This is a genomic window from Vreelandella indica, assembly GCF_037070225.1.
Lineage (GTDB): Bacteria > Pseudomonadota > Gammaproteobacteria > Pseudomonadales > Halomonadaceae > Vreelandella > Vreelandella arctica.
The window spans coordinates 1-57,671 of sequence record NZ_JBANSO010000005.1; the positions used below are offsets into that span (position 1 = coordinate 1).

Consider the following 57,671-nt stretch of genomic DNA (forward strand, 5'->3'; position numbering starts at 1 on the left):
CGGCGATTCCGGAAAACTGCCCAAAATCGGTCACGATAAAACGGAATGCGCGGTCACCATCATCCAGAACAGACGGTCACGTTCAAACGGAATGGGCGGTCACGATAGGGCGGAATACGCACCCGGTGCTGGTTTATCGTCAGGTTCTCGACCTCAGCAATGCAGAGGCACGGGCCGAGTCGTTCGAAGCCATGTTCAAACGCCACGGCTGGCCGCCGGCGTGGCGCTACCACCTGTATGACTTTGACCACTTTCACTCCACTGCCCACGAAGCACTAGGCATTTTCCGTGGGCAGGCCAAGGCACGCCTGGGTGGCCCTAACGGCAGAGAGCTGATGCTTTATGCTGGCGATGTGCTGGTGTTACCTGCGGGGGTTGGTCATGCCTGCGTAGAAGCAGACGAGGATTTCTGCATGGTCGGCGCCTACCCACCAGGCCAAGAGGCTGACATAGAGCGCGGCGACTCCGTACAGCTTGCGGCAGCACAATCGCGAGTCGCTGCCGTGGCCTTACCCGAGGATTCCCCGGTAGGCGGGTCAATAACAGCGCTGTGGGAGCAAGTTTCTTAGCAGGCGGAGGACTCTGCCTATTAGAAGAGGCAGTGATTCGGCGCTGGGCTTAGCTCAACAATCTCTTGCTGCAGCGTCATCTCCAAGCGCCAGCACACCAACTAATCAGCTCACTTTATGAGCCGAATACAGTTTATATTCGGCTCATAAGCCAGTTGGCCTTCACGCTTATCTTCCATACGGTTTAGGCGTGGCATCGCATTAGATCTCAGCGCCTCATTATCAATAGCTTCATTCTTCTTTCAGCAGTATGAAATGCTCGATCAGCCGAATCATCAACGTTTTCTGATCGGGTAGGCTTTCAGCCACTAACAGCGCTAATGCGACAAGCGTATTGTCGTTGATCAGTTGCTCAACGGGGCGGGCCAGCAAAGCTGCGTTGCGGCGTAAGTACCATAGAAACAGAAACGAACCACAGCGCTTATTTCCATCGGCCAATGGATGGTTTTTAATCACAAAGTAAAGCAGGTGCGCTGCCCGGGTTGCCACATTGGGATAAAACAGTTCGTCGCCAAAGCCCTGTTCAATGGTGGCCAAGGCTGAGGTCAAACCGTCGCCCCGCACCTGCCCAAACAGTTCGGTTGCCTCACCTTTAGCGATTAAGGTCTGTTTTAACTCGCCAATAGCTTTCAAGGCTTCTTCCAACTCAAGTGAATTCATACCGGGCTGCTTAATGTTTAGCTCGGTCAACTGTTGCTCGTCGTAGCTTTGCAGCAGGCTCCAGGAACGAGCGTAATCGCTAATCACACGAGCAACCGCTTCGCCTTCTGTTGAAACCAAGCCTTGATTGGTCAGGGTTCGGCTGAGCAAATTCACCGCCTGCTCAAACTCTATGCCACGCTCGGTTAGACGGCGTTGGTTTAAGGTATAACCTTGAATCAAATATTGTTTGAGCACATCTGTAGCCCACTTGCGAAACTGAACGCCTCGCGGAGATTTAACGCGGTAGCCAACGGAAATAATGACATCAAGATTGAAGTGATCAACCTGATAAGATTTGCCATCTTCAGCAGTATGTGCAAATTTTGCACATACTGAATTTCGCTCTAATTCCCCTTCTTTAAAAACATTGCGAATGTGCTTCGTAATGACAGAACGCTCGCGCCCAAATAATTCACACATCTGTGCTTGGCTTAACCAAACGGTCTCTTGCTCAAGCGTTACCTCTAGATGTGATTGACCATCTTCGCTGGTGAATATCTGTATTTGCTGATCATTCATGAGTGTTGCCCCCAGGTTTACATAAAGCGCTTTACGTTTTCAAAACAAGCACCTCCCAAGCAAGCAGTGCTCAATCCAGCAGTACTCATCTTTCCATATTAAAAGAGAGACTCAAGCGCGCCCGCCATTAGAGGTTAAGTAAACCTTAGCATAAAAACTGTTTATTCATACAGCTAAATATTACCCTGGCTCTACCAAATAAAACTGCCTAGCAAAAGTGGGCGCTTCAATGCACAAAAGCCATCACCACCAGCACCATGGTCAGCAATAGCAGGTACACCCTGGCATGCATACGATCAGAGATGCGCCCGATCCAGGTCGACGCCAAGCGAATACCGAGCCATGAACCCACTGCGAGTACCAGTAAGGCACACAGATCCACATAACCGGCATACCAGTCCCCCAACGCTGGGTGATGTGCCGACAACAACACATACGTCGCGGTGCCACTCACCGCCATGGGCAACGACAACGGATTAGCCATCGCAGTGGCTGCCGTCATGCTCGCGCCTCTCCGACGCATGAGCGGTACGGTCATCACGCTGCCGCCAACGCCCAGCAGGGCGGCCACCGCACCAATCAATGTCCCAGTCATCGCCGTTACTCCACGCACCATAGGACGCACATCACTCCCTGACTGATGCAGAAAACCGGGCCGCAAAATGGCATCCGCAATCGTAAGAGCTAAATAACAAATGAACGCCCAGCGCACCCAATCGCCACTTAACGACACGGCCGCCGCTGCGCCTAGCACAGCGCCCACGGCGATATAGCCCACCAGCGGACGCACCAAGTGCCATTGCACGGTCTGCCGTTGGTGGTGGCGCCATGTGGACAGGGAAGCAGCAAATATCATCAACGCCGTCGAAGTGGCCACCGCGATATGCATGGCCGCTTGGCCGATACCACTATCCGACCCATGGACGGCAATCAGCAGGGTATACAGCAAGGGAACCACCACGAACCCGCCACCAAAACCGAACAACACGGTGGTCACTCCCGCCACCCCGCCACAAAGAAGCAATACGCTATACACCGGCACTCTCCTGATGAAACGAAACAGCAGGCACTATATGCTGGCGAGGCTTGGCCGACATTCGTCATTCGGACAATCATCAACGCGTTTCAGCCAGGTTAACGCAAATGCTTAATACGCCTCTGTCAGAGGTGGATCATGTCGCACGGCCTGTGGTGGCCATCGGCACTGATTACCGCCCCGGCACCCTCCTGGGCTTCCATACTCATCGCCGTGCCCAGTTTCTCTATGGCATGACCGGCGTGATGGAGGTGAACACTGATGACGGCACCTGGATGGTGCCGCCCTATAGCGGCGTCTGGCTTCCTGCGGGCAAGCGGCACCAAGTGCGCATGAACGGGGTGAGCACCCGAAGCCTGTATATCGAGCCCCATGTCGCGCCACGCAATTCGAGCAGCTGTGAGGTGCTAGTCGTGACGCCTCTCCTGCATCACTTGCTGTTGGCTTCTGCCCACATTCCCGCCCTCTATGATGAAAGCGCCCGCGACGGTGCCCTGGCTCAACTACTCCTATGCGAACTGGAACAGGCTCAGGCCCTGCCACTGTTTGCGCCACTGCCCCACGACCTTCCGCTCGCCAACCTGTGCAGGGAGTTTCTCGGCCAACCGAGCATTCACACCCTTCCCGAAGCGTGGGCCCGGCAGTTGCATTGCAGTCAGCGCACCTTCAATCGCCTGTTCCGTCAGCAGACCGGCCTCTCCTTTGGCGTATGGCGCCAGCAGGCCTGCCTAATGGCGGCGATTCCCAGGCTGCTCTCCGGCAACTCCGTTACCCGAACCGCGCTGGAACTCGGCTACGACAGCCCTGCCGCTTTCTCCAGCATGTTTCGCAAGGTGCTCGGCCAATCTCCCAGCGCTTTTGTTCGGGCGGCTAATCGTCAGCAGGAGGAAAGCGGCGGCGCTGGCTTGGTTTGCTGTCGTGAGTTTATGCAGATGGGCAAGTAGCTAAACAGATAGCCCCTATCGCTTATTTGATCACCCGGGACTCAACACATAGATAGGAAAGTATTACTTCGACCGCATGGGCACGCCGCTCAATCAACCAATCTGGGGCAGCCAGATCCTGCTCGAAGATGATAGATAGCGTGTCGCGTTGATTTATATGAATGATTGATAGCGAAAGAATCGAAATGTAGAGCTGGGTAGGGTCTACAGCCGAGCGAAATAACCCTGCTGCTTCCCCTCGCATTAGGGTATCCCGGATCATGCCTACGAGCGGCGTCGTTTGCTGGACGACTCTACTCGATTTGCGCAGCATGCGCCCACCCAGTAGGTTTTCATTGCGTACCAAGCTGGTGAACTCGGGATGCTCGGCCATATGATCGAAGGTGAATTCAACCAAGGCTCGCATACCTGCAACTGGTTCGAGATAGCTTAGATTGAGTGCCTGCTCCTTGGCGCGCAACTCCTCATAAACACGTTCGAGAACAGTCAGGTAAAGACCTTCCTTATCATCGAAGTAGTGATACACCATACGCACATTACAATCGGCTGCACGCACAATACGCTCCATGCGAGCGCCATCGTAGCCGCGCTCGGAAAACTCTTGAGTCGCCGCTTGAAGCAGGCGCTCGCGCGTTTCATGAGCATTGCGGCGGATTTTACCCCGGGTACGGGCACTCTGTTTCACATCGAGCGTATCGCTTTTTGTCATGTACACATCCTTGTTTCTATAGGTGCTAGAGCCCTAACGCGATGCCATCGCTGCGAGGATCATGAGCCGCGTAAAAGCCTTTCGTCGGGTCGATAACGACGGCGCCAGGGTGGCCAGCCAGGGCACTTTGTGCGGGTAGCGGACTCATCTGATGACCACGCTGACTCAATTCAGCGAAGACAGCATCTCCCGCATCCTGCTCCAGTTTTAAGGTGTCACTGCCATCGGAAAAGGTTCGTCCCAGTAGAAAACGCGGCGCTTTAAGCGCACTGAGCGGATCCATGCCATAGTCTATCAAGCGCGTCAGCACGGCAGCGAGGGTTTGCGGCTGTCCATCAGCGCCTTGCGTACCGTAAAGTAAACGCGGCTTTCCACCGACACGATACATCCCCGGGTTAAGGGTATGGAAAGGGCGCTTTCCAGGGGCGAGCACATTCGGATGAGCAGGATCAAGACTGAACGCGGCACCACGGTTATGCCACAAAATCCCCGTATCACCGACACTAACCCCGCTGCCCCAATCGTAATAAATCGTCTGCAGCATGGAGACGGCATTCCCGAAACGATCAGCTGCTGCCAGATAAACCGTATCGCCATGCTGGTAAGCGAAGGGCCAATCCAATGCTTTTCCCGCCTCCACTTTTGCCGCTTCAGCATCAAGATGGGCAGGCGATAGCAACCTTTCACAAGGCACCGACGCGAAGTCGGGATCAGCCAAGTAGCTATTACGATCCAGGAAAGCGCGCTTTACCGCTTCCACCAGCAGATGGTAATAATCGGCGCTGCCCTCTTCGATCCTGGAGAGATCAAAACGCGCCAGGATACCCATTATCTCTAGAGTCGTCATACCCTGGGTTGGGGGGCGATGGGCCAACAGCTCCCCACCCCGGTAGGGAACAGACAACGGCTTTTCGATTCGTGCTCGGGTAGCCGCCAGATCAGCGCCAGTGAGTGGAGACCCTGCCGCAGCCAGTCCAGCGGCAATTTTCTCCCCCAACTGCCCTTCATAGAAGTCCCGGTAGCCGTGAGTTGCAATGGACTGCAGCGAGGCGGCCAGCTGTGGCTGGCACAGCTTTTCACCGTCACGGGGAGTCTTCCCGCCTGACATAAAGAGCTCTCGTACGCCAGGCATCATCCACAGGTCATCGCTACGATAATCAAGCCAAAAGCGCTGCGATGGCGTCACGGGGAAGCCCTCTTTCGCTAGCTGTATCGCTGGTTCTAACAGCGCTGCCCAGCCCATTTTTCCGCCACAGCTCTGACGGGAAATCTCATGCGCCTGCCCCCAGGTATCGACCGTGGCAGCCGTCGTTAACATGGAACCTGGCCCTCTCGCAGGGAGCTTGCCAGATAATTTCAGGTTGACTTTTGGCGCCTGACCAATGCCTGACAGGGTTTGCACGCCACCGTTTGCATCCGCAATGATCATGAAGGCATCGCCGCCAAGCCCGGTAAAATGCGGATACGTCACTGACAGACAAGCCCCCATGGTGATGGCAGCCTCAACCGCATTGCCTCCTTGACGAAGTACCTCACGACCCGCCTCTGTTGCCAACGTATGTGGACTGGTCACCACCCCCTCATGGGAATGCGCCAGCGCTGATGAAGTTAAACTAATAGACATTGCTACCATCCTTATTCGGGCTGTTTAGCCGCCATACACCACACTGGGTAGCCACATACTGATCGCAGGAATATAGGTCAGCAAAATCAAGGCAAACAGAGCAATGCCAATAAAGGGCAAGGCACCACGTACCGCCTGGACGTAATCGACACCGTTAATAGTGCCTGCCACAAACAGGTTGAGGCCAAACGGCGGCGTGAACATGCCAATCGCCCCGTTTACAGTCAGCACTGCCCCCAGGTGGACAGGGTCAATACCAACGCGTATGCCCACGGTGTAAAACAGGGGTGCAAGAATCACCATGATGGAGGAAGCATCGAGGAACATGCCGGCAATCAGTACCGTCACATTGATCAGCAGGAAGATATGGTACGGATTTTCTGATAACGACAGGATCGCGTTAGCCAACATCGCGGCTAACCCATTACTGGAAAGAAACCACGCCAGCACCGAGGCAGCAGCAAGAATAATCATTACCTGAGCCGTTGTGGTTGCCGCTTCAATCATGCTTTGAAATAACTCTGCAAAGCTCTTCTCACGATAAATCAGGGCTGAAACCAACAGTGCATATACTACGGATACAGCGGCGGCCTCAGTGGGGGTAAAAACACCCAGATAAATACCACCCAAAACGACGAGAGGTACCCCTAATCCCCACGAAGCATCTTTGAATCCCTGCAGCACTTCGCCCCAACTAGGCGGCTTCGTGGGAGTAACACCGTCCTTTTTGGCGCGGTACCAACAGTAAGGCAGCAAACAAGCGGCGTATAATAAACCAGCTCCCACCCCCGCCATGAACAGCGCACCCACTGACACTCCAGTGACAGCTGCGTAGACGATCATCACAACCGAAGGGGGAATGATGATGCCCAACGAACCGGCAGACACCAGCACGCCAATCGAAAATTGACCGGAATATCCCTCCTTGCGCATGGCCGGATAGAGCAATGAGCCCACAGACACAACGGTGGCCGGGCTCGATCCAGAAATAGCACCAAAAAACATACTCGCTGATACCGCCGTCATACCCATGCCACCGGTAAAACGCCCCACCAACAAGTTGGCCAAGCGGATGATACGCTGCGATAACCCACCCGCACTCATCAAACTACCGGTGAGAATAAAAAAGGGAATCGCCATCAATGGAAACTTATCCAACCCAGCAAACAAGCGCTCGGCAACAATGGTCAACGGAATATGGCTAAAACTACCCATTGCCACCGCCACAGAACCCGCCAACGCAATAAAGATGGGCATTCCCACTAACATCAAAACAGCTAATAGCACCAGGAATGTGATGACCATGTTCTTATCCAATTTGATCAAGGTGGGCAGAGGCTTGCTCTCGACCAAGCAATATCCGGAAGAAATGCTGAGTAAAGCGAATGCCCATCAAGAGAGCGCCCACAGGAATGGCCAACTGAACGATCCACATAGGCGCTTGAAGAGCAGAGCTCACTTGGCCGAACCGATGGGTTTGCTCAGTTAACTGGATACCGTAAAACACCAGGAAGAGGCAAAAAGCGATAGAAATCGCATGAACTAGCAACTCTATCCATTTCGCCATAAGGGGAGGACTAAACCTGAGTAAAATATCGATCCCAATATGAACCCCTTGTCTCGCAGCAACGCTTGCTCCAAGCAGCACCATCCATACAATTTGGTAACGCACCAACTCCTCGGCCCATGAAAAACCATCGTTGAACACATAGCGTGCAATGACGTTGGCGAAAAGAATGAACGAAGCAGACAAAATCAGCAGGCCAATCAAAACCTCCTCGGCACGCGATATTAGGCGATCAAGTTTGCGCATAGCGAACTCCACCAGCGATGAAATAATGGGGAAGGAAAGGGCTATCGGGATAACCGATCAGCCCTTTAATGGGTGAAGCGCGACTATTCGGTATCGGCAATCGCTTGCTGGAATTCCGCCATGAGATCTGCGCCAATTTCATTGGCAAACGCATCGTGCACCGATGCGGTCGACTCTCTGAAAGCCGTCAGTTGGGCATCATCCAGAGTGCTAACGTTAGTGCCACTGGCTTCGATAGTGGCAATGTAACCTTCTTCACGGCGGGCGGTTTCTTCACGCTGGAATGCGGTGGTTTCACGTGCAGCGTCCGTCAATAGCGCCTGGTTTTCAGGGCTTAAGCTATCGAACCAACTCTGGCTAAACAGAAATGCATAGGCTAGATAAGCGTGGTTGCTGATAACCACATCTGACTGCACTTCATAAAATTTCATTTGTGTAATCGATACCAGCGGATTTTCTTGGCAGTCGACAATGCGTTGTTGCAACGCGTTGTAAGTTTCGCCGAAGGCAATCGGTACCGGATTAGCGCCCATCGCTTTAAACTGTTCCATGATGATAGGGCTTTGCATCACGCGTACCTTTTGGCCTGCGAAGTCTTCCGGGCCATTAACGGGTTGGTCACAGGTAAATTGCTTGAAACCACTTTCCCAAAAAGTAACGCCCTTCAGACCCACCTGTTCCACAGTCGCCAATAGATCATCACCGGCCTGCCCATCAAGAACGGTGTGGGCGATATCGGGAGAAGGGAACAAGAAAGGCAGATCGACGATCTGCATGGCAGGAACGAAGCCCGATAGCTTGGCGGTCGGAATAATCGCTGCTTCCACAGCCCCCATCTGCAACTGCTGGGTGACTTCGACATCATCACCAAGGGTGTTGTTGGGGAAAATTTCTACTGAAATCTCACCGCCACTACGCTCAGCCACCATGTCCCTGAAACGCTCAGCTGCTAGGTGCTGTGCGCTGTCTTCAGGCAAATCATGGTGGAATTTGATATTGATATCGGCACTTGCCATGCCAGTGTGTACCAAGGTGCCCAACGCGAAACTACAAGCGAGAGCCTTCAGCTTCATGTTCTTAAATTGCTTTTTCATAGTGAGATCCTTGCCATTGCGCCCATTCAGACAACACTCCTCATGGAGCGAGTTAAGTAACTATTTACTTACTTAATGGAAAAGCAATTATCGTGCCACTTCAGAAAATGAGAGATTCTGCGGGTTGTCGAACATACCGATGCATAAATTCGCACCAACTTTGTGCTGAAGGACTCAATATGGTGCGAATTTATTCGGGGCCTGTTGCCACCCATCAAACCAGCGTCGAGCACCTAAGCGACTATGATGTACCGTTCGTTCAGCACGGTGTTGGCATGGCAAAGACACCGTTGTGAGCGCCTAGCCTGAATCGCTTTGAAGTCATCGTTCTCTTAGTCAATTCTCATGAATGAGCATTTTAAAGCCCACAAAAAGCCTCATGGGCCTTAAATGACTCAAATGAACGGGACGGCGATGAAGCAGGTGCACAGTTGCTCGGCTAAAAAGACGGCCAGTTGCTCTGTTCCCAGATAGACATGAGCCGATTGCCCCATCTATTCGGATCATTTTATGAGCCGATTAAGGTTTATATTCGGCTCATGGGCATTCAGAGGGCTTGTTAGGACGCTTGTATTTCTTGTCAGCCCTTCCCATATTCATCCTCACAGGCTGGTAGCTGAGCCAGTCGAATACTGGCTCAGCCAAGACAGCGATCTTAGTTCCCGTCTTCCGGTAGCGCATAGGCGATTACATAATCGCCTATCGGTGTTTCCATGAAGTGATGCCCGCCGGCCCCGATGACTACATATTGGCGACCATTCGCCTCATAGGTGATGGGGTTGGCCTGCCCACCGGCCGGCAGTACATCGTTCCAAAGCACCTCACCGGTTTCCGTGTCGATGGCGCGAATCAGATCATCGGTGGCGGCAGCGATGAATATCAGACCGCTGGCCGTCAGCAGAGGGCCACCGTTGTTGGGTGTACCGATCTTGAAAGGCATATATGAAGGTATCCCGAAGGGGCCATTCTTGCGTGCCGTGCCCAATGGCTCATCCCAGAGCGTTTCACCGCTCGCGAGATCGATGGCGCGAATGCCGCCATAAGGAGGCGCGGTACAGGGCATGCCGGTAACCGGCGCTCGCCAGCCGGCATTGACGTCGATCGCATAAGGCGCACCTACTTGTGGATCGCCGGCACCTTCGGCGGGCCCATCCGACTCGCTATCGGTGTTGTCACCTCCTGCATAGATGGGTCGAAGATTACGTTCCTCGGCTTCTTCACGGGGGATGAGACGGTTGAAGTTGGGAATGTCATTGTAATTGGCAATGATGATGCCGCGCTCGGCGTCCACCGCTGTACTGCCCCAGTCGTTGCCGCCATTGTATCCGGGGTACTGAATGAAGCGCTGACCCACGGTCGGCGGCGTGTACATGCCTTTATAGGAGGCTCGGCGGAATTGAATACGACACCACAACTGGTCAATGGGCGTCATCCCCCACATATCCTTCTCTTCTAGGTTCGGGAAAGCGAGGGAGTGATAACCTGAACTAGGTTGTGTGGGCGAGAGGTTATCTGGCTCAACACCGCCAGTGGGCGTCTCGACCTCTTCCACGGGAAATAGCGATTCGCCGGTTTCACGGTTGAGAACGTAAATATCGCCCTGTTTGGAGGGCAGAATGATCGCCGGCACCGTGCTGCCGTCATCTCGTGGGAAATCGACCAGGGTCGGTTGCGAACCAAGGTCATAATCCCAGACATCGTAATGGACGGTCTGGAAGTGCCAGACCGGTTCGCCGGTGTTGACGTCGATGGCGACGAGCGAGGTCGAGAATTCATTTTCTTCCTCGCTGCGGTTCCCGCCCCAGTAGTCGACCGAGGAGTTGCCCATCGGCAGGTAGACGTAACCCAACTCCTCATCGGAGGAAGCAGTGGTCCACATGTTGGGTGTGCCTCGGGTATAGGTCTCGCCCTCGGGTGGCAGCCCGTCCAGATTGGGCTTGCCCATGTCCCAGGCCCACTCCAGTTCGCCGGTAACGGCATCGTAGCCGCGAATCACGCCAGATGGCGCATCCTCCGCTTGTCCGTCCTTGACCTGGGCACCGGTCACCAGGACGCCCTGGACGACGACCGGTGGCGCGGTGACGGAGTACCAACCGGGAACCTTCTCGCCGATGCCTGCCCATAGATCTACCGTACCGCCGTCACCAAACTCCTGGCACAGCTCGCCCGTTTGCGCATCGACGGCAATCAATCGGGCGTCCAACGTCCCCTCGATAATGCGGGTTGCGCAGAGCTGGTCATCGGCGGCATCCGGAACTTCGTAATAGGTCACGCCGCGGCAGCTGGCGCTATAGGGAATGGCACCTGGATCGACCTGGGGATCATGGCGCCACTGCTCCTCGCCGGTCCGTGCATCAAGGGAGACCATGACGTTCATGGCCGAGCAGAGATACAGATTGTCGCCAACCTTGAGCGGTGTAGTTTCGGGCGCGTATTTGCCCTCCCCTTCTTCCGGCATATCGCCAGTGCGATAGGTCCAGGCAACCTCCAACTGGCTGACATTGTCGGGCGTGATTTCATCCAGCGGCGAATGACGTGAGGCGCCGCTCTCTCGTCCCCAGGCGGCCCAATCGCCGGGCGCTGGGTCATCGCTGGGCTGCGGCGTCGCCGAGAAGGTCGGTGTCTGAACCTCGCTTGAGGTGGGCCCCTCAGGGGCTTCGGTTTCACCCTCGGCATTCTGGGCAACGGCATGCGTCGCCAGTGACAGGCTGACGACATAGGCCAGCACTCGCAGTGACGTGAACATGGCAGCGCTCCTCATATAGTGGCCTGGCGGCGTTTGAGAGTGGGCAGGAGCGCCAAGACGATGACACCCAGGACGATGTAACCGAATACCCGGGGCAGCAGCTCCCATGGCGACAAGCCAACCTCCCATAAGGCCCAAATCAGCGTGCCTAACAGAACCAAGAAATAGACCCGGACTCCCGTGAGCAAATCCCTGGCCATTAAGCCACCCGAAATGATCAGCCCCAGACCGGCAATGAGGTAATACCAGGAACCTCCCAGCGTCACCAGCCAGATCCCGCCGGCTGCAAGAATCAGGCCGAGGATGATCAGAATGATGGCGAACACGAGCAGAAACCAACCGCCCACACTTCGAGATGCGTTATCGGTAGCCAAACCAAGTACCTCCGTTGTTCGTGGTTTATTGCTATCAAAAGCGCTTGGCAAACCCACTAGCGATGCCTTTACAAAATGCCTTTATAAATTGAAGCGCCGTTCTATTTAATCCAAGTAGATATTCTCGACCCTGTAAAGGATCACTTGATTAACTTATGTGTTAAAGCCTGTCATTCTCGATTTATGTCAGTTTACGGCCATTAAATTGACGGCCATTAAATACCTACGAGATGGCAGCAAGACAAAACCGAAAGTGCCACCTACTTTGAATTCAGGAGGTATGAATCGTCAGGAGATTAACAATGGCTCAACTAACAGGTGGCTGTCTCTGCGGCAAGATCAGAATCGTGGCCAATGGCGAGCCGCTTCGGGTAGGTATTTGCCACTGTATGGATTGTCGCAAGCATCATGGGGCGCTTTTCTATGCGGCTGCTGATTATCCCAAGCAGGCTGTCATTATCGAAGGCGAGCCGCAGAGTTATCAGGGGCGTTACTTCTGTTCGACATGCGGTTCGTCGGTTTTTTCGGTAAGCGAGGAAGAAATCGAAATACACCTTGGTGCCCTTGATGCTCCGAATCAACTGAAACCGACGTATGAGCTTTGGAACATTCGCCGCGAACATTGGCTGCCGCCTTTCCCTGCCATGGAGCGATATGACCGGGATCGGCAAGATTGAGCAGGTTCAAGGGCTGCCGCTTAGGTCAGCAGGTCAACTGATGGGAATATCAGTGATTCGCGTATCGGCGATGGACTCGGCAAAGCCGGTGCCGAATAGGCCCGCAGGGGTCTGGAAGCCGGGCCGCACCTCACCGGCAAGTACTCGCCGGGCAGCCTCTGCTGCCGCCATGGCCGTGAAGGTGTAACCGTTCACCGTATCAAGCACCGAACGCGCCACCGAACCATCTGCATCGGTCACTTCGACAACCGCATGATAGCGGTTCGCCCCTCGCTCATCCGCGCTGGGCCCCGCAGGGAGTTCGTTGGCATCCCCACCGGGGAACGCACCCGCCGCCACATGCACGAAGGTGTCGATATTACGCACGCCTGTCGCTTGGTGAAGTGTCACGAGGTCAGGCAACGTGACAGGGAACGACGATAGCGGGCCCTCGCCAAAATCGAAATCGCGCACTTCCTCTGGGCTGCGTGCAACGAGTTCGCCGCCGACCATATGAAGCGTCTCCGTCGTGATGTTCTGGCTCGCGCTGGTCACCGACCCTCTCGACATTCCCCCCGCCACCTGCAAGGCGATACTGATCGTGCGGGGATGGGGGACCCGCGCCACGGCATGCCCCGCCAAGCTTCCCAGCATCGCGACGCTGCCACCGCTTCCCGGCAGCAGCATGACACCCGCAGCACGCGCCTGCCCGTCGAGCGCCAAGGCCTGCCGGTAGGTATCGAGTTCCGCCGAGAAATCGAGGTAGTGCACGCCAGCGCGAAGGGCGGCCGACATCAGCGGCTTGGCCGTGTTCATAAAAGGCCCGGCGGCGTTGAGCAGAACAGAGACACCTTCAAGATTCCGGGCGATTGCCTCGGGGTCATCAAGCGAAAAGAGCCGAATATCAGCGCCTAAACGCCCTGCCAATATGTCCAGCGCCTCACGATTTTTAGCACACCCTGCGACAATTAGGTGAATACCTGCGGATGCAGCGTGCTCCGCCGCCATGCCACCGGTGTAACCGGCGGCGCCATAGATCATCAATGTTTTCATGGTCAGTGCTGCCAGCTTTTGTAGACGAACTCTAGAGTGTAGCCATCAAGATCCCTCACCTGCGCGGCGTAATAGCGGGGATCATAGTGGAGCTGAGGCCCAGGCGGGTGGATCGCTGTGGCGCCCGCTGTCAAGGCTTCGGCATAGGCGGCATTGACCTCCTCTTCGGACGCTGCCACGAAGCCCACATGCACCGCACCGGGTGCCACCTCTCCCTGCCTCAGCCAGAAGAACACACGCCCCTTGGCACCGAACCCCTTCAGGTCAGGATGGCCGGGCGGGCCATCATGGCCGTCAAAGTTGTGGCGGTTAGTAATTCCCAAAAGGGGTAGCACTCGTTCGTAAAAATCGATGGAGCGCTCGGTATCGCTCACTGTGAGAAAAATATGGTCAAGCATGGGACACTCCTTTAGATGGCATAGCCACCTGTAAGCGCTGTGCCGTGCTGGCGCCGATACCCCGGCTACCTTCGGTAATGACGATAGTGCTCATGTGTCGCTCCAGTGAGATTTGGTCTTCCCATGATAAGCATCCGCTCACCTAACGCCCCACCTGTTCCTACTGCAATCCTGCCTATTTCTGCTTTTCGCTTGCCCCTGCTCTTGGTCTGGCATTCAATGGCACCATGGAAGAACAACTCAACGAACTCCGCCGCCTGGCTGCCCATGCGCAAAACCGCCGTACCGAGACCGGTATTCCCCGGGTGGCGATGGTGCAAGGCGCCATTCCGGAACACGAGCTCGCCGCCGTGTACGACCCCATGGTCAACCTGATACTACAGGGCAGCAAATCCATGACCGTGGGCGAGCATACCCTGCACTACAACCCCGCGACTTATTTTGTGATGTCGGTTGATCTGCCTGCGGCGGGAATTGTACGCAGTAGCGACTCGGGCGACCCCTACCTTGCGGTAAGCCTGACGCTGGACGCCACCCTATTGGCAGGCCTGCTCTCGGAACTGCCTAATGCTGGCAGCAGCGCAGGGCACGCAACGGGGTTTTCCGTAGCAGCCGTGACGCCGGAACTGCTCGATGCCTGGGTGCGCATGTTGCGCTTGATGGAGAAGCCTGCCGACATTGCGGCGCTTGCACCCGCCTACGAGCGCGAGATTCTTTACCGTGTACTCCAGGGGCCGATGGGCTGGATGCTGCGCGACATCGCCACGCCAGACACCACTTTGGCACGGGTACACCAGGTAATTCAGCGACTACGTAACGACTATGCACAGCCCTTAAGAATGGAGGCACTGGCCAAGGAAGCAGCCATGAGCGTCTCTGCGTTCCACCGTCATTTCAAGGCCGTGACGGCGCTCAGCCCCTTGCAGTATCAGAAACAGGTGCGACTACTTAAGGCGCGGACACTACTGATTTTCACTGGTTACAGTGTCACGGAGGCAGCTCACGAAGTGGGATACGAAAGCTCCACGCAGTTTGGCCGGGAATATGCCCGCACTTTCGGCCAGCCCCCAGCGAAAGATGCTGCGCGGATTGTTGCTAATATGAAGCTAGGCTTTCAGGCAAAAAACGACCAATAGCAGTACAAAGAAAAGGAAACGCGAGCATCCCTTCTAGCTCGCCGTCCCTCTTCCATCATGCTATCGAGCGGGCCAGCTAATCTGGCGATGGGCCTCTTTCCAGGAAGGTTGAAAGCGCAATGTAGCTGCGGACAGACCTGACACCTTCAAGGCTCTGAATCTCCATCAGGAAGTCCTCAAGCGATTCGGTGTTAGCCGCACGTACTTTAATGAACACACAGCCATCTCCTGCCACGGTGTGCAGCTCTTCTACTTCGGGTCTGTCAGCAAAGGCCAGTAGCTTGCGCGTGGCGCTGTAGCTACTGGTATCGACCAGCAAGAAAGTCAGCAGCGTTCGGCCAAGCTTGCAGCCGTCGAGAATGGCGACGGTGCCCTTGATGACCCCATCACGCTTAAGCCTTTTTACGCGGTCATGCACAGCGGGGGCGGAGAGGTGCACGATTTTGCTGAGTTCTGCGTAGCTACGCGACGCATCTTCTGCGAGCGCACCTAATATTTTTCGGTCAATTGAATCAAGTTCAGCCGGATGATGCTTTATCTGCCGAATAGCATCTGTTTCTTTATCTGACGGCGCCATTATCGTTTTACCTCCGAATATTATTTTCAATAAAATAAATATAACCGAACCACATTCGATTGAAAATATCATTTACGGAGACACTATTATGCCATTAGCACTTTTCGCGTTGGCGATTGGCGCATTCGGTATCGGAATGACGGAATTCGTCGTCGCTGGCATCCTTCCCCAAATCGCCAGAGATTTCGGCGTCGATATACCCACGTCAGGTTTAATGGCCACCACCTACGCATTAGGCGTGTTCGTGGGTGCGCCCATCCTGACGATTCTAGGCGCCAAGGTGCCACGTAAAACGATGCTAATTAGCCTAGCCCTCATCTTCACGCTAGGTAACATAATCACGGCAGTGGCGCCGACGCTCCCCATCGCGCTGGCGGGCCGTATTTTAACGGCGTTCAACCACGGCACTTTCTTCGGTATGGGCTCCATCATCGCCGCCTCGCTGGTCGCGAAAGACCGTCAAGCAAGTGCCATCGCCTTCATGTTCTCCGGGCTCACGATGGCCAACCTATTCGGCGTTCCTGCTGGCACCTGGCTCGCGCAAGCCTACAGCTGGCGGCTAGTGTTCTGGTTAATCGCCGGGATCGGTCTGATCACCGTCATCAGCATCGCGCTGCTAGTGCCCCCCATCAAAGCGGGCAAGGCCATCGCCTTGAAGAGTGAGCTACGTGCCTTCGCAGACCCACAGGTTCTGCTCGCCATGGGCATTACCGTCTTCGGCCCTGCCGCCTTCTTTACCTCTATTACCTACATCGCCCCAATGATGGTCGAAGAGACAGGGTTTTCCGACACCGGTGTGGCAAAACTGATGGTTCTGTTCGGGCTGGGTCTGGCGGTTGGTAACTGGATAGGCGGTCGCTTTGCTGACCGTTCACTTTTCGGAACGCTGTTTGTAACCCTTGCCGCGCAGGCTGCGGTACTTTTCGTCTTCTGGCTCGGCGTTGGGAACAGCGTTGTGGCCTCGGCCTCTGTCTTCCTCATGGCGGCCTTTGGCTTCGCCACCGTCTCCCCGATCCAGAAACTGGTGATGGACCGTGCCAGCCAAGCAGGCGCACCCACCATGGCAGCGTCGGTGAACATCGGTATGTTCAACCTGGGTAATGCCATCGGGGCATGGGTGGGTGGCGCGACGATTGCCGCCGGGTTCGGTTTGGCCTCTCCAAACTGGGCGGGCGCCATCCTTTCGCTGATCGCTTTAGGCTTGGCCGTCATTGCCTGGGCGAGCGCCGGTCAGCAATATTCAGCGGCGCTGGCAGACTAAGGTCACGAGACATACCCTCCCCTATCTCACAAAAATGCCCGCCTTGATGGCGGGCATTTAGATGCCTGATACTTACTTCTAGGCGCGCACCTACTCGGCATGCGCCTTCTTGGTGGGAATGAGGTGCAGCGCCCCCACAACTACCGAGCCCACCAAAAAGCCAATCACCGCTGAGCACAGCGTATTGAAGCTCCAGCCCAGCGTGCCGCCCAAGGCACCGGTGGCCTCGCTAATGCCTAGCTCAATATGGTGTACCCACGCATAGGGCGCGTTGAACCAACCCGTGCCATCGGCACCTAGATTAACCATCAGGATATGCCCACCCACCCAGAGCATGGCGACAGTGCCCACGACCGAGATGGTCGCCAGCACCTTAGGCATGGCCGTCACCAGACCACGGCCCAGAGTCTGCATTCCCGAACTATCCCGCTGGGCGAGCTTCAGGCCGATATCATCCATCCTGATCAACAGAGCGACCACGCCATACACCAAAATAGTGATGAAAAACGCCACCACCACCAGGCTCGCCAGCTGTGACCAGAACCCCTGATGGGAGACCGTAGCCAGCGCGATCACCATGATTTCAGCCGACAGAATCAGGTCGGTTCGAATGGCACCACTCACGATCTTTTTCTCGGCTTCCGGCCCCTGCTCTACCGCTGGCTTTTCCTCGTCATGCTTGCCGGAAAGCTTGTGCCAGACTTTCTCCGCGCCTTCAAAGGCCAAGTAGGTACCGCCCACCATCAGGATGATTGGCAATAGCGCGGGCAAAAAGTGATTCAGCAGCAGCGCCACCGGCAGAATAAAAATCAGCTTGTTGCGGATAGAGCCCAGCGCGATCTGCTTCACAAGCGACAGTTCACGTGCTGCTGCCACCCCCTGCAAATATTGCGGTGTCACCGCCGTATCATCCACCACCACCCCGGCCGCCTTCGCCGTCGCACGCCCAGCGGCGGCACTCACATCGTCCAGTGATGCTGCGGTCAACTTCGCCAATGCGGCAATGTCATCCAGTAATCCTATCAAGCCGCCTATGGCCATGGATGTTTCCTCCGTGAATAACAGTTGCAGACAGTAAAGCACATAGCGAGGTGGACCGAGCGCCTATCTTCACGCATCAGATGCTATCCGTGCCAAGACCTGCTCAAGTTCATGGCGATCCGCCTGGCGCTTGGCCTTCGAGCGACGGGTAAGGTTGTGCAGCTTTCGCCCTACCCCTGGCAATGCTGCTGCACCCTCTAGATGGATCATTTCAAAATCAGGCTGCTCATCTTCGACGGACCATAGAAAATCACATGACGGCTTATCCAGCATTTTGGATATCCATTGCAGTAACCGTGCTCTGTTCTCCAGCAGTTGCGCCGCTGTCACCGGCTTGGCGGTCATTCCCCTGAAGTGGGCATCGAAGATTGCCTCAAAATCCACCGGCTTCCGAGGAGCCAGAATTTCCCAAGCCGGTTTGGGGCTACACGTCAGATACACCAGAAAGGTTCGCCACAATGATGCATCAGCCCGTTCATCTTCCAGCAGCAAGCCAATGTCGAACAGATCCCTGGGATGTTGACGAGACAAGGCAGCCGCCAATTTTCCAGCGTAGAGATCGGCAAAATCGAGCACCTGTGTTGAAGCAAAGCCGAAGGCTTGTTCGACTTCCGGTTGGACGACCATCGTTCGAACCGGGTGTACTGTGCCACGCATCACCGGGGTTGTTTCGATCTGCACACGTGCACGACCGCGGCTGCAAATCAACCGCGTGATGCCTCCGGTGTTCGCGCCACCCGATGTCTGCACCTGTAATTGCAAAGGACGGGCACGCAATGTCTCCGCCAACTGCTCCAATGCGGTTGAAATAGCCGCCACGCCTGTCTCAAAGTCCTGCACAGGCAGCCAGGTCAGGTCGATATCCACTGACAGCCTGGGGAGATCATGCTCAAACAAGTTGATGGCGGTGCCGCCCTTGAGGGCAAACCGAGTTTCCTTTGCCAGCACCGGCAGGATATCTACCAGCAATTGCACCCGGTCGCTGTAGCGTTTATCCCAACTGCTCATCAAGATCTCCCGGCAGAACAATTTGATACTTGGGATGCAAACGGCCACCACGAACCAGCGATCGCTTACCACGCCCGAGATTCAAATCATTGATCGATAGGTACGAAAACCAGGCGTGCCCATGACGTTCGGCCAGCGCGAGAAAAAGACGCTTAGCCTTGATGCTGTGGCAATGGCGCAACAGCGTTTCAAGCCGCTTTGGACGCAGTGTGGCCATACCCTGCATCAATGCATCAACCTCGTAGACCCCAGCAGCATCAGACGCCTCATTACATAACTCCAGCATGGCCCGCTCCGGTGTAGAGCATACAAGCCCCCCGCTCGGCACCGCTTCACGCCGTTCCAGCCCTTGGTCCAGCAGCGCCTGATCCGTTGTCTCATCAGTAAGCGGAATAACTGGCAGGTCAAAAGGCCCCTTGCCGCAGTAGTCGACCCGCTCCACCAACGGCAACTTGCACACCCACCCCGGCAAACGATCCGATCCATAGAGTGTGATTACTGCGGCTTCGCCCAACCGCAGGTAGTGCTCATGCCCCAGCCAAGCCAACGCAAAGCGCCCACCTATATGCAGCGACAAACCCTCCGTCTGTTGAAGCGTGCGCACCACCCCTTCCCATTGCAGCGAGCCTCCTTTGCGCATGTACACGCCACGCGCCGGGGAGACCAGCCAACCGCTGGCGACATAGCGGGCCAACAAGCTGCTGTAATAGCCGTGCGCTCTTAACCACCGGCTGGAAACCACGCCGGTATCGCTTAGCCCTGCCAACAGGCGGTTTAATTTTCCATCATTTTGATCACTCATAATGACTAAAATACACTTTCCATAAACCAGCACAATGACCAGGGTTTAATAAATACCAAAAAAAGTCACTCAAAGTGACTTTATCAGGAGTTTTATAAACCTCACCAGCAGGAACCTTATTCGCATGCCATGGCATAGCGGCTTGCGTACTCTTCACTACAAGGTGCCATCCACTGTTCGCCCAAGTAACACCGTATAGCGCGTACTGCGCCCACCACCGGGTAGCTTGGAAAGGCAGCCTTTTTCCAGCAGCTCGGCCAAATCCCGCGTGGCGGTGGCTTTACTTACTTTGGCCAACGATTGGTACTTACGCGCATTGATACCCTGCCCAAACTCCTCCCCTGCGGTATCTAATAAGCGGTTCAGCACCTTGATTTGCCGTTCGTTCAGCACGGTGGTCGCATGGCGCTGCCAGAAGGTGGCTTTCATTAGCACACGGTCAATTCTTAACAGCGCCTGCTCAAGCGCCTCTTTCAGCGTATCCAGAAACCATAACAACCACGGCGTAATATCGAGGCTGCCTTTCTGAGCGCCTTCAAGGTGATCATAGTAAGCGTTACGGCGCGCCATAATGGCCGCACTCAAGGAATAGAAGCGCACGGATTGCCGCTCTGCTTGGGCCAGCGCGCGGTCTGTCACCGCGCGCGTAACGCGCCCATTGCCATCATCAAAGGGGTGCAAGGTAATCAACCATAGATGGGTTATGCCAGCGCGAACCAGCCCATCAAGCCCCTGAGGTGGATGGTTGAACCAAGTAATAAAGGCATCCAGCTCAGCTTCCAACTGCCCACGGGGCGGTGCTTCAAAATGAACGGTAGGCCGATCAAGCCGCCCCGACACCACTTGCATGGGGTGGTCGCCACGCAGCTCGCCTACACGTACATTGCCAAGCAAGCCGGGGCCTTGCACAAAAAGCATGGATTGCCATAGGCACAACTGTTCGCGAGAAAGCGGCTCATCCAGCTGATGCGTGGATTGCAGCAATAGCTCAACCAGCGCCTCGGATTCAGGTGTTGTTCTGGCGGAGACACCGGCCTGTTCTAAACCCAACTGGCGTGCAACGGAAGACCTCACAGACCCAACGTCCAGGCGCTCACCTTCGATTTCGCTGGTACGGATAGCGTTCTGGATCAGTGCATCCATCTCCACGTCCAGATCGGCCTGACCGTGGACAGCCTCGGTTTTACCCAACACCCTGCCCTGCAGTAGCCGCACGGCATCTAAGGTAGGCCGCAGCGCGGATTCGTCCCACTCAAAATGCGGCCAATGCTGCTGTTCCCAAATATACATGAGCCGATGCCCCGCCTATTCAGATCATATTATGAGCCGATTATGGGTCATATTCGGCTCATGGGCTAGTCAGGGAGTTTGGTAGGGTAAAGAAGAGTGGGTTAAGCAGTAAAATGCTCGATAGTTGCTCAACCAAGCAGCACTGAATAATGCGCGCTGTACCCACCGCCTCAGATCATGGCGCTGTTCTGGTGGATACACCGGCTTGCTCTAATCCTCACTAACGGGTAAAAGAAGACCTCACAGAGCCTGAGTCGACGTCACTCATCTTAAGTTTCGCTGACAACAATAACATTTGATAATACATTCATTTTCAAATTTAAAGCCAATCTATATGCCAGTTGACCATTTACTTCCTTGTCACTAAGATCGATTTTGACTTCATAATTAAAACTACACCCCAATACTTAAAAATTTAGTCATCAATTCTCATTAAATTAGCTATAGCTTAATTAACTTTTTAACATAAACATCTAGTAAGTTAAGATCTTCTTGTGACAAAACACCTTTACTTGAGGTTATTTTCTTACTCAAGTCTGAAATATTCGACATAACAGTATTACTCTTATCAAATTTTGGAATATTCAGATAATCGGCAACACTTGCTCCCAAACTCAGCTGAGAAGCATATGCAGAAACTGCATTTGAAATTGTTAAAGAGTTCAAAAAACCTGTTAGATAAGCTGCCTCATCTTCACTTTCCACAGGAATAAAATACAACTTATGATCAGGAATAACAATCTTGCTAACACCACCAACTTCATAACTACCGACATATGCAGCTGAAAACTTTTTAGAAACTTCACGCCATAAAACTTTATAAGGAGAAAAAGTGTAGTCTCCCGTACTCCAAAGTGAATAAAAAGAGTGTTTTTTCTGAAATCTTTTATAGCTAGATCGATTTTCAAGATGAGATTTGAACTTCGCAAAGTAGGAAAATGTAAATGGAAAATCGACCGACAGATTTGGGTCTCCATGCATGCCACGCTGAGGTACAATAATTCTTAAACTTTCATCAGGTGAAGCATCAAAGGGTTTGACATTTCTTCCTCGCAAAAGAGGAAAAAGGTGTTCATCTTCAATAAGTGCAGTAATTTTTGGAAGACCTACAGTTTTTCCAATATCCGCAGCATTTTCCACAAGTACTAATGAGTCCTCCTTTTTTTCCAGCTCGTATACCCAAAATATCCCGTTTCGATCTGCAGTCACACCTTTACGAGCCTTATATGATCGTTGGCTACCAGAAAAAATTTTAGAAAATATTAAGTGCTCTTCTTTGGTACCAACAAGCCAAGGCCGACCATTATCACCGCCATGCACAGGTGTAGCTTGTAAATCCTGACATTGTGCAAAAATTTTAAAATCACTCGCCCTTCGTGCTTTTCTTATCTTAGCTAAAGGAGTTTTCCCTGGAGCCCACTTTCGGTACAACACTGGAAAGTCCGTGCTATCACCTTTTTTTACTACTAAAAAACGAGGTAAGTTACTAACTCCATCAAAGGGGCGAATAGAATCATAATCTTCAACGAGGTTTATTTTGCATTCTATTTTTTCAGGACCTACTAAAAACCTCCTAAACCCAGCACTAGAAGGCGTAGTAAACACGGAGCCAGGCAAAAAGAATCCAAGAACGCCCGAATCCTCTAAATAATGATTAATTGCCTGATAAGTAATAACAGTAGATATATCTGATTCAATTCCACCAACCCATCTATCGTTACTAAAAACACCCAGTTCTTTACAATCTTGTTGGATTGTCTTTGTATATTCTGAGGGGAGATTACTCCATTTAATCCAAGGTGGATTCCCACACACATGAGATGCAGGAGGAATTGCACCAGCCACGAATCGATCAGCTATAATAGCACTCCAAATCCCATTCCAACCTTGATCATGAAGAGAAACCAGGTTACAAATAGTAGCTTTAAAAGTCTGAACATCAAGCTCATCTAGTCCAATTTTCTCAAACTCTGACGAGACAGCTTTAAATATCTCTTCGGCTTTTAAGTCTGCATCAACCAACACCCTAACTTTATTAAAAATCTTAAAGAAATCAGAGTGAGATATCAATTTCTCTGGCACAGAGAACTCTTTAGGACCTAACTCAGTTTGCAAAATATAACTATAGCAAGGAAATAGCCCTTCTTTTATTCGGGCCGGCTTAATTGCATCAGCCAGGTAAACCGGCAATCTAACTGGCTGGTTAGAGTTTAAAAATGGCGAAAGAAACACAGCAAGAGAAGCTTTTGAAACAAGTACGGCTAAAGGGTTAAGATCAATACCGTTAAGACCTTTTAAAAGGACAGCTATATCAACCTGGTCTCCATACTTAATTCTCCTACGCCTCAAAGCTTCAAGTATAAAGGTTCCTGACCCACATGTAGGATCTGTTAATGAATCATCTGGCTGCCATTCAAGCAGATTCATACCATGCTCGGCTAGCCAGTCCGGAGTATAAAACTCTCCTAAAGCATGGCGCACTTCACGTGGTATAAACCTTTCATATATACCTTTAAATAAATCACGCGTAGTATTTGGGTTTTTCTTAACGATACTATAATCAACACCAGCTAGCTTCACAACAAGCTTATTTAGAGTTTTCTCGTAAAACTTCCAATTTTCATCATCAAGATACCAAGCAAAAAAATCTCCGCTAAGCATATTTAAAATGCCAGAATGTTCGTATAGCTCTCCGCTTTCCATTATGCGAAGACGATCCAATATTGGCACTGATGAATCTAGGACACTTTGACTTGGCTTTGGGAGAGTGCTAGCAACTACTATCTTTGCAATGATGGCTATATACGTATTTAATGCAAAAAGATATGCAGCAGGGTTTTCTTTATAAATTTGATCATGGGATACTTCTTGGCGAGAAAGAAGCTTTTTCATGTTTTCGGGCTGAAAGCCAACTACTTGACTGAATAACCTTTTCCACTCAGTAAAGAGCATATTAGTTTTAGACGTCTTTTTCGACTTACTAGCATGATTTATACTTTTATACAATTCAGGTATCAAGCTAAAACCATACTCAGATTCAGGGCCAGCTAATACCTGGAGAAGCTGAGGGTGCACAAGAGGCCGGCCGTTTTCGCGCAGCATATCAAGTAACCTTTCAGCAGCATTATTATCAAACTCTACTAGGCGTTCCCAGCTGGGACTTTCACTCTCATAGCGACCAAAGCAAATATGGCATCCATCCCAAATTACTAATGTATATTCTTCTAAACTTCTGCCTTCTTCATCAGAAATTAGCTGAGAGTACTCCTCGGCTTGCTTACAAGCATGTTTAGCTTTTGCATTAAATTTTCCTGAAAAAGATTTAGGTGCTTCATATTCAACAATTACAGCTCCATGAGCTACATCTGCAAACTTAGTTGTTTCTCCACTTTTTTTAAGAGCGCGCTCCAACTGAAAAGGAGTCCAGGGTATACCACTTTGTTCACAAGCCTTCTTAAGATAATTCTCAAGCTCATGTCTTAGCTGCGCTTCATTTTGCGCAGACTCTGATGCAAACAAAACTTCACGAACTAAGGTGGATACACTACTTACCATTTCAGCAACCTCAAAATATTAAAATTATAGATGTCTCTAATATAAAACTAAATAATGCTTAATCCAGCTCCACTAAATAGATGCTTAAATATAATTTCTGATAATAAAGGAGGAACAGCATTACCTATTTGAGTAAATTTAGACTCCGTATCTCCTATCGGCTCAAAGTCTTTATGAAACGTCTGAATACGTGCACATTCTCTCCAAGACAAGCGACGAGGAACTTTTAATATTGGCCTTGAGGGATCGTTCTCTAAATGCTCATATTGGTCAGTAAAATCCCACCTTTGCTTCCAGCCATCTGATAAATTTGACCAAGTTAATTTCATAACTGGACTCGCAGGATGTAATGTTACATGACGCCAATTGGCGACAACTGTGTAGGCTGGGCCATCCCATTTGGCTTTTCTATTTCTTGACATGAAGTACCAAGAAAAATGTCCACTAGGATCATGAGGCCTTTCATAAAATTCTCCTTCTGGCCATAATGGAAGATCCTTTATGGCATCGCCATGAGATGTAAATGGTTTTAAAGCTGGATTTTTCTTTGTCGGTTTACCATGAGTTTCTTTTGGAAAAGCGAAAACTTGCCCGAGGTCTTTTCTAACCCCGACGATAAACAATCTTTTTCTAGATTGCGGAACTCCATATGACCTTGCATTTAGCAGATGATGACTCACCACATAACCAGCTTCTCTGTACGCTTTTTCTTGCTCATCTAAAAAGCTTCCAGCTCCTAACTGTTTCATTCCTGAAACATTTTCCGCCACAAAATACTTCGGACTAATTAAGTTAACTACTCGTAAAAAGTGCTTATAAAGATTTGTACGTTCATCTTTTTTAGGATCTCGATTTCCAGCCATCGAAAAAGATTGACACGGGTAACCACCAACAACTATATCGGCTTTTGGAAATTTTTTTATTTTGGAAATATCTTCACAAACAACTTCTGTATTTTTAAAATATTTCTCTAATGTCCCACAAGCGTCTTTCAAAATATCATTTGAAAAAACTATATTCCCACCAGCTGCTTTGATTCCAAAATCCATACCTCCGCAGCCAGAAAATAAAGATAACACTTTGATATCTTCTGAATCTCTTTCAAAAATGCCATTTAGATTATTTTGCATGCTATCTCTCTCAGAAAAACAATTACGGCAAAGGCATTAAAACCATATAATTTTTAAAAATTGAAATTTTCAATAAACAACCATTTACTTTAGCACCCTGGATTAAATAGAAAATTATAAACAAGAGCGCTCTTTACGTTTTTTGTAAAGAGCGCTTAATTAACTTAAACAAAAAATCTCTTACCGAATTTTAACATTCTGACAATCGGCTATTTACAATCACTCCCACTCAATAGTAGCAGGCGGCTTGCTGCTCACATCATAAGTCACCCGCGAAACCCCTTCCAACTCATTGATAATCCGGTTGGAAACCTTCTCCAGCAGCTCGTAGGGCAGGTGCGCCCAGCGGGCGGTCATGAAGTCGATGGTTTCGACCGCGCGTAGCGCGATGACCCATTCGTAGCGGCGGCCGTCGCCTACTACACCTACGGATTTCACCGGCAGGAACACGGCGAACGCTTGGCTGGTTTTTTCGTACCAGCCAGAGGCGCGCAGCTCTTCTATGAAGATAGCGTCGGCATCGCGGAGGATGTCGGCGTACTCTTTCTTCACTTCACCGAGAATACGCACACCCAGGCCGGGGCCGGGGAACGGGTGGCGGTAGACCATATCGTAGGGCAGGCCGAGTTCCAGGCCGAGTTTGCGCACTTCGTCTTTAAACAGTTCGCGCAGCGGCTCGACCAGCTTGAGCTTCATGGTTTCCGGCAGGCCACCTACGTTGTGGTGGGATTTGATCACGTGCGCTTTGCCGGTTTTAGAGGCGGCGGATTCGATCACGTCCGGGTAGATGGTGCCCTGGGCCAGGAACTCGACGCCGTCGATTTTGCTGGCCTCTTCATCGAACACGTCGATAAAGGTGTTGCCGATGATTTTGCGCTTGGCTTCCGGGTCTTTCTCGCCTTTCAGCTTGCCGAGGAACAGGTCTTCGGCGTCTACGCGGATCACCTTCACGCCCATATGCTTGGCGAAGGTTTCCATGACCTGGTCGCCTTCCGCTTTACGCAGCAGGCCGTTGTCAACGAACACGCAGGTCAGCTGGGTGCCAATGGCTTTGTGCAGCAGCGCGGCCACTACAGAAGAATCTACACCGCCGGAGAGGCCAAGCAGAACATGGCGGTCGCCCACTTGCTCGCGCACGCGCTGTACCTGGTCTTCGATGATTTGTGCGGGCGTCCACAGTTTTTCGGCTTTACAGATATCCAGCACGAAGTGCTCGAGAATGCGCTGGCCCTGCAGGGTGTGGGTCACTTCCGGGTGGAACTGAACGCCGTAAAACTGCTTCTCTTCCCACGCCATGGCGGCAATCGGGCAGCTCGGCGTGGAGGCGGTCACGGTGAACGCGTCGGGGGCTTGAGCGACTTTGTCGCCGTGGCTCATCCATACGTCCAGCAGGGCTTTGCCGCTTTTCGCGTCTACGTGGTCTTTGATGTCTTTGAACAGCGCGTTGTTTTCGTCGATCTGAATCTGCGCGTAGCCGAATTCACGCTGGTTGGAGCCTTCTACCTTACCACCTAGCTGCTCGGCCATGGTCTGCATGCCGTAGCAGATACCAAACACCGGCAGGCCCATTTCAAACACGCACTGCGGCGCACGCGGGGAGTCCAGTTCCGTCACGGATTCCGGGCCACCGGCCATGATAATACCGTTGGGGTTGTACTCGCGGATCTCTTCTTCGGTGATATCAAACGCGCGGACTTCGGAATATACGCCGATCTCGCGAACGCGGCGGGCGATCAGTTGGGTGTACTGCGAGCCGAAGTCGAGAATCAAAATCTTATGGGCGTGAATGTCACTCATGGCGGGGTCTCGGTTAAGCGGTGTGGGTGCCGCTGGTAAGGCCAAAAAGCAAGCGGCGGGGCAATGCCCGCCGCGCCATATAACTCATCTTGCTGGTTAGCTCACCCGGTAGTTGGGAGCTTCTTTGGTGATCTGCACGTTGTGGACGTGGGATTCGTTAAAGCCAGCGCCGGTAATCTGTACGAATTCCGGCTTGGTGCGCATTTCCTGAATATCGCGGCAACCGGTGTAGCCCATGGAAGCGCGCAAGCCGCCCATCAGCTGGTGAACGATGGCGCTCATCATGCCTTTATAGGGGACGCGGCCTTCGATGCCTTCCGGCACCAGCTTCTCGGCACCTTCGCTCTTATCCTGGAAGTAGCGGTCGGCGCTGCCCTGGTTCTGGGACATGGCACCCATGGAGCCCATGCCACGGTAGGCTTTGTAGGTGCGGCCCTGGTAAAGCTCGACTTCACCCGGCGCTTCTTCGGTACCGGCCAGCAGGCCACCGACCATCACGGCACTGGCGCCCGCGGCAATCGCTTTGGCCAAATCACCGGAGTAGCGCACGCCGCCATCGGCAATCAGCGGAATATCGAACTCTTTGAGCGCTTCGGCCACGTTGGAAACCGCGGTGATTTGCGGTACGCCAACACCGGCGACGATACGCGTGGTGCAGATCGAGCCGGGGCCGATGCCGACCTTAACGGCATCCGCACCCGCTTCGGCCAGTGCTTTGGCAGCGGCGCCGGTGGCGATGTTGCCGCCAATCACCTGAATGGCCGGGAAGTTCTGTTTGATCCAGCGTACGCGATCAATCACGCCTTGAGAGTGGCCGTGGGCGGTATCGACAATGATCACGTCCACGCCTGCTTCAGCCAGCGCCGCGACGCGATCCGGCGTTTCCGGGCCGGTGCCGACCGCCGCGCCGACTAACAAACGGCCGTCGCTATCTTTTGCGGCCATTGGGTAGGTGCGGGCTTTTTCGATATCCTGGAAGGTGACCAGGCCGCGCAGGTGGAACTCATCATCGACGATCAGCATTTTCTCGATGCGGTGTTCTCGCATCTTGGCTTTGCTGGTTTCGAGATCGGTACCTTCTTTGACGGTAATCAGCCGGTCGCGCGGCGTCATGATCGCTTCTACACTGTCGCCGTGGTTAGGCTGGAAGCGCATGTCGCGCTCGGTCACGATGCCTACCAGAGTTTCGCCTTCTACCACGGGGAAGCCGGAGAAGCCGTACTCCCGCGCCATGGCGAGCAGGTCTTCGAGTTTGGCCTTGGGGCTCACGGTGACCGGGTCTTTCACGATCACGCTTTCGTGCTTTTTGACCTTGCGCACTTCAGCGGCTTGCTGGGTCATGGTCATGCTTTTATGGATGATGCCAATGCCGCCTTCCTGAGCCATCGCAATCGCTAGACGCGCTTCGGTAACGGTGTCCATCGCAGCAGAAAGTAGCGGAATGTTGAGCGAGAGATTGCGGGTCAGGCGGGTTTTGAGGCTGACATCCTTGGGGAGGACATCGGAGAAGCCGGGAACGAGAAGAACGTCATCGAACGTAAGTGCTTCTTGGGCCATACGTAGCATAGCGGCAACACCCTGATTGAGAGGAAGTGGGGCGTGAAAGGTTAATCGCCTATTATAGCGTTTTGAGGGGTGCTCCAGCAATGCAGTCAGGCTGTTGTGCTTATACCAATTGCTAATGACGTTTAATGTTAGGCTGCTGAACTGGACATTTTACGACGCGGAGGGCGTTCTGTTGCCTCAGGAAATCATTGTATATACTGACTATGTTTGCCCCTTCTGCCTGCTGGCGGAAGAGGCGATTGTTCAAGCAACCGACGGTATGGATGTAGAAATCCGCTGGCGGCCTTTCGAGCTGCGCCCTGCCCCAGTGCCTACGCTGAAGGTGGAAGACCCTTACCTGCCCCAAGTATGGCGCGATTCGCTTTACCCCATGGCGGAAAAACTCGGCGTGCCCATTACGCTGCCCAACATTTCCCCGCAGCCACGTACGGATAAAGCCTTTGAAGTGTTTGCCATGGCCGAAGAGCAGGGATTGGGTCACCCCTACTCCATGGCGGCCTTAAAAGCGTTTTTCCAGCAGGAGCGAGACATTGGCGACCCTGAGGTATTGGCCGATATTGGCGAGTCGGTAGGCCTGGAGCGCCAAGCGGTGCTGAATGCCCTGGCCGAAGGCCGTTACCGCGAGCAGCACCAAGCGGCGCAGCGCCACGCGGTGGATGAAGCACGTATTCAGTCGGTACCAACGCTGGTGATCGATGGCGAAGTGATTCAGGGCGTGCCCGATCCTGCGGCGTTAAAACGTTATTTATTAGAGCGGGCGTAACTCTATGGCCTCCCCGACTCCCCAGGCACTCTCCGTCAGCCAACTCAACCAGCGCGCCAAGCAAACCCTTGAGCGCGATGTGGGCGAAGTGTGGGTAGAGGGCGAGCTCTCTAACGTTTCCCGCCCGGCCTCTGGGCATGTCTATTTCACGCTGAAGGATGACCGGGCGCAGATCCGCTGCGCGCTGTTTCGCCAGCGGGCGCGGTTTGTCTCGGCGCCGATGCGCGATGGCGATCAGGTCAAGCTGCGTGGGCGTGTGTCGCTGTTCGAGCCCCGCGGTGACTACCAACTGATTGCCGAGGCCGTGCAGGCTGCGGGGCTGGGGGAACTGCTGGCGGCGTTTGAGCGCTTGAAAGCGCAGCTGGAAGGCGAAGGAGTGTTTGCCAACGCCCGCCCGCTGCCCTTCCCGCCCCGCAAGCTGCTGATTTTGAGCTCCGCCACTGGCGCGGCGATTCGCGATGTGCTGGCGGTGCTGGAAGCACGCTGGCCGCTGGCGGACGTAACGTTGATTCCAGTGCCGGTGCAGGGCGCAGAAGCGGCACCGGCGATGATCTCTGCGCTGGCGTTGCTTAACCGTCAGGCGCGATTAGACCCCGAGCGGGATGTAATCTTGATCACCCGCGGCGGCGGTAGCCTGGAAGATTTATGGGCGTTTAATAACGAGCACCTAGCACGGGCGATTTTTCACTCCCGGCTGCCGGTGATGTCGGCGGTAGGCCATGAGGTGGATATTACGCTGGCGGATTTCGCCGCCGATATGCGTGCGCCCACGCCCTCTGCCGCGGCCGAACGCTTAGTGCCGGATCAGAACACCCTCAAGCGCCAGCTAGAGCATCAACACAACCGCCTGCAGCGGGCCATGCAGGCGCGACTGGAGCGCGACAGCCAGCGCCTAGATACCCTGCGCGCCAAGCTGCGCCACCCTGGCGAGCAGCTCAATCGCCAGCGCCAGCACTTAACCGCCCTTGATCAGCGCTTGAATCGTGCCATGCAGCAAACGCTCAGCCTGCAGAAAGCCCAGCTCACACAGCTAAGCAGGCGCTTGGCCAGCCAGGATATGACGCGGCTGCATCGTGCAGAAAGCGAGCGGGTAAGTCAGCTTCAGCGCCGCTTGGGCACCGCCATGCAGCGCCAGCTCGAAAACCGTCAGGCACGCTTAACCAGTGCTGCACGGGAGCTCAATGCGGTCAGCCCGCTGGCGGTATTGGGGCGTGGCTACGCGATTGCCCAGGATGAGCAGGGCCAGGTGATTCGACGCGCGGAAGATACACAGCCGGGGCAAACGCTAAAGCTGCGCTTGGGAGAAGGGAGGTTGAGCGTGGAAATTAAAAGGCGCTACAAGAAGTAGCGCCTGCGCTGGTTCAGCACTGTATTCGCAATGCTAAGCCATGGTTAGAGAGCTTATTTCTTATCATCCGACTTTTTGTCATCGGAGCCCTTATTGACGTGATGCGTATCCGGCATTGGGTTGGCATCATCGTGATGATCGTCGCGGTCTTTAGGCGCTTTTTTGTCGTGCTCGGAGGCTTGAGTCATCGCTTTTTCCTTATGGTGAAGGTCTGTGTTTCTTTATTGCCCTGGCTATCTCAGCCAACCGGGCTCCTTGAATAGCGTGATAAACGCAAGAATGAAGGCTATCAATCTTACCTCCTATCCAAGCTGCTTTTACTGTAGCTGTTACTGACTAACTTGCAATGCAGCAGCGCGGCGTCCAACCAATCACCATTTTAAATATAACCATTTAAAAACAGACAGTTGGATAATTAATAGCGTATTAAACGGACCGTATTGGGAATCCCAATAACACTTATGGTTTGCCGCTATCGATTAGCGATGTTAGCGGCTTTTGTGCTGGCTTTTTATGCCGACTCTTGTAGCCAAACCGGTCTTGCTAAACCGTTCTTGCAAAACAGTCCCTGCTAAAGAGCAGTGGCCGCATTAAGCGGCCACTGGTTTCACTCATTTTTTATCAGCAACATCAGCAATGTTAGGGCGTGTGGTTAGTCCCCGACCCTTGGGTGTTGCCGGAGGGTGTGCTCGACCCCGCCAAGCCCTGGCTATGTTTCTGATGGTCATGTTTCTGGTGCTCATGCTTTTGGTCATGGCTCTCAGGTGCAGAGCGCTCCGTTGTGGGCGTTGGGGTGGGTGAGCCTGCAATTCCCGCCTCCTGATGCTGCGGGGCGTTTACGTTCGCATCGTTAGCACGATGGGAATCACCCTTAGCAGATTCGGCTTTTTCATGGATCGTATGCTGAGCCTTATCCGCTTGCGCTTGCCCGGTTTCGGCAGCCTTATGCATAACGCGGTCGCGATACTCACCCATGTACTCATCCTCTTTCTTGGTGGCGGGGAAAATACCGCCTAAGGCGGCACCCAGCGCAAATCCGAGGGCGCCGACCACTAGCGGATGATCCTGGATGAAATCGGAGGCTTGGCTCTTGGACTGGTGAGCACGATGCTCCATATCGTGCATGCGATCGTGAGCACTATGCTGAAGATGGGATGAAGAATTACGCATATTATCCCCCATTTGGTGTGCCTTACTGCCCCATTGCTGTGCGGTGTGCTTGGCTTTTTCGCCGAGGTGTTGGGCTTTGCCTTTGGCACCGTCTTTCATGCTGCTGGCGCCTTCTTTCGCCCGGCTCATACGGCCTTTACCATCGCTATGGCTTTCTGAACCACCGCTGTAGGTGGGCGTTCCAGCGTTGGGATGCGTGCCTTCGTGAACGGGTATACCTGGCGCGCCATGAGAGCCGCTAGTACCCGATGAAGACTGCCCGCCGGTGTAAAAGCGCTGGTCAATATCAGATGCGTACTGCTGCTTGTGGCGTGGCTCATTTGGGTGACGTTGAGCCAGCATTAACCAGCCCAGACCGGCAGTGGTGACCAGAAACGGCAGCGGGTTCTGCTTAATGGTGGTGCCTAAATTAGACACGAATTCGTTAGCGCCTCCATGGCGAATATACTCATAGGAGGTATTCAACAGCTGCTGAGGAGAGAAGCGCTCTTCGATTTCATGCAGGGTAGAATCAAGGCGCTCGCGCGATTGATTGATATCCTTTTCAATCTCTTCGGGACTGCGCTGATGGTCATGATCCGTCATTTCAACTCCTCCTTGACGTTGTGCTGATGCTGTTTCGCCGTTGTTTTGTCGCTTTGCAAACTATGTATCGTACGGCTGGGCATCAAATTACGCGCCTGCAGTTTCTTCTGGCCCGCTTTAAGCATCATCACACCGATAACCGACACAACGACGCCGACAATCAACGCAGAGAGCCACGGTGTGGTCTCGGGCGGAAGCACCTCATTAAGCAGAAAGACTAACGCTGCCAACAGGGTTAAAAAGCCGCCCATCAGTACCGCACCAGCCATCGCAATCGAAGCGATGGCGCCCATCGCTTGATGGGTCTTCTCGGTCATCTCGGTCTTGGCGAGCGCGGCTTCGTTGCGCACCAGCGAGCTAATTTCCTGCATCACCGTCGACACTAGCGTACCGACCGATGAGCTTTGCGACGTGGGTTTGTTATCCGAATCCATTCTATGCCTCCCTGGCCCTTACGTTAGGGCATTCCATTTTCACGACCCGATGAACCTACTGCTCCATTACCGGCAACGGAGCTGCCTGAAAGACTTGATGATTGGCTAACTGGTGACGCCTGTCCGGCAGGTACGTTTTCCTGCATCGGAAGACCCGTTGCGCGCTCGTCAGTGGTATTTGAATAACGTGAGTGCGAATCGTCACTATGCGAGTGCTGGCCAGAACTACGCAGAAAGCGGGAAGCTAAAAAGCCAGCGGCAATCAGGCCGCCTACAAACAGCGCGGGCTCACGACGGCTAAAGCTTTGCGCTTCATTACATACAGTACGTAAATCTTTATCGCGCAATGAGCTGGAAAACCGTTCGGTGGTATCAGCAAACTTTCTCGCTTGTTTCGAGAAATAGGGCTGCTGCTGGTTATCGAACTCATCAGCCATTTTTTGCAAAACGTTGGTGAACTTGTGGGACTGCTCTGCCGCGCTATCACGCTGTTGATTGAAGTAGCTTTCAGCTTGGTGATGGGCAGCATCACTGACCTCGTGGGCCGTGTCGCGTCCTTGCTGTTTGAGCGACTCCGTTGAGCGGTTGGACTGGTTGGGCGCGCCTGTGTTGGGCTGCTTTCCTTGATCGGTCATTTGTCACTTCCTCCTTGTCGTCTCACTTTTCAGCATCCGTGGTGAAACACAATCAGCGTCACTGCGAATCTATTAAGTGCATGTCATTAACGCTACGATGCTAATACCTAATCGTTAATGAAATTATGCGCTTAGAGAAAATAAGCCCTTATTCCTAGTGAGCTTATCCTCCTTAATAGATTGATTACCTTCAAAATACAGTGCTTGGCAAAGTGCTTATAAAAGTTAGTACTTTTAAAAAATGGCATTTCTTTAACCCAGCACTTCTAAAGCCTAGTACCCCTAAAACATAGTGCTCTTTCTATTATTGTCAATTTATGCGCGCCGCCATTTAAAACCCCAACCATTTACTTAACATAAGTTATTTATTTAATAGAGTAGCTTTTTACCTTAACGCTTGTTATTGAAACTCAGCTAAATCCCTGAAATCTATAAAAGTCCATTAATTAACGGCGGCTTGCTTGTTTCTACGCCTTTGGTCTACGTTGAAGGTTGGCGAATATTCGAGGAGTGAATATTCACTGTTTACCTTAGATATTAACCATCGCTGTTAATCATCCGTCATAGGTAGTCATCATCAGTTTGAACGACACACATCCGTGCCAACAATGGAGTGACCGCACATGAGTGATCAAAAGCAACCTCCCCAGCATCAAGATAAGCAACCGGGTGATGAGTACGCGATGCGCCCGGAGCCTGAGTACATTCGCGAAAGCTACCGCGGCACTGACAAGCTGCTAGACAAAGTCGCGATTATTACCGGCGGCGACAGCGGCATTGGTCGTGCCGTGGCCGTGCACTATGCCCGCGAGGGCGCGGACTGCACGATTGCCTATTTAGACGAAGATAAAGATGCCGAAGAGACCAAACGGTTAGTCGAAGCGGAAGGCCGCCGTTGCTTGGTGTTAAAAGGCGATGTGGCTGAACCAGACTTTTGCCGCGATATTGTTAAGCGCACGCTCGATCACTTCGGCAAGATTAATATTGTGATCAATAATGCCGCTGAGCAGTATGATTGGGACGATATTACCGAGATCCCCGATGATCAGCTGCTGCGTACGTTCCAGACCAACATTTTCAGCCATTTCTATCTCACCAAATCTGCCCTGCCGCACCTCGATAAGGGCGATACGATCATCTGCACGTCTTCTATCAACGCCTTTAAGGGCAACGCTACGCTGATCGATTACACCGCCACCAAAGGCGCTATTCAGGGGTTAGTGCGCTCGCTGGCGATGTCGCTGATGGATCGCGGCATTCGCGTAAACGCCGTGGCGCCAGGGCCTGTGTGGACCCCGCTGATTCCAGCCAGCTTTGAGGATGAAAAAGTAGCCTCATTCGGCGGTCAGGTACCGATGAATCGCGCAGGCCAGCCCAGCGAAATGGGGCCTGCGTATGTCTATCTGGCCAGCGAAGAGTCTTCCTACATGAGCGGCCAGACCATGCACTTGAATGGTGGCGTGATTTTAAACACCTAAGCGTTTGTTATTCAGATATAGCGCAAACTTTAACGGGGCGGCCTTGGGCTGCCCCGTTAATGCGTTTCACATAAAATCACTGACCACCGAAATATTCCCGTTCGGTAATATTTCCTTCCAGAAAGCCTCTCTAATCACTGAAAGTTACCGATCGGGAATAATCATAGCGTTTTGATCACTAATATGGTCTATCATTACCGTACGGTAATTTTATCGGACAGTCGCTATGACCTCCCAGATAGAGAGTGCAAAACGTATTCGCAGCAGTGAAGAACTGGGCAAGCTAGTTCAACAAACCCGGCGTGATCAATCATTGTTGCAAAGTGATATTGCCGGGCTTGCGGGCACAGGCAACCGCTTTATCGTCGACCTTGAGCGCGGCAAGCCAACCCTGCAGCTACAAAAAGTACTCGATGTTTTGGATCTAATGGGATTGGAAGTGATTATACAGCGCAAAGGGAATCACCATGGCCGCCCATAGCGAAGCGCTTGATCTGTTGCATGAAAGACAAAACGCTGGTCGGCTTAAGTAATGATCTACCCAGATCAATATGACTGACTGGCCTCGCTTTTCACTGCCCCCGGGGGATAGCCGTCGCATAGGTATTGCGTTGTAAGAGATGTTTATCTGCTTGCTGTAAGGCTTCTAGCGTTTTGGGCCGGTCGTACTCCGCCAATAAGCTGCATAACACTTCGGAGACAGCTAACGCGGGGGTTAGCGTATGGAAAAAGCTATCGCTTTCCGTGGGGCATAGAACAGCCTGCTCTGACAGCGCTACCAGCGGCGACACTTCACTATCGGTAATGGAAACAATGCCCACCTCCTGCTCTTTTGCCAACTGGGCAAGTTCCAGCGCCCCGGTTGCATACGGTTTGATAGAGATAACGAGCAAGACATCCTCAGAGGTAGCGCGGATTAACGCGTCTCCGCCGGTTCCTCCAGGCCCATCCAGGTGCACGGAACGCTCGCCTAGCAGGGTCATCACGTAATGGAAGTGCCAGGCAACGGCATGGCTGGAACGTAAACCCAGCACGTATACCTTTCTCGCTGACTTTAGCCTATCGGCCACTGCTTCCAGCCGCCGCAGTGAATCGGGCTCACACAGTTTAGCCAGCTGGGCACTTAGCCCCTGAAGCATATGCGAGGCGGTATCGCTTACCCCCCTTTCACTGCCTTCATCCACCCGCTTTCGAACCTTGGCCGCGAAGCCATCGCCCCCCTCGCGTAATACCGCCGCATGCTGCGCCCGCAGTTCGTCGTAGCCTGGCAACCCCAGGAATTTGGCAAGCCGTGTCATGGTGGCGGGTTGCACATCGGCATGGCGCGCCACCTCACGCATAGACACCAACGCCACGTCCTGCGGATGCTCTAGCACGTAGCGCGCGGCCTGCTGCAGCTGCGCAGACATGGCATCGTACTGGGCAATCATCTGCTCTCTCAGCGAATCGCTCGGCGGCATAGTCGTTGGCTCTGTGAAGAAATAAGGGTTGGCTCTGCGAACAAATGATCCATATGTTTCATATATTATTTTAATGATTTATTTGTTGCAAATATCTTTGTGAGTATGCCAATCTCATTGTCATGTGAGCTGCTCACCGTTTTGATCATGAGGATAAAGAAGCTATGACGCGTATTCTTCACCGCAGTATCGGCGCGCAGTTGCCCCATGCTGCATCGGCAGAGGGGGTCTATATCACGGATACGGCGGGGCGCCGCTATCTGGATGGCTCAGGAGGCGCTGCGGTCACCAGCGTCGGTCACGCCCACCCGGAAGTGCTGGCGGCCATGCGCTCACAGATCGATAGCCTCTGTTACGCCCACACATCCTTCTTCACTACCGATGCCGCTGAAGCGCTTGCCGAAAAGTTGGTGGACTTGGCTCCAGACGGGTTGGATTACGTCTACCTGGTGTCGGGTGGGTCAGAAGCCGTTGAAGCGGCGCTGAAAATGGCCCGGCAGTACTTTGTCGAGATCAATCAGCCTCAGCGGCGGCATATCATCGCTAGACGCCAGAGCTACCACGGCAATACCATCGGCGCATTGGCCACCGGTGGCAACGCCATGCGGCGCAAGCAGTTTCAGCCCATCCTGCCAGAAACCCACCATGTATCGCCTTGTTATGCGTATCGCGATAAGGGCAGCGATGAATCGCCCGAGGCCTACGCGGCGCGGCTTGCCGAAGAGCTTGAGGCGAAAATTCTCGAACTTGGCCCTGAAGAGGTCATGGCCTTCGTTGCCGAGCCCGTGGTCGGCGCCACCTTAGGGGCGGTCGCCTCCGAGGCGGATTACTTCAAGCGCGTGCGTGCCATTTGCGATAAATACGGCGTACTGCTGATTCTCGACGAAGTGATGTGCGGCATGGGAAGAACCGGCACCGTCTTCGCCTGTGAGCAAGATGGAGTCGTCCCGGATATCATCACGATCGCCAAGGGTTTGGGTGGCGGCTACCAGCCGATCGGCGCGGTGATGCTATCGGCCAACCTCTACGCCAGTTTCGCCAATGGGTCTGGGCTTTTTCAGCATGGCCATACCTATCTTGGCCACCCTGTGGCTGCCGCAGCCGCTAACAAGGTGGTGGAGATCATTGCCCGGCCGGAGACGCTGGCGAATGTTAATAAAATGGGCATGAGATTGCAGAGCGGCCTTGAAGCGGCGCTCGATGCATCGCCCCATATGGGTGATATTCGCGGCAGGGGCTTGTTTCGCGGTATCGAGGTTGTCGCGGATAGGGAAAGCAAAACGCCTTTTGACCCGGCTCGCAAGCTTCACGCTAAGATCAAGCGGCAGGCGATGGCGCGTGGCCTGATCAGCTACCCGATGGGCGGCACCATTGATGGCATTCACGGCGACCATATCCTGCTGGCACCGCCTTATATCATTGCGCCTGACGAAGTAGATCTGATCATTGAGCGTATCGTCGGGGCCATCGACGCCGCCATTGCAGAGTAATAACACGACAACTATCTGAATAACGATCTAACTGGAGTTGACCCATGCCACCGTCCCCCTGCCCGCCCATTTCTGACGCCAACTGGCCTGAGGAGATCGCTGACTTACGCGAGGGCTTTGCTGGCGCGCTCAATGTGTATCGCACCATGGCCCATCACCCGGCTTTGCTTAGCGCCTGGGCGCCCTTGCGCCAACACGTCGTTAAGGAGAATGCGTTAGGCCCAGCGCTGACCGAAGTGGTGATATTACGCGCGGCTCTGCGTATGGGCTCCGCCTACGAGTGGGCCCATCATGTGAGCCGGGCGCTCGCCCTGGGGTTCTCCGAACACCGCATTACGGCTATTCGCGGTACACCCGAAGGCATCGACGGCCTTATCGTTAACGCTGTGGATGCGTTATTCGATGAGCGCATGCTGGCCAAGGCGCAGGAAGCAGAACTTGCCGAGGCGATCGGGCGCAAGGCAGTGATCGACCTGATCGCCATGGTGGGTTTCTATTCGGTGCTGGGCTATCTGCTCAACACCTACGACACACCGATCGATGACGCTGTTGAACAAGAAGCGCGGCAACAGCCGGCGCTGTTTTCGCTGATGCCCAGCTCAACAAGCTAATCCAGCGCTGTGAATAAGCGCATTACGCTAACTGCTTGACCAACACCTTCGATTTACGGGCGTGGTTATAGGTTTCGCGTTTTAGTGGAGGCAGATCTTCCAGGCTGGCGGCGCGGAAGCCGCGCTCCACAAACCAGTGAGCGGTGTGGGTAGTGAGCACGAACATCTCGTCCAACCCACGCTGGCGGGCACGGCGCTCCATGGCTTCCACCAGGCGCTCGCCGCGCTCGCCGCCACGGTAGCTGTCGTGCACAGCCACGCAGGCGAGTTCGGCAATACTGGTATCGGGGAAGACGTGCAGCGCGGCGCAGCCGATCACCATGCCGTCGCGCTCGATCACCATGTAATCATCGATCTCGTGCTCCAGGCGCTCGCGGGAACGGGCGACCAACATGCCCCGCCGCTCTAGCGGCTCCAGCAGTTCTAGCAGGCCCGCCACATCGTTCAACGTCGCCGGGCGCAGTTGCTCGTAGCGGTGCTGGGTAATCATGGTACCCACGCCGTCACGGGTGAACAGCTCACCCAGTAAGGCGTCATGGTTGTGCCAAGAGAGCAGGTGCGTGCGCGCCACGCCTTCCCGCGCGGCGGTGCAGGCAGCCTGTAAATGGCGAGCTAACTCACCACCTGGAACGGCGTTGGTTAACCGCGGCTCGGCTTCCGCCGGGGAGAGCTGACGCAGCAGTGCGCCATGCTCGTCTTCCAGCCCTTCGGACTCACCGAGCAGAATAAGCTTGTCGGCTTTTAACGCCACGGCGGCGTGCTGAGCGACTTCAGAGGCGTCCAGATCGAACACTTCGCCGGTACTGGAGAAGCCCAGCGGCGGCAGCAACACCAGCGAGCCTTTTTCCAACAATCCTTGAATCGCGCTGGCCCGCACGCGGCGTACTTCGCCGCTGTGGTCAAAATCGACGCCTTCACGCACGCCAAGCGGTTTGGCGGTCACCAGGTTGCCAGAGATGACGCTCAGCTCTACACCGTGCAGCGGCGTGCTGGGCAGGCCCAGCGACAGCCGCGCTTCCAGCCATAGCCGTTGATGGGCGGCGACCTGCTCCACGTGGGCCATCACCGCGCGATCCGCCACCCAGCGGCCGTCGACTCGGGTGGGTTCGACACCCGCCGCGGTGAGCGCTTCATGCACCTGGGGGCGAATGCCAAACACCACGACCAAGCGCACGCCCAGGGTGTGCAACAGGGCTAAATCTTGAATCAGTTGCTCCCCTCGGCCAGACGCCATCGCTTCGCCCTCAATTAAGATGACAAAGGTTCGCCCCCGGTGCGCATTAATGTAGGGGGAGGCGTTACGAAACCAATCAACAAAGGGGAAGCGCGTATCCAAGGGCCGCTCTCCGGCAGCAGGTGAAAGAAACATGCGACGTTGTCCACGTCCGATGGGGTACTTTACCAGAGCACAAAAAACAGCGGCACCTTCTAATGCAAATCTGCTGAATCTAATGCAGATAAACATGAAGATGCCGCTGTGACGTTCCCGCTCAGGTACTGCTTAGAGACGTTCGAGCCTATATTTAGCCGAACATGCCTTTGAACATAAAGAAGAACAGAATCGCAAGGCCAGCACCGGCGGGTAGTGTGATTAGCCACGACATGGCAATCGTGCCGATAACCCTTAGGTTCAACGCCGCCATACCGCGTGCCAGACCCACCCCAAGAATCGCCCCTACCAGCGTGTGGGTAGTGGAAATTGGCAGGCCCGTGCCAGAAGCCAGTACTACCGTGGTGGCTGCCGCCAGCGTGGCAGCAAAGCCACGGCTGGGGGTAAGCTCGGTAATTCCGGTACCCACGGTCGCGATGACTTTATGACCGTAGGTGACCAGACCCACGACAATACCACCGCCGCCAAGTACCAGCACCCACCAAGGCACCAGCGCAGAACCACCAATTTCACCGCCGGTTTGGACTACGCTGATCACTGCTGCCAACGGGCCAACCGCATTCGCCACATCGTTTGAACCATGGGCAAAGGCCATGGCGCAGGCGGTGAAGATCATCAACACGCCAAACACGCGCTCTACGTTGGCATAGCCGAAGTGATCATTTGCGTTGTGCTCGAACTTGATACGCCGCTGCATAATCAAGCCGATGCCCATAATCACCAGGCCCAGCAAAATTGACAACAGCAGGCTCTGATTAAAGGATAAGTCCAGCCCCACATGGGACAACCCTTTGGTCAGCGTGACCATTGAAACGATAAAACCTACCAGAAACACATAGCCCGGCACGTAGCGTTTAGCGGCCGTGAACGGGTTGGCATCTTCAAAAATCAGGTGGTGAACCGATTTAAACAGCACAAAGCCAATGGTGCCTGCCAACAAGGGTGATACCACCCAGCTAGCAGCAATCGTACCCACGGCGCCCCAATCCACCATGGCTGGGCCTAACCCTGCGACCGCAAAGCCCACAATCGCGCCGACAATCGAGTGGGTCGTGGAAACTGGCCAGCCTTTCATAGACGCCACTAGCAGCCAGGTGCCAGCGGCCAGTAAGGCTGCCAGCATGCCGTATACCAGCAGTTGCGGATCATCCTGCAACAACTCAGGATCGATAATCCCTTTGCGGATCGTGTTGGTAACCTCACCACCCGCCAACCACGCGCCTAAAAACTCGAAGACGACAGCGATAAGAATGGCTTGTTTGATGGTGATCGCTTTCGACCCCACCGAGGTTCCCATCGCATTAGCGACGTCATTCGCACCCACGCCCCAGGCCATGAAGAAGCCAAACAAACAGGCCAGGATAATGAAGATGTCACCGTGCTGGGCAATAATCTGCATGAAAGGTCCCCTTAGCGGGCAGTCAGGATCTGCAGGCGGCTACCCACTCGCTCAGCGCGATCGGATAATTCGCCAACCCATTCAATGATTTTGTAAAGGAAGATCACGTCCACTGGCGGTAGCTGGCTCTCAAGCGAGAACAGTTGGCGACGGATCGTCACTTGTTGATCGTCGGCTTGGTGCTCAAGAGTGTGCAGTTCACGAATCATGTTCTGCATGACGTCAGAGACGTTTTTTCCAAAGCCGGACTCAAGCAGGTCCTTAAGTTCTTCCAATGCCTGGCGGGCTTGGGCAACACAAGCAACACTGGTACGGATGTAATCGCGCATTGCATCGGCCAATTCATCCGGCACGCGCATTTTACGCCCCAACATAATGCCGGTAATGTCACGCACCTTGTTGGCGATCTTGTCCTGCACGCTGATCAGGTCGAGCAGATCGGAGCGCGACACCGGAAGAAACATGGTGTTGGGCAGGTTCAACCGCAGCTCTGTTTTCAGCGTATCGGCGTCATGCTCTAAGCGGGTGACGTTTTCGCGCAGTTCAGCCGCTTTGTCCCAGTCATCAGCCAGCGTTGCTTCAAAAAACGGCAACAGCTGATCGGCACATTCATTTGCCTTGACGATATGGGCCAATAACGGCTGGAATGGCGAGCGGCCAAACATCGAAGAAAAAGGATTGGAGGTAACCATAATGCCTTTTAGCCTGTTTTCGGGAAGCCTGGAAATGGCGGCGCCAGTATAAAGAGTGCGCCCGCCGCCGTCATGAAAAGTTCATAAATGTAATCAAATATTCATTTAAATGTCACGATAACGAGGTGGCGAGCGTCATGAAAAACCCCATTCCCATAGAAGTAGAACTGAAACTTGCCCTTGCACCAGAAGGACCGGCCACGCTGTGTAACCATCCGTTTCTAGTGTCAAAACCCTCGCACCAGCACACGTTGACCAATACCTATTTTGACACCCCGGAAGGCGATTTAGCGAAGGCGCATATTGCACTACGCCTACGCAAAATAGATGGCAAAGTGCTGCAAACGGTGAAAACCGCAGGCCAGGGCGGCGGCGGATTATCTCAACGACAGGAGTGGGAGTGGCAAGTTCCTGGCCACGAACTGGATCTGGTAGCCCTTGCCGAACTGCCCCCCTTTCAAGGCCAGCTTAGCAGCGTGCTCAATGCCCTCGCCCCCCAACTCAGCACCGATTTCACGCGGCGCAGCTGGCAGCTAACCGATGGCTTAGTAAACCCAGGTTCAACCAACCAGCGCTGTCATATCGAGCTGGTGCTGGATGAGGGCGAAATTGTCAGCGGTGGCTACCGCACACCCATCCGCGAGGTAGAACTTGAATTAAAGGACGGCGACCCGGAGGCGCTGTGGGCATTGGCACTGACACTTTCAGAGCAGGTGCCGCTGCGCCCTTCAGATAGCAGCAAAGCATCTCGTGGTAATGCACTTAGCAACCAGCACTGGCCACTACCCGAAGCACACTCCCCGGCAGAGTGGCTACACCGCGCAACGCTGGCGCTGGACGCCTACCACGACAGCCAGCAGGCAAGCTTTCTAAGCGATGCCCAACAGGCGTTAGTCACCCTCGCCGACCACCCCGCGCTGGATGCCGATGCCCGCACGTATGCTCAGGCGTTACCCGGCGGCTTAGATGCCCATGGTCAGCCCAGCACGGCTTATGGTAACGCTGCGTTGGCACTGGCCCATCGCTTGGCGTACCAAACCGAGCTACGCTAACGGCTTAACGCTATTTTAGGACTGTTTTTAAGGACTGTTTTTAAGGACCGTATTGAGGCCCACTTCAGGATGATGCGATGAATTTACACCTTACCCCTGGCGCGGAAGGCCTACGTACCCGCTTGTTTCATATTATTTTTGAGTCTGACACGCCGGGTGCTAAAGCGTTTGATATCGCCTTGATTGGGGCGATTTTGTTAAGCGTTGCGGTCATTATGCTGGGCAGTATTGAGGTTTATGCTGAACGTTACGGACACATTTTTTTCTACCTCGAATGGTCCTTTACGCTGCTGTTTTCCATTGAGCTTGCCCTGCGAATCTACTGCCTGGAAAGGCCCCTGCTCTATTTAAGGAGCTTTTATGGGATTGTGGATTTAATTGCCGTGTTGCCCACTTGGCTAGTGCTACTCGTGCCGGGCGCCCATGGGTTGGTGATTGTTCGCCTGCTGCGCGTGTTGCGTATTTTCCGCATTCTTCGCTTGATGGACTTTGTCGGTGAGGCGCGGCTTTTGTTAGACGCGCTCAAACGCAGCATGCGGCAGATTCTGCTATTTTTTAGCGCCATCTTAATGGTCATCACGCTGTTTGCGGCCTTGATGTACACCATTGAGTCACCCGAAGCTGGCTTCACCAGCATTCCGATGTCGATGTACTGGGCCATCGTGAGTATGACCACCGTCGGCTACGGCGACATTGTGCCTGCCACGTCGCTGGGTAAATCGATAACAGTGATTTTGATGCTGTTGGGCTACTCGATTATTGCCGTGCCTACCGGGGTATTCTCCGCCCAGGTGATTCGCTCGATTCGTGAAGAGCGCTACTCAGAAGAAGCCTGCCCCGGCTGCGGGCACGAACGTCATGAGAAACGTGCCCGCTACTGCCTGCGCTGCGGCACTTGGCTAGACGAAGACAGCGAAGACCCGCGTAAAAAAGACGATAAAGATGAGTCCGCTTCTGACTAGCTTGTACCTAACGCTAAGCCTGGAAGGGCGTGATATCACCGCGCCCTTCGCGAATGATTTTAGGTGGCAGCTCACGCAGGTCGATAACGCTGGTGGGGTCTAGATGGCAGGCGCCGCCGTCGATAATGGCATCCAGATGCGCGCCAAAACGCTCGCGGATCTCTTCTGGGTCGTTCATGGGTAAATCATCGCCCACCGGAATGAGCGTCACGCTCATCAACGGCTCGCCCAAGGCTGCCAGCAACGCATGCGTAATGCGGTGATCCGGCACGCGTACACCAATGGAGCGCCGCTTGGGATGCAGTAGCAGGCGCGGTACTTCTGAAGTGGCATCCAGAATATAAGTATAAGGGCCTGGGGTATGGGCTTTCAGCAACCGAAATACATCGTTATCCACCTTGGCGTAGGTGCCAATTTCCGAGAGATCGGAGCACACCAGGGTGAAGTTGTGTTTATCGTCCAGTGAACGCAGCCATTTAATCTTTTCAATGGCCTTCTTCTCACCCAGATGACAGCCCAAGGCATAGCCTGAATCGGTGGGGTACGCCACTACGCCACCTTTACGAATGATCTCAATCGCCTGATCAATCAGCCGCTTTTGCGGGTTTTCCGGGTGAATCTGAAAATATTGGCTCATAAAACTGCTCCTTTCATAGCTCACTGTCTTAGCGGTTCCTACAGCATAGCTGACCTTAGCTGCTGATAACTTAAGCTGGTAAGAACCTAAGCTAATAAAAAATTAGCCGATTGCTAACAGGCCGGGGGCGGCATCGCGTAGATGCACCAAGCGCGGATGCTGCCATATTGGGGGCGCTGCCGTGCGCGGTACCAAGCTCATACTGCCGGGTGCTGCATGGCTGCCGGGAAAGTGAAAGTCGCTGCCCAAGGAAGCGTATAACTCACGCTCGACCAGTTGGCGCGCCAAGTCACGGGTGCTATCCGGGTTCTGCTGGCCGCTAACCAGCTCAACCGCTTGGCCGCCCGCCGCCTGGAAAGTATCCATCAACAGGCCACGCTTGCGTCGAGTGAGGCCATGGCGCAATGGATGAGCGATCACGGCAACGCCGCCCGATTCCACAATCCAGCTAACGGCTTCGCTGATTTCCGGCCAGTGGGCTTTGACATCGCCCTTTTTGCCGCTGCCCAGGTAGCGCTTAAAGGCGCTTGCCCAGTCGGGCACCACTCCTTCTGCTACCAGCGCGCGGGCAAAATCCGGGCGGCCTAGGGGGCGGTCGCTGCCTGCGTGAAGGCGCGCTTTTTCTAGGGCGTCGGGTAAACCTACTTTTTCCAGTCGTTCGGCAATGACTTCCGCACGCTGGATACGCGCCTCACGCTGCTGAATCAAGCCTTCCACCATCGGCCCCTGCAAGCCACCGGGCATCAGTGCTACGACATGAATATTGACCCCTTGCCAGCGTGTGGATAACTCACAGCCGGGGATAAGACATAGCCCTGCTTGCTCGGCGGCGCGGCCCGCTTCTTCAATGCCGTCCATGGTATCGTGATCGGTAAGCGACATGTGCGTCAGCCCGCGCTCAGCGCACAGCGTTACCAGCTCAGTGGGCGATAGCGCGCCATCAGAAGCAGTGGAGTGCATGTGCAAATCAACCGGGTAACGCTGATCGGCATCAAAGGTATAAGGAAGTCGAGACATAAGCATGACGCCGTGTAAGCAGTTTGTCAGAATGCGCTTTTTCAGCTGTGAATAAATCGTTCGCAATGGGTAAGATATGGTGCGCGCATCTGTCTGCGCGGTCAATGAACGCTCACTTTTCATTCCCTGCTTTTCAAGGAGTTATATCCACATGCTGTACGCCATTATGAGTGAAGATGTGCCCAATAGCTTAGAGCGTCGTTTAGCGGCTCGCCCTGATCACCTCGCCCGCTTGGAAGCGCTGCGTGACGAAGGCCGGATAGTTTTAGCTGGCCCTCACCCTGCCATCGACGCTGAAAATCCCGGCGATGCTGGCTTTTCCGGCAGCTTGGTCGTGGCGGAGTTTGAGAGCCTGGAAGAGGCTACCGCATGGGCGGATGCCGACCCATACATGATTGCGGGGGTCTATGCCAAGGTAATTGTTAAGCCGTTCAAGAAAGTTTTGCCTTGACCCCAATAGGCGAGTGTGGAGGGTCCGCCCGCTTTTTCACAGAGCCTGTGGAAAACTCTGTGCAAACCCGGCGGACGCTTTGCGCTAAGCCAGAGCCAGCGCCGACGGCGACAAATTGATCATTTTTTAACCACTTCTTCATTAAACGGATATCTGCGTGACCCAACGTCCCAATGCTTTGCCTGCCCTCGCGGCGTTAACCACGCCTCTACTTACCTGGAACGAGGGTGCACCCCACGCAACAGCATTTGATGACATCTATTTCACCCGTGGCGATGGGCGCGCTGAAACCGAACATGTTTTTCTGGGTGCCAACCATCTTCCCCAGCGCTTTGCTGAGTGGAAAGCAGCAAGGCCGTTCGTCATTGGTGAAACCGGCTTTGGTACCGGACTGAATATACTCTGCGCCTGGGCTTGTTTTGAGCAGCATGCAGCGCCCACTGCGCGGCTGCACCTGTTATCCACAGAGAAGTTTCCTCTTGAGCATGAGGCGCTGGAACAGGCGCTTAGTGCTTGGCCTTCGCTAGCGGCTTATGCACAGGTGCTATGCGCCCAGTGGCCCGCTGCCGTGAGCGGTATCCACCGCCTGCACTTAACCGAGCGCGTCACGCTTGATCTGCATTTCGGCGATACCACAGAGCGCCTGGAGCAGTTAGATGGCCAAGTCGACGCCTGGTTTTTAGACGGTTTTGCGCCTTCTAAAAACCCCGATATGTGGCAGCCAGCGCTATTTAACGCCATGGCCGCCCGTTCACGCCCCGGCGCGACATTCGCCACCTTTACCTGCGCTGGTATCGTCAAACGGGGATTAAAAGCCGCAGGCTTTAGCTGGAAGAAAGTGCCAGGCTATGGTCGCAAGCGGGAAATGCTTGCGGGCAGTATCGAAACGCCGCCTGTGGACCAGCGCCGCCAGGCAACGCCCTGGTTTACCCCGCCGCCCGTGGCGGCCGTAAAGCACGTTGCGATAGTCGGTGCGGGGCTGGCGGGCAGCACGATGGCGGCAGCGTTAGCGCGGCGCGGCATTCAGGTAACGGTTGTTGAGCGCGAAGCCCCCGGCGCGGGCGGCTCAGGCAATCGCCAGGGTGCGCTGTATGTAAAGCTGGCTGCCGAGACTAATCACCAGAGCCGTGTTTACCTTGCCGGGCTGCTGTACAGCCAGCGTTGGCTTACCCAACAGCTATCCACACAGCCGTTATCCACACCCCCTTTATGGCAACCTTGCGGCGTGGTGCAGTTGGCGAGCAGCGATAAAGAAGCGCGCCGCCAGCAGCGTTTTATTGAACAACACCCGCTGCCCAGCAACGTTGTCACTGCGCTAAACAACCCGGCGCTAAGCGAAGCAGCGGCCATGCCCATTGATGCACCCCATGGGCTGTTTTACCCACAAGCGGGATGGGTTCAGCCCAAGGCACTATGTGAGCACTTACTTAGTCAGCCAGGAGTGACTTTCCAGCAGGGTGACGTTAGGTCCCTTACCCGCACAGTCGCCGGGTGGCAGCTCAATTTAGACGATGCCAGCACGCTTAATGTCGATCAGGTGGTGATTGCCAGTGCGCATTTGGCTAACCGCTTTGCGCAAACCATCGAATTGCCGCTGCAGTCGGTCCGCGGTCAGATTAGCGAGCTAAAACTACCCGATGGGGTAGCAGGTCCAACCCGCGTGATATGCGCCGGTGGCTATGTATCGCCTGCTCTGGATGGCGTACTGACATTTGGCGCCAGCTTTGTACCCAATAACGCAACCACCGATGTAACCGCCGACGATCATCAACGCAATATTGATGAGCTGCGTCAGACATTGCCCAACTTAGTCGCCGAGCTGGAAAAAGCCGGTAGTGAATTAACGCCTGAACACCTTCAAGGTCGCGCGGCGGTGCGTGCGGCCAGCCCTGACAAAACCCCTTATGCAGGGCCTGTGCCGGTAGCAGAGGCGTGGCAGGCCGACTATGCGCGGCTAGCTAAAGATGCTACTCGGGTACCAGAGACGCTAGGCGAGCACCACCCAGGCCTGTGGATATCGACGGCTCATGGCTCACGCGGGCTAGCCAGCGCGCCGCTATGCGCCGAGGTGATTGCTTCAAGAATGTGCGATGAACCGATGCCGCTGGAAGCGCCCCTGGTCGATCACTTGCATCCAGGGCGACGCATTATCAGCGCGATTATTCGCACTCAGTAGTCGCCCTCTTCTTCGTCGTCGGCTATATCACGGCCAAACGACCGCCAGCGAGCTAGGGTCATGACCTCGGTCATCTCCAGCTCAAGGTCATGGGCGATGATCAGTTCGTTACGCTCAAGCTGCTTTTTGAGCTCGGCTACCCAGCCATGCATGCCCTCGCCCGTGGTATCGGTAGTGTCGTAACCCTGGCGGGTCACAAACGCCTCAAGCAGCGCATCGAGAGTTTCCGGTGGCAGCATTCTTGCGGGCACTTCAATAAAACGGCTCATTAACTCTGCTCCCACTCTGCCAAACGTTCCATAAAGGTCGCTTCATCGATCACTTTTACACCCATCTGCTCGGCTTTGGTTAGCTTACTTCCTGCAGCTTCACCAGCGACGAGACAGGTAGTCTTCTTCGACACGCTGCCCGCTACCTTCGCCCCTAATGCCTGCAAGCGCGCCTTGCCCTCATCGCGGGTCATACTCTCAAGAGACCCCGTCAATACCCAGGTCTGGCCTTCCAGCGGCGTTGGGCCTTGGGTAACGGCGGCTTCCTGCCAGGTAACACCGGCATCAATCAGCGCGGCGATGGTTTCCTGGTTGTGCGGCTGGCGGAAAAAAGTGTGCACGTGGGCAGCGACAATCGGGCCAACATCGTTGACTGCTTCCAGCGCTTCCAGTTCCGCCGTTTGGACGGTTTCAAGCGTGCCAAAGTGATTAGCCAGGTTGGCCGCTGTGGCTTCGCCTACTTCACGAATCCCCAGCGCGTAAATAAATCGCGCCAGGGTGGTCGATTTGGCTTTTTCAAGCGAGTTGACCAAATTATTGGCTGACTTCTCGCCCATGCGCGGCAAGCTTTTTAGCTGCTCGACAGTCAAATGAAACAGGTCCGCCGGGGTTTTGACCCAACCCAAGTCGACCAGTTGCACAATCAGTTTCTCGCCCAGGCCGTCGATATCCAGCGCCTTACGGCTGGCGAAGTGCTTTAACGCCTCTTTGCGCTGGGCGGCGCAGTAGAGGCCGCCGGAACAGCGCGCCACCGCTTCGCCGTCAACGCGCTCAATATCCGAACCACATACCGGGCAGTGTTCAGGAAAAACAATGGCCCTGGCATCTGCAGGCCGCTGCTCAACATGCACTCTGACTACCTGAGGGATAACGTCGCCCGCTCGGCGAATAGAGACCGTATCACCAATCATCACGTCCAGGCGGGTGATTTCATCGGCGTTATGCAGCGTGGCATTGGAGACCGTCACGCCTGCCACAGTGACCGGTTCAAGGCGTGCTACCGGAGTGATTGCCCCGGTACGGCCAACCTGGAACTCGACATCGTTAAGCGTGGTGACCTCTTCCTGAGCAGGATATTTAAACGCCACCGCCCAGCGCGGCGCGCGGGCGACAAAGCCCAGCTCACGCTGGTAACGCAGGTCATTTACCTTGATCACCACGCCGTCGATATCAAAGCCAAGCGCATCGCGTTTTTCGCCCAACTGCTCGCAGTAGTCGGCGACAGCTTGCGGGCCTTTGACGACTTTCAGCTCTGCACTGGCGCGAAATCCTAACGTGGATAACCGTGCCATTAGTTCGCTGTGGGTGGTATCGCCTAAATCAGGTTCCAAGCGCGCAGCCTGATAGGCGTGAAACTCCAGCGGACGTTTCGCGGTAATACGCGGGTCGAGCTGGCGAAGGCTGCCTGCCGCCGCATTGCGCGGATTGGCAAATACCTTGCTGCCCTCTTCCCGAGCGCGCTCATTCAATGCCTCAAACCCGGCATGACGCATAATCACTTCACCACGCACTTCCAGCAGCTCGGGTACGTTTTTGCCCATCAGCTTTAACGGCACCGAACGCAAAGTGCGCAGGTTAGAGGTGATACCTTCACCGGTACGTCCATCGCCCCGGGTGGCGCCGCTCACCAGCGTGCCCTGCTCAAAAACCAGCGACACCGCCGCACCGTCCAGCTTAGGCTCGCAGGTAAACTCAACCTCGTCCGCACTGCACTCCAACCGTTCTGCCACCCGCTCGGCAAAAGCATAGATATCTTCGCGGCTAAAGGCATTATCCAACGACAGCATAGGGATTGCGTGCGCCACTGATGGAAAGCCATCGGCGGGGGCGGCGCCTACGCGCTGGGTGGGTGAATCGCTGGTGATCAGTTCTGGATGGCTGGCTTCCAATTGCTGTAAACGTTGCAGCTGACGGTCGTAGTCGGCATCGGTAAGGGTAGGATCATCCAGCACGTAATAGCGGTAGTTTGCCTCATCCAGGGCGGCCCGCAGCTGGGTAATCTCTTCCAACGGTTGAGAATCAGACTTGCTCATTAGAATGGGTTCCAGTACTCGGCAGCGACAACGCAAAACCTAAGCAATTTAAAAATTGAACGAACGTGAAAACTGAACGACTGTAAAATTAGCGCTTATTGAACAAAAACACCCGCCTTCTGGCAAGAAGGCGGGTGTTGAACAGCCGGTGTGATTTAGCGGACTTGCATATGCCGATGCAGACGATGGCGACGCTCAAATTCACGCACCCGCTGACGGGCAAACTCGATCGTTTGTGCGGTCATCACACTGCGGTTTTCATCTTTCAGTTCGCCGCCCATATGACGCACCACGACCATGGCGGTTTCGACCATCGCCTCGAACGCGGCAGCGCTATCAAGTGCACCCGGCAGTGGCATCAACAACGTGATGCCTGGGGTCATGAACTCGCCCATCTCTTCAATTGGGAAGGTGCCCGGCTTAACCACATTGACCATGGAGAACTGCAGTTCGCTGTCATCACTTTCTGTTTCAAAGCGGTGGAAAATGCCCATTTCACGGCTATAGCGCAAGCCACACACCATCATGAGTTCCAGCAGCTTGCTACCGTCAAAACCTTCTGGGTCACGGGAGAGAACGCTGATAACAACCACTTCTTCAGCGCTGGAAAGTGTCTCTTTGGCGTGTTCGCCGCTCACATCGTGACGCAGGGCTTTTTCTAATGTGGGATGAATGCGGACGCTATCATTCCCCACGCGCTCATCAGCAGCGCGATCATCATAAGCAGCATCGCTGGCATAATCGATGCTTTCGTCAAAGTCAGCAGAGTAGCCCTCTTCGTAAAGGGGCTCTTCATACCGAGACGCTTCACGAGCTTGATCATCCGCTCGCTGCTGAGCAGCCAGTCTATCCGCGGCCGCTGCATTGGCTGCTGCCTCTTCACGTGCCTGCGCCTGCTCTTGGGCTAGGCGAGCACGCTCAGCATCGGCGGCTTCTTTCGCTTCACGCCGCTGTTCCGCTTCCACTGCTTTACGCTCAGCTTTCTGCTTGGCCAGCTCCTTATCTCGCAGCGCTTTCTCAGCCTTTTTGCGCTGCTTCTCTTTACGACGCTCAATCAACCGGCGCTTCAATGAGCGGCCCATGCCTTCAAAGTCGACTAACCGGTACTCATCCACTTCGTCATCGTCAAGCTCGTCGTGCTCACCGGCTGTATCGGAGCGCAACTGACGGCGTTTAGGAGAGTGATCATTAGCATGTTTTGCAAATACGGCATCTTCTGGCTCAGCACGCAGTACCGGTTCAGCGTCATAATCAGGCTGAACAGAGGCTTCCGTATCTGTTTCGCTTGCGCGAATAGACATGTCATCAGGGGAAGACGCTGCCTCACGGGTCGTTGAGTCTTCTTTTATAGCGGCCTGTGGAGCAGGCTCAGTTGCTTCAGCGTTCGCGTTAGAAGTGGATGCGTTAGCCATTGCAGCAGAATCAGCTGCCGCCATTGGCTCGGCTTCGCGTTGCGATACGGCCTCTCTGTTCTGGGGAACCTCAGCAGCCTTTAGGGTACTGGCCTTTGAAGTGCTGTTCATTGAAGTGTTTGCCATAGAAATACTGGGCTCAAGGCGCTCATGCTCAGTCGGCATGGAGGGTGAAGTCGTCGCAGTATTTGCTTTAGCGACGGCTGGGCGCTCCGTTTTTTCTGCTGCTATTGATTGGGAATTAGCGATGGATTCCGCTTTTGCAGCTTTGCGTTTGGCTGCTTTAGCTGACGCCGAACGCCTAAACTCAGAAAGCACTCTGGAAGGGCCAGGATGCTCTTGACGCTCTAACTTTGGTTTATTACCTAAGCCACTATAGTCAGCGGGCTTAACGACTCGTGCACCGCCATTGGGTAGTTCCCAATTGATCTCTGCTGCTTTAGCAGCTTCATCGGGATCATCTTCTAGCTGACTAGCTGAAAGATCTTTTTCCGCCTGATCCAGACGGGGTACACGACGCTGACGTTGAAGTCTTCGCGCACCGTCTATAACGATGAGCGATACCAACGCCAGCCCTAAAATGATTAGCCACTCTCTTAGTTCCATGTCGAACGTTCCATGGTCATCTTGCCGGTTGCTAAGGCACCATGCCTAAATATGGGTAACTGCTATTTAATAAGTACTTGCCACCAAGCATAGCGCGATTGCTATGAAAAGGGCCAATTTTTGCTGATAATTACGCTATTTTCACGCTTTTGACACTGTTATTGAAGCCGATTAAGGCAAAAGTCCGACTTCAACTTCAGCCGAAAGTGCCACGAGCCTTTGATTTAATCGTTATACATAGCTTTATAAAGGAAGCTCGAAAGCTAGAAAAGCCATTTTGACCGCTGGGAAGTTCATAACCGTTTCAGCCATTTGCTTACTAATGCGCTAATCATCCCCATTGGCAAGATCCATTTATAAGCTGCTTAACGCTCTCATACCAAACATTAATAGAGGTAATATAGTTAACTTGAGCGCGTTAGGACATTTTTTTGCGTATTTGCATAATGTTTATCACTCCATGATTAACAAACTGCTGTTTATAGTTACAGTCTCTTCCAAAATCTTTCTGCTGTCGCACTGATGGGGGCAGCTGGTCGTGTTAGGTGTATCTGCACCGCAATATCCCAATGCTCATCAAGCACGCGCACTAAACGGCCATCGTTAATTTCTTGCTCAGCAAGACTTTTGAAGACTAAGGGCGAAGGCGGTTAATCGACCAGCGCTGCCGCTTCTTCAATACCCACCGAGACTAACCGCGATACGCCGGGCTCTTGCATGGTCACCCCCATCAAGCGCTCGGCGGCTTCCATGGCAATCTTATTGTGAGTGATATAGATAAACTGCACGTTCTCAGACATCTCTTTCACCAACCGGGCGTAACGGCCCACGTTGGCGTCATCCAGCGGCGCATCCACTTCATCCAGCATACAGAAAGGCGCAGGATTGAGTTGAAAGATCGCGAATACCAACGATAGTGCGGTCAGTGCTTTTTCACCGCCCGATAGCAGATGAATAGTGCTGTTCTTCTTACCCGGTGGGCGCGCCATAATCGCCACGCCGGTTTCCAACAGATCATCGCCGGTTAACGTTAACCATGCTGCACCACCGCCGAATACACGGGGGAACAGTGCCTGCAATCCGGCATTGACCTGATCAAAGGTCTCGCGGAAGCGCACCCGGGTTTCTTGGTCAATACGCTTAATCGCCCGTTCGAGAGTTTCCAGCGCTTCGGTGAGTTCGGCGTGCTGTGCTTCCAGATAATTTCGTCGCTCGGCCTGTTGATCATACTCCTCAATGGCGGCGAGGTTGATCGCCCCCAAGCGGCGAATTTTGTCCGTGGTGCTCTCCAGGCGCTCCTGCCAACGGGTTTCCGTCGCTTCCTGGGGCAACTGTTCGGCGAGGGTCTCGACGTTATGGCCAAGCTCAGTTAGCTGCTCATCCTGGGTGGCGGCTTTAAGTGCCAGCGCCTGCACGTCCATACGCCGCTGCTGGAGCTGCTCGCGACTCTGCTCCAGGTTACGTTCATGCTGCTGGCGGGCAAGTTCGTCATTACGCAGTTGCTCAGCCAGTGCCTGGGCCTGCTGACGAGTCGCGTTTAAGCGCCCCTCCTGCTGCTCACGCTGATGAAGCAGCTCTTCAAGCTCTTCCCCCGCCAGCTCGTCGGGCTCGACCAACATCTCCCGCGACTCTTCAAGCTCGGCAATACGCAGCGAGAGGCGCTCCTCAGAATCGCTTGAGCGCGCCTGCTGAGAGCGCAGGCTATCCCGCTCAGCGCTTAAGCGTTCACGCTCGAGTGCCAACGCCTGCTGCTGCGCTTTGAGTGGCGCATGCTGCTGGGTCAGTTGATCACGCGCCTCGCGCTGCCGGTTGCGCTGCTCGGCACTGGTTTCCCGGGCTTCGGCGGTGCTCTCCAGCTGCTCCATTGCTACATGCCAGCGGGCGCGCTGCTCATCAAGAGTAAGCGCTAACTCTGCTTCATCCTCTTGTAGCTGGGCAAGCTCTTCATCGAGCTCCGTCGCACGACCTTCAAGGTGTTCCAAGCGCTGGGCCAAACTACGCTCTTTCACCGCCAGCTGCTGCAGGGTGGTGGCGTGGGCACGCTCCTGTTCGGCCTGCTGTTCCCGAGCCTGCTCTAACGCTTCAATCGTCTCATTGGCCGCCTCACACTGCTCCTCTGCCAGCGCCAAGGCCTCTTCTTCACTTTCGCGCTGAGCGGAAAGCTCGTCGTAGCGGCGGCGGGTCAATAGAAGACCGTCGATGCCTTCACCGTTGGCCTGCTGATGCAGCCAGCCACGGCCCAACCAAACCCCATCCTGGCTCACCACGCTTTCGCCGGGCGCCAAATGCGCTACCTGCGCCTCTGCCTCTTCGGCCGTTTGCGTATAGTGAATGCTTGCTAACCACTCGCCTAGCGCGCCTGCGCCTTTGACCAAACTGTCTAATCGCTGACCCGAGTTGGAGGGAGCTGGCGAGGTTTGATCGATCAAACGCCAATCGGTGGCTAAGGCCTCGGGCAAGGCCGCTAACTGTTGGCGGGTGACTAAGCGAGCGTTGAGCCACGGCGCAAGCAACCAGGAAGTAAGCGCTTCCCAACCTGGTGCTACTTGTAATACCTCGCCGAGCTGGGGAGCCTCTGCCAAACCATGCGCTTCCAGGGTCGTGCCTATCGCAGGGTCGTGATCCACTAGTGCAGCATCAATCAACGCTTGCAGCGAGGCCAGCTCCCCCTGACGTTGACTCAGTTCAGCGCGCTGATGATCGCGCGTTTGAGTCGCCTGCTGGTAGGCCGCCTTGGCATCGCTATAACGCTGCTGCCATTGATCCCGCTGGGCTTGAAAGCCCTCCGCCTGCTGCTGGGCATCCGCTAACTGCTCTTCGCATACCGCATGCTCTTCGCGTAGCCCTGTGAGGTCGGCGACCTCACTGCGCTGCTGGCGGCGGCGCTGATTTTCGGCTTGCAGCCGCTGAATGCGCTGCTCCAGGTCGCGCAGTTGATCCTGGCTACGATCAGCGTCGCGGCTGGCATCCCGCCAGCGGGTTTCGGCATCGGCCCACTGTTGCTCGGCGGCTTCCAGGGCGGGAGATGCGTCGGCTAGCGACTGCTCCAGACTTTCGAGCTGCTCCTCTAAGGCTTCGTGCTCGGGAAGCAGATCGTCAAAGCGCTCGTCAATGGCGGCGAGGCGAGTCTGGTCGCCTTCGCTAACCCGGCGCTGCTCGTCCAATTCGCGGCGAGCCGTAGCAATATCGTTAGCGAGCTGGGTTTCACGGCTGCGGCGATGGGCCTGGTCTTGTTCCAGACGGGCAATGCGCGTGGTGGTTTCAAAGAACTGCTGTTGGTGACGGTCGAGCACTTCAGAGAGTTCGTCGTGCTGTTCACGGGCTTGTTCCAAGCGGGTTTCGCACTGACGAACGCCGAAGACATCTTTTTCGACCGCGATTTCCAACTCGCGAACGCGGCTCTCCTGGTGGGACTGCTCCGCCCGCAGGGTGCGGCCGCGCAGTAGCGCCAGCTCACCCTTGAGCCGATACTCCTGCTCCTTGAGATCTTGATAGCGCTTGGCGGCTTCGGCCTGACGCTTGAGACGCTCTAGCTGCTTATCCAGCTCTTCGCGAATATCGTCCAGACGCTCCAAGTTCTCCTGGGTGCGCCGCATGCGGTTTTCGGTTTCCCGGCGACGCTCTTTGTACTTGGAGATACCCGCGGCCTCTTCCAGCGTCGAGCGCAGGTCGTCGGGGCGGGCTTCGATCAACCGCGAAATCATGCCTTGGCCGATGATGGCGTAGGAGCGCGGCCCCAAGCCGGTGCCCATAAATAGGTCGGCGATATCGCGCCGACGGCACTTTTGACCGTTGAAGAAGTAGTTGGATTGCCCATCCCGCGTTACCAAGCGCCTAACGACGATTTCGGCATACTGCGCATAAACGCCGCCCATGCCGCCATCACGGTTGTCGAACTTAAGCTCTATGGAGGCTTGGCTGATCGGCTTTCGGCCAGTGGAGCCGTTGAAAATGACATCGGCCATGGACTCGCCACGCAGGGTTTTAGCGGAGGACTCCCCCATGACCCAGCGCACGGCGTCAATAATGTTGGATTTACCACAGCCGTTGGGGCCCACGATGGCGGTCATATTGCCATCGAAGGGTACCGTCACGGGGTCAACAAACGACTTGAACCCGACTAAGCGAATCGAGGTTAAGCGCATGTCGAGATAGTGCTCTGGTTATTCAAAGCAGGGTTATTCAAAGACACGGTTAATGA

50 protein-coding genes (1 of these 50 running past the window's edge) are annotated in these 57,671 nt (G+C 54.4%); 15 read left to right on the forward strand and 35 right to left on the reverse strand.

All coding sequences use genetic code 11. The features are described from left to right. Window positions 1-5 precede the first annotated feature (5 nt). Window positions 6-569 (forward strand): cupin, encoded by a 564-nt coding sequence (locus V8L71_RS04485; protein ID WP_336273422.1) that lies wholly within the window; start codon window positions 6-8, stop codon window positions 567-569. Window positions 570-800: 231 nt separating this feature from the next. On the opposite strand, the gene V8L71_RS04490 is transcribed toward V8L71_RS04485, so the two are convergent. Both V8L71_RS04490 and V8L71_RS04495 read right to left on the reverse strand, forming a co-directional pair. Further along, window positions 801-1,790 carry a virulence RhuM family protein/type II toxin-antitoxin system death-on-curing family toxin gene (locus V8L71_RS04490; protein WP_336273297.1) on the reverse strand — a complete coding sequence of 330 codons (990 nt, stop codon included), beginning with the start codon at window positions 1,788-1,790 and terminating at the stop codon, window positions 801-803. 226 nt (window positions 1,791-2,016) lie between these two features. Continuing rightward, window positions 2,017-2,826, reverse strand: a complete 810-nt coding sequence (locus V8L71_RS04495; protein ID WP_336273298.1) for a sulfite exporter TauE/SafE family protein — start codon at window positions 2,824-2,826, stop codon at window positions 2,017-2,019. Between the two features lie 107 nt (window positions 2,827-2,933). On the opposite strand from V8L71_RS04495, the gene V8L71_RS04500 reads away from it, so the two are divergent. Further along, on the forward strand, window positions 2,934-3,770 hold the full coding sequence (locus V8L71_RS04500) for an AraC family transcriptional regulator (RefSeq protein WP_336273299.1): 837 nt from the start codon (window positions 2,934-2,936) through the stop codon (window positions 3,768-3,770). Window positions 3,771-3,792: 22 nt separating this feature from the next. Here the strand turns inward: V8L71_RS04500 and V8L71_RS04505 are convergent, their stop codons facing one another. From V8L71_RS04505 to V8L71_RS04535, 7 genes are all read right to left on the reverse strand, one after another. After that, complete coding sequence (locus V8L71_RS04505) at window positions 3,793-4,479, reverse strand: TetR/AcrR family transcriptional regulator (RefSeq protein WP_336273300.1); 687 nt, start codon at window positions 4,477-4,479, stop codon at window positions 3,793-3,795. Between the two features lie 25 nt (window positions 4,480-4,504). Continuing rightward, window positions 4,505-6,103 carry a gamma-glutamyltransferase gene (gene ggt / locus V8L71_RS04510; RefSeq protein WP_336273301.1) on the reverse strand — a complete coding sequence of 533 codons (1,599 nt, stop codon included), beginning with the start codon at window positions 6,101-6,103 and terminating at the stop codon, window positions 4,505-4,507. Window positions 6,104-6,127: 24 nt separating this feature from the next. Next, window positions 6,128-7,408: a TRAP transporter large permease gene (locus V8L71_RS04515; RefSeq protein WP_336273302.1), complete on the reverse strand. Its 1,281-nt coding sequence runs from the start codon at window positions 7,406-7,408 to the stop codon at window positions 6,128-6,130. A 4-nt stretch (window positions 7,409-7,412) separates the two neighbouring features. Then, window positions 7,413-7,916, reverse strand: a complete 504-nt coding sequence (locus tag V8L71_RS04520) for a TRAP transporter small permease (RefSeq protein WP_336273303.1) — start codon at window positions 7,914-7,916, stop codon at window positions 7,413-7,415. Between the two features lie 83 nt (window positions 7,917-7,999). Continuing rightward, complete coding sequence (locus tag V8L71_RS04525) at window positions 8,000-9,010, reverse strand: TRAP transporter substrate-binding protein (RefSeq protein WP_101147962.1); 1,011 nt, start codon at window positions 9,008-9,010, stop codon at window positions 8,000-8,002. A gap of 655 nt (window positions 9,011-9,665) precedes the next feature. Continuing rightward, window positions 9,666-11,864, reverse strand: a complete 2,199-nt coding sequence (locus tag V8L71_RS04530) for a pyrroloquinoline quinone-dependent dehydrogenase (RefSeq protein ID WP_336273304.1) — start codon at window positions 11,862-11,864, stop codon at window positions 9,666-9,668. Then, the gene (locus V8L71_RS04535) at window positions 11,768-12,130 is read right to left on the reverse strand and encodes a glucose dehydrogenase (protein WP_336273305.1); all 363 of its coding nucleotides are present in this window, start codon (window positions 12,128-12,130) and stop codon (window positions 11,768-11,770) included. The genes V8L71_RS04530 and V8L71_RS04535 overlap by 97 nt, the downstream gene beginning before the upstream one ends. Before the next feature lie 302 nt (window positions 12,131-12,432). Between V8L71_RS04535 and V8L71_RS04540 the strand changes: the two genes are divergently transcribed. Beyond that, window positions 12,433-12,807, forward strand: coding sequence for a GFA family protein (locus V8L71_RS04540; RefSeq protein ID WP_176303290.1), 375 nt, complete (start codon window positions 12,433-12,435; stop codon window positions 12,805-12,807). A gap of 33 nt (window positions 12,808-12,840) precedes the next feature. On the opposite strand, the gene V8L71_RS04545 is transcribed toward V8L71_RS04540, so the two are convergent. After that, window positions 12,841-13,839, reverse strand: coding sequence for a saccharopine dehydrogenase NADP-binding domain-containing protein (locus V8L71_RS04545; RefSeq protein WP_336273306.1), 999 nt, complete (start codon window positions 13,837-13,839; stop codon window positions 12,841-12,843). A gap of 2 nt (window positions 13,840-13,841) precedes the next feature. Next, window positions 13,842-14,237 carry a VOC family protein gene (locus tag V8L71_RS04550; protein ID WP_336273307.1) on the reverse strand — a complete coding sequence of 132 codons (396 nt, stop codon included), beginning with the start codon at window positions 14,235-14,237 and terminating at the stop codon, window positions 13,842-13,844. A gap of 227 nt (window positions 14,238-14,464) precedes the next feature. Between V8L71_RS04550 and V8L71_RS04555 the strand changes: the two genes are divergently transcribed. Continuing rightward, complete coding sequence (locus V8L71_RS04555; RefSeq protein WP_336273308.1) at window positions 14,465-15,373, forward strand: AraC family transcriptional regulator; 909 nt, start codon at window positions 14,465-14,467, stop codon at window positions 15,371-15,373. Window positions 15,374-15,449: 76 nt separating this feature from the next. Here the strand turns inward: V8L71_RS04555 and V8L71_RS04560 are convergent, their stop codons facing one another. Then, entirely contained in the window at window positions 15,450-15,950 is a 501-nt protein-coding gene (locus V8L71_RS04560; RefSeq protein WP_083024437.1) for an Lrp/AsnC family transcriptional regulator, read from the reverse strand. An 88-nt stretch (window positions 15,951-16,038) separates the two neighbouring features. Between V8L71_RS04560 and V8L71_RS04565 the strand changes: the two genes are divergently transcribed. Next, complete coding sequence (locus V8L71_RS04565; protein WP_336273309.1) at window positions 16,039-17,211, forward strand: MFS transporter; 1,173 nt, start codon at window positions 16,039-16,041, stop codon at window positions 17,209-17,211. A 90-nt stretch (window positions 17,212-17,301) separates the two neighbouring features. On the opposite strand, the gene V8L71_RS04570 is transcribed toward V8L71_RS04565, so the two are convergent. From V8L71_RS04570 to guaB, 8 genes are all read right to left on the reverse strand, one after another. After that, window positions 17,302-18,252, reverse strand: coding sequence for a DUF808 domain-containing protein (locus tag V8L71_RS04570; protein WP_336273310.1), 951 nt, complete (start codon window positions 18,250-18,252; stop codon window positions 17,302-17,304). 69 nt (window positions 18,253-18,321) lie between these two features. Then, a complete protein-coding gene (locus V8L71_RS04575) occupies window positions 18,322-19,260 on the reverse strand; it encodes a nucleotidyl transferase AbiEii/AbiGii toxin family protein (protein ID WP_336273311.1) in 939 nt (312 codons plus the stop codon). Next, window positions 19,244-20,062, reverse strand: coding sequence for a type IV toxin-antitoxin system AbiEi family antitoxin domain-containing protein (locus V8L71_RS04580; protein WP_336273312.1), 819 nt, complete (start codon window positions 20,060-20,062; stop codon window positions 19,244-19,246). Before V8L71_RS04580 ends, V8L71_RS04575 begins: the two co-directional genes overlap by 17 nt. Window positions 20,063-20,218: 156 nt before the next feature. Next, window positions 20,219-21,352 (reverse strand): Fic family protein, encoded by a 1,134-nt coding sequence (locus V8L71_RS04585; protein WP_336273313.1) that lies wholly within the window; start codon window positions 21,350-21,352, stop codon window positions 20,219-20,221. A 441-nt stretch (window positions 21,353-21,793) separates the two neighbouring features. After that, on the reverse strand, window positions 21,794-24,907 hold the full coding sequence (locus V8L71_RS04590) for an N-6 DNA methylase (protein WP_336273314.1): 3,114 nt from the start codon (window positions 24,905-24,907) through the stop codon (window positions 21,794-21,796). A 47-nt stretch (window positions 24,908-24,954) separates the two neighbouring features. Further along, complete coding sequence (locus V8L71_RS04595) at window positions 24,955-26,037, reverse strand: DNA cytosine methyltransferase (RefSeq protein ID WP_336273315.1); 1,083 nt, start codon at window positions 26,035-26,037, stop codon at window positions 24,955-24,957. Between the two features lie 219 nt (window positions 26,038-26,256). Next, window positions 26,257-27,834 (reverse strand): glutamine-hydrolyzing GMP synthase, encoded by a 1,578-nt coding sequence (gene guaA / locus V8L71_RS04600; RefSeq protein ID WP_101147941.1) that lies wholly within the window; start codon window positions 27,832-27,834, stop codon window positions 26,257-26,259. 96 nt (window positions 27,835-27,930) lie between these two features. Further along, window positions 27,931-29,400 carry an IMP dehydrogenase gene (guaB, locus tag V8L71_RS04605; protein WP_101147940.1) on the reverse strand — a complete coding sequence of 490 codons (1,470 nt, stop codon included), beginning with the start codon at window positions 29,398-29,400 and terminating at the stop codon, window positions 27,931-27,933. Between the two features lie 115 nt (window positions 29,401-29,515). On the opposite strand from guaB, the gene V8L71_RS04610 reads away from it, so the two are divergent. Then, on the forward strand, window positions 29,516-30,163 hold the full coding sequence (locus V8L71_RS04610) for a DsbA family oxidoreductase (protein ID WP_232774973.1): 648 nt from the start codon (window positions 29,516-29,518) through the stop codon (window positions 30,161-30,163). Window positions 30,164-30,167: 4 nt separating this feature from the next. Continuing rightward, on the forward strand, window positions 30,168-31,511 hold the full coding sequence (xseA, locus tag V8L71_RS04615) for an exodeoxyribonuclease VII large subunit (protein WP_336273316.1): 1,344 nt from the start codon (window positions 30,168-30,170) through the stop codon (window positions 31,509-31,511). A 53-nt stretch (window positions 31,512-31,564) separates the two neighbouring features. Here xseA and V8L71_RS04620 read toward each other — a convergent pair whose 3' ends face one another. The 4 genes from V8L71_RS04620 to V8L71_RS04635 form a co-directional block, all read right to left on the reverse strand. Then, window positions 31,565-31,699, reverse strand: coding sequence for a hypothetical protein (locus V8L71_RS04620; RefSeq protein WP_281362644.1), 135 nt, complete (start codon window positions 31,697-31,699; stop codon window positions 31,565-31,567). A gap of 451 nt (window positions 31,700-32,150) precedes the next feature. Next, window positions 32,151-33,266 carry a DUF3618 domain-containing protein gene (locus V8L71_RS04625; protein WP_336273317.1) on the reverse strand — a complete coding sequence of 372 codons (1,116 nt, stop codon included), beginning with the start codon at window positions 33,264-33,266 and terminating at the stop codon, window positions 32,151-32,153. Further along, entirely contained in the window at window positions 33,263-33,700 is a 438-nt protein-coding gene (locus V8L71_RS04630; protein ID WP_336273318.1) for a phage holin family protein, read from the reverse strand. Before V8L71_RS04630 ends, V8L71_RS04625 begins: the two co-directional genes overlap by 4 nt. A 23-nt stretch (window positions 33,701-33,723) precedes the next feature. Further along, window positions 33,724-34,335, reverse strand: coding sequence for a hypothetical protein (locus tag V8L71_RS04635; RefSeq protein ID WP_336273319.1), 612 nt, complete (start codon window positions 34,333-34,335; stop codon window positions 33,724-33,726). A gap of 623 nt (window positions 34,336-34,958) precedes the next feature. Here V8L71_RS04635 and V8L71_RS04640 point away from each other — a divergent pair. Then, window positions 34,959-35,813 (forward strand): SDR family oxidoreductase, encoded by an 855-nt coding sequence (locus V8L71_RS04640; protein ID WP_176303272.1) that lies wholly within the window; start codon window positions 34,959-34,961, stop codon window positions 35,811-35,813. Window positions 35,814-36,039: 226 nt separating this feature from the next. Further along, the gene (locus tag V8L71_RS04645; protein ID WP_008959029.1) at window positions 36,040-36,294 is read left to right on the forward strand and encodes a helix-turn-helix domain-containing protein; all 255 of its coding nucleotides are present in this window, start codon (window positions 36,040-36,042) and stop codon (window positions 36,292-36,294) included. Between the two features lie 91 nt (window positions 36,295-36,385). On the opposite strand, the gene V8L71_RS04650 is transcribed toward V8L71_RS04645, so the two are convergent. Beyond that, window positions 36,386-37,273 (reverse strand): MurR/RpiR family transcriptional regulator, encoded by an 888-nt coding sequence (locus V8L71_RS04650; RefSeq protein WP_336273320.1) that lies wholly within the window; start codon window positions 37,271-37,273, stop codon window positions 36,386-36,388. Window positions 37,274-37,437: 164 nt separating this feature from the next. Between V8L71_RS04650 and V8L71_RS04655 the strand changes: the two genes are divergently transcribed. Then, window positions 37,438-38,763 (forward strand): aspartate aminotransferase family protein, encoded by a 1,326-nt coding sequence (locus V8L71_RS04655; protein ID WP_336273321.1) that lies wholly within the window; start codon window positions 37,438-37,440, stop codon window positions 38,761-38,763. A 44-nt stretch (window positions 38,764-38,807) separates the two neighbouring features. Next, the gene (locus tag V8L71_RS04660; protein ID WP_336273322.1) at window positions 38,808-39,374 is read left to right on the forward strand and encodes a carboxymuconolactone decarboxylase family protein; all 567 of its coding nucleotides are present in this window, start codon (window positions 38,808-38,810) and stop codon (window positions 39,372-39,374) included. A 22-nt stretch (window positions 39,375-39,396) separates the two neighbouring features. On the opposite strand, the gene argA is transcribed toward V8L71_RS04660, so the two are convergent. From argA to V8L71_RS04675, 3 genes are all read right to left on the reverse strand, one after another. Further along, on the reverse strand, window positions 39,397-40,710 hold the full coding sequence (argA, locus tag V8L71_RS04665) for an amino-acid N-acetyltransferase (RefSeq protein ID WP_336273423.1): 1,314 nt from the start codon (window positions 40,708-40,710) through the stop codon (window positions 39,397-39,399). A gap of 187 nt (window positions 40,711-40,897) precedes the next feature. Further along, window positions 40,898-42,163, reverse strand: coding sequence for an inorganic phosphate transporter (locus tag V8L71_RS04670; protein ID WP_336273323.1), 1,266 nt, complete (start codon window positions 42,161-42,163; stop codon window positions 40,898-40,900). Between the two features lie 11 nt (window positions 42,164-42,174). Continuing rightward, window positions 42,175-42,855: a TIGR00153 family protein gene (locus V8L71_RS04675; protein ID WP_035564387.1), complete on the reverse strand. Its 681-nt coding sequence runs from the start codon at window positions 42,853-42,855 to the stop codon at window positions 42,175-42,177. A 137-nt stretch (window positions 42,856-42,992) separates the two neighbouring features. Between V8L71_RS04675 and V8L71_RS04680 the strand changes: the two genes are divergently transcribed. After that, window positions 42,993-43,907, forward strand: coding sequence for a CYTH domain-containing protein (locus V8L71_RS04680; protein WP_336273325.1), 915 nt, complete (start codon window positions 42,993-42,995; stop codon window positions 43,905-43,907). A gap of 77 nt (window positions 43,908-43,984) precedes the next feature. Continuing rightward, window positions 43,985-44,869 carry an ion transporter gene (locus V8L71_RS04685; protein ID WP_336273326.1) on the forward strand — a complete coding sequence of 295 codons (885 nt, stop codon included), beginning with the start codon at window positions 43,985-43,987 and terminating at the stop codon, window positions 44,867-44,869. 13 nt (window positions 44,870-44,882) lie between these two features. Here the strand turns inward: V8L71_RS04685 and V8L71_RS04690 are convergent, their stop codons facing one another. Both V8L71_RS04690 and V8L71_RS04695 read right to left on the reverse strand, forming a co-directional pair. Next, complete coding sequence (locus tag V8L71_RS04690; protein ID WP_336273327.1) at window positions 44,883-45,506, reverse strand: L-threonylcarbamoyladenylate synthase; 624 nt, start codon at window positions 45,504-45,506, stop codon at window positions 44,883-44,885. Between the two features lie 102 nt (window positions 45,507-45,608). Next, window positions 45,609-46,523: a PHP domain-containing protein gene (locus tag V8L71_RS04695; protein WP_008959040.1), complete on the reverse strand. Its 915-nt coding sequence runs from the start codon at window positions 46,521-46,523 to the stop codon at window positions 45,609-45,611. Window positions 46,524-46,674: 151 nt separating this feature from the next. Between V8L71_RS04695 and V8L71_RS04700 the strand changes: the two genes are divergently transcribed. Together V8L71_RS04700 and mnmC are read left to right on the forward strand one after the other, a co-directional pair. Further along, window positions 46,675-46,974, forward strand: coding sequence for a YciI family protein (locus V8L71_RS04700; protein WP_101147930.1), 300 nt, complete (start codon window positions 46,675-46,677; stop codon window positions 46,972-46,974). A 157-nt stretch (window positions 46,975-47,131) separates the two neighbouring features. Continuing rightward, on the forward strand, window positions 47,132-49,150 hold the full coding sequence (gene mnmC, locus V8L71_RS04705) for a bifunctional tRNA (5-methylaminomethyl-2-thiouridine)(34)-methyltransferase MnmC2/FAD-dependent 5-carboxymethylaminomethyl-2-thiouridine(34) oxidoreductase MnmC1 (RefSeq protein WP_336273328.1): 2,019 nt from the start codon (window positions 47,132-47,134) through the stop codon (window positions 49,148-49,150). Here mnmC and V8L71_RS04710 read toward each other — a convergent pair. The 5 genes from V8L71_RS04710 to ccmI form a co-directional block, all read right to left on the reverse strand. Continuing rightward, window positions 49,144-49,419, reverse strand: coding sequence for a YheU family protein (locus V8L71_RS04710; RefSeq protein ID WP_176303260.1), 276 nt, complete (start codon window positions 49,417-49,419; stop codon window positions 49,144-49,146). The two genes, mnmC and V8L71_RS04710, sit on opposite strands and share 7 nt — an antisense overlap. Next, window positions 49,419-51,452 (reverse strand): NAD-dependent DNA ligase LigA, encoded by a 2,034-nt coding sequence (ligA, locus tag V8L71_RS04715; RefSeq protein WP_336273329.1) that lies wholly within the window; start codon window positions 51,450-51,452, stop codon window positions 49,419-49,421. The genes V8L71_RS04710 and ligA overlap by 1 nt, the downstream gene beginning before the upstream one ends. A 155-nt stretch (window positions 51,453-51,607) precedes the next feature. After that, window positions 51,608-53,470 carry a cell division protein ZipA gene (gene zipA / locus V8L71_RS04720; protein ID WP_336273330.1) on the reverse strand — a complete coding sequence of 621 codons (1,863 nt, stop codon included), beginning with the start codon at window positions 53,468-53,470 and terminating at the stop codon, window positions 51,608-51,610. 650 nt (window positions 53,471-54,120) lie between these two features. Beyond that, window positions 54,121-57,615 carry a chromosome segregation protein SMC gene (gene smc, locus V8L71_RS04725; protein WP_336273331.1) on the reverse strand — a complete coding sequence of 1,165 codons (3,495 nt, stop codon included), beginning with the start codon at window positions 57,613-57,615 and terminating at the stop codon, window positions 54,121-54,123. A 33-nt stretch (window positions 57,616-57,648) separates the two neighbouring features. Beyond that, window positions 57,649-57,671: the final stretch of a c-type cytochrome biogenesis protein CcmI gene (ccmI, locus tag V8L71_RS04730; RefSeq protein WP_336273332.1), read on the reverse strand. 1,225 nt of this gene lie beyond the right edge of the window; the window shows 23 of its 1,248 coding nt (coding positions 1,226-1,248); its start codon lies off the right edge, out of view; the stop codon is at window positions 57,649-57,651.

Bases quoted from the DNA above. Each gene is read 5' to 3' on its own strand.
- V8L71_RS04635 (WP_336273319.1), bottom strand. From the start codon at position 34,335: ATGACCGATCAAGGAAAGCAGCCCAACACAGGCGCGCCCAACCAGTCC.
- V8L71_RS04520 (WP_336273303.1), bottom strand. From the start codon at position 7,916: ATGCGCAAACTTGATCGCCTAATATCGCGTGCCGAGGAGGTTTTGATT.
- guaA (WP_101147941.1), bottom strand. From the start codon at position 27,834: ATGAGTGACATTCACGCCCATAAGATTTTGATTCTCGACTTCGGCTCG.
- V8L71_RS04530 (WP_336273304.1), bottom strand. From the start codon at position 11,864: ATGGGAGCTGCTGCCCCGGGTATTCGGTTACATCGTCCTGGGTGTCAT.
- V8L71_RS04540 (WP_176303290.1), top strand. From the start codon at position 12,433: ATGGCTCAACTAACAGGTGGCTGTCTCTGCGGCAAGATCAGAATCGTG.
- V8L71_RS04640 (WP_176303272.1), top strand. From the start codon at position 34,959: ATGAGTGATCAAAAGCAACCTCCCCAGCATCAAGATAAGCAACCGGGT.
- V8L71_RS04545 (WP_336273306.1), bottom strand. From the start codon at position 13,839: ATGAAAACATTGATGATCTATGGCGCCGCCGGTTACACCGGTGGCATG.
- guaB (WP_101147940.1), bottom strand. From the start codon at position 29,400: ATGCTACGTATGGCCCAAGAAGCACTTACGTTCGATGACGTTCTTCTC.
- V8L71_RS04695 (WP_008959040.1), bottom strand. From the start codon at position 46,523: ATGTCTCGACTTCCTTATACCTTTGATGCCGATCAGCGTTACCCGGTT.
- V8L71_RS04550 (WP_336273307.1), bottom strand. From the start codon at position 14,237: ATGCTTGACCATATTTTTCTCACAGTGAGCGATACCGAGCGCTCCATC.
- V8L71_RS04630 (WP_336273318.1), bottom strand. From the start codon at position 33,700: ATGGATTCGGATAACAAACCCACGTCGCAAAGCTCATCGGTCGGTACG.
- V8L71_RS04560 (WP_083024437.1), bottom strand. From the start codon at position 15,950: ATGGCGCCGTCAGATAAAGAAACAGATGCTATTCGGCAGATAAAGCAT.
- V8L71_RS04565 (WP_336273309.1), top strand. From the start codon at position 16,039: ATGCCATTAGCACTTTTCGCGTTGGCGATTGGCGCATTCGGTATCGGA.
- V8L71_RS04660 (WP_336273322.1), top strand. From the start codon at position 38,808: ATGCCACCGTCCCCCTGCCCGCCCATTTCTGACGCCAACTGGCCTGAG.
- ggt (WP_336273301.1), bottom strand. From the start codon at position 6,103: ATGTCTATTAGTTTAACTTCATCAGCGCTGGCGCATTCCCATGAGGGG.
- V8L71_RS04625 (WP_336273317.1), bottom strand. From the start codon at position 33,266: ATGACGGATCATGACCATCAGCGCAGTCCCGAAGAGATTGAAAAGGAT.
- V8L71_RS04610 (WP_232774973.1), top strand. From the start codon at position 29,516: ATGACGTTTAATGTTAGGCTGCTGAACTGGACATTTTACGACGCGGAG.
- V8L71_RS04505 (WP_336273300.1), bottom strand. From the start codon at position 4,479: ATGACAAAAAGCGATACGCTCGATGTGAAACAGAGTGCCCGTACCCGG.
- V8L71_RS04670 (WP_336273323.1), bottom strand. From the start codon at position 42,163: ATGCAGATTATTGCCCAGCACGGTGACATCTTCATTATCCTGGCCTGT.
- xseA (WP_336273316.1), top strand. From the start codon at position 30,168: ATGGCCTCCCCGACTCCCCAGGCACTCTCCGTCAGCCAACTCAACCAG.
- V8L71_RS04680 (WP_336273325.1), top strand. From the start codon at position 42,993: ATGAAAAACCCCATTCCCATAGAAGTAGAACTGAAACTTGCCCTTGCA.
- V8L71_RS04675 (WP_035564387.1), bottom strand. From the start codon at position 42,855: ATGGTTACCTCCAATCCTTTTTCTTCGATGTTTGGCCGCTCGCCATTC.
- V8L71_RS04620 (WP_281362644.1), bottom strand. From the start codon at position 31,699: ATGACTCAAGCCTCCGAGCACGACAAAAAAGCGCCTAAAGACCGCGAC.
- ligA (WP_336273329.1), bottom strand. From the start codon at position 51,452: ATGAGCAAGTCTGATTCTCAACCGTTGGAAGAGATTACCCAGCTGCGG.
- V8L71_RS04590 (WP_336273314.1), bottom strand. From the start codon at position 24,907: ATGGTAAGTAGTGTATCCACCTTAGTTCGTGAAGTTTTGTTTGCATCA.
- V8L71_RS04580 (WP_336273312.1), bottom strand. From the start codon at position 20,062: ATGAGTGATCAAAATGATGGAAAATTAAACCGCCTGTTGGCAGGGCTA.
- V8L71_RS04710 (WP_176303260.1), bottom strand. From the start codon at position 49,419: ATGAGCCGTTTTATTGAAGTGCCCGCAAGAATGCTGCCACCGGAAACT.
- V8L71_RS04575 (WP_336273311.1), bottom strand. From the start codon at position 19,260: ATGAGCAGTTGGGATAAACGCTACAGCGACCGGGTGCAATTGCTGGTA.
- V8L71_RS04700 (WP_101147930.1), top strand. From the start codon at position 46,675: ATGCTGTACGCCATTATGAGTGAAGATGTGCCCAATAGCTTAGAGCGT.
- V8L71_RS04595 (WP_336273315.1), bottom strand. From the start codon at position 26,037: ATGCAAAATAATCTAAATGGCATTTTTGAAAGAGATTCAGAAGATATC.
- V8L71_RS04490 (WP_336273297.1), bottom strand. From the start codon at position 1,790: ATGAATGATCAGCAAATACAGATATTCACCAGCGAAGATGGTCAATCA.
- V8L71_RS04570 (WP_336273310.1), bottom strand. From the start codon at position 18,252: ATGGCCATAGGCGGCTTGATAGGATTACTGGATGACATTGCCGCATTG.
- V8L71_RS04585 (WP_336273313.1), bottom strand. From the start codon at position 21,352: ATGTATATTTGGGAACAGCAGCATTGGCCGCATTTTGAGTGGGACGAA.
- smc (WP_336273331.1), bottom strand. From the start codon at position 57,615: ATGCGCTTAACCTCGATTCGCTTAGTCGGGTTCAAGTCGTTTGTTGAC.
- V8L71_RS04555 (WP_336273308.1), top strand. From the start codon at position 14,465: ATGGAAGAACAACTCAACGAACTCCGCCGCCTGGCTGCCCATGCGCAA.
- V8L71_RS04655 (WP_336273321.1), top strand. From the start codon at position 37,438: ATGACGCGTATTCTTCACCGCAGTATCGGCGCGCAGTTGCCCCATGCT.
- zipA (WP_336273330.1), bottom strand. From the start codon at position 53,470: ATGGAACTAAGAGAGTGGCTAATCATTTTAGGGCTGGCGTTGGTATCG.
- V8L71_RS04500 (WP_336273299.1), top strand. From the start codon at position 2,934: ATGCTTAATACGCCTCTGTCAGAGGTGGATCATGTCGCACGGCCTGTG.
- V8L71_RS04685 (WP_336273326.1), top strand. From the start codon at position 43,985: ATGAATTTACACCTTACCCCTGGCGCGGAAGGCCTACGTACCCGCTTG.
- V8L71_RS04645 (WP_008959029.1), top strand. From the start codon at position 36,040: ATGACCTCCCAGATAGAGAGTGCAAAACGTATTCGCAGCAGTGAAGAA.
- V8L71_RS04525 (WP_101147962.1), bottom strand. From the start codon at position 9,010: ATGAAAAAGCAATTTAAGAACATGAAGCTGAAGGCTCTCGCTTGTAGT.
- V8L71_RS04650 (WP_336273320.1), bottom strand. From the start codon at position 37,273: ATGCCGCCGAGCGATTCGCTGAGAGAGCAGATGATTGCCCAGTACGAT.
- V8L71_RS04690 (WP_336273327.1), bottom strand. From the start codon at position 45,506: ATGAGCCAATATTTTCAGATTCACCCGGAAAACCCGCAAAAGCGGCTG.
- V8L71_RS04515 (WP_336273302.1), bottom strand. From the start codon at position 7,408: ATGGTCATCACATTCCTGGTGCTATTAGCTGTTTTGATGTTAGTGGGA.